Genomic DNA, 56884 nt, shown 5'->3' on the forward strand with positions numbered 1-56884 from the left:
GGCTCCGGCGCCGAGGGGGTGGCGCCTGCCGTGCAAGTAGACGTCGGTGCCATCGCTTCCGTGCAGCGGTCCTTGCTGCCACAAGCGCTGGCGCAGTTTCATGCAGCCCGGCCAGAATGCCGGACGCGGATCATTCCGGGTTTGTCCTTGGAGCTTTTGAGCGCTGTCGACGCTCGGGAAATCGACATTGCCGTGATTATCAGGCCACCGTTTGAACTACAGAGTGACCTGCACTGGACCACGCTGGCGAGCGAGCCTTACCGGTTGATCGTGCCTGCCGGGCTTGCCGCTGGTGAATGGAGCGAGATCATTTCCAGCCAGCCGTTCATTCGCTACGATCGGTCCTCGTTTGGCGGGCGCCAGGTCGATCGCTTCCTGCGCCAGTTGCATTTCAATACCCGGGATGTCTGCGAACTGGATGAACTGGATGCCATCACCGCACTGGTGGCGAAGGGGGTAGGGGTGGCGTTGGTGCCACAAACGGTGGCCCGGGATGCCTGGCCGGATAGCGTGCGCGCCTATGACCTCGGCGAGCACACGTTTCATCGCGACATCGGCCTGGTTCACCACGCGAACATTGCACTGAGCATGCAGGTGATGCACTTGATTCAGCTTGTCCTAGAGGCGGCAGTTGAAGCGGCGGGATGAAGGGCAGTTGCAGGTAAAAGAGAACCCGCGAAGCAGGCGGCGCGATGCATGGCACCGGCTTTGCCGGTGTTCGCGGGGCAAGCCCGCTCCCACAAAGTTACCGCTAATTCACTATTGAGCTTTTTTGCCCTGCGCACGCTGGAAGCGTGCGACTGCAATCTGCACCACGAATGCCACCAGGCAGAGCAAGCCGATTTTCCAGCTGCCCTCGAGACCGAAGTGTTCGGCTATCTTGCCGGTGACGATGACGCTTACGAAAATGGCTACGGGTAGGATCAGCTTGTTCATCGGGTTTTCCAGTGGCGAACGATCAGGGCACTGCAGTTGGGCCACAGGGTACCCGACCAAACGCAAAACGCCGCAGCCTTTTGTTGAAAAGACTGCGGCTTTGTTTTTCAGGCGACCAGGCTATCAGCCCTGTACGGCCACCACGGACATTTCCACTAGCAGGCTCGGCTTGAACATGGCCGCTTCGACGCAGGCGCGAGCTGGTGCATGACCTTCTGCCACCCAGGCTTCCCAGACTTCGTTGAGCCCGGCGAAGTCGTTGATGATGTCCTTGAGGTAGATGGTTACCGAAAGGATCTTCGACTTGTCGCTGCCGGCTTCAGCCAGCAGCGCATCGATGTTGGCCAGGGTTTCGGCGGTTTGCGTGCGGATATCGGCTTCATGGTTGTTGGCCAACTGGCCGGCCAGATATACGACACCGTTGTGGATCACGGTGTTGCTCAGGCGCTTGTTGCTGTGCAGACGCTGGATTGCCATGGTGGCGGGTTACCTTGTGGTTGTTGTCGTGATAAATGCGAAGCGCGAAAGTGTATCGAGAGGCGACCAGTTGAATTAGCTGAATGAAGAGACGATTTTGGCTATTAATGGCGGCAAAACAACGTGTTGCGTGAGGCTTCAAGTTCTGTAGCAATGCTGGACCACTTGCTCTGTAGGACATGATTGGCTGAACGGGCAGAGACCCTGTGGGAGCGGCTTCAGCCGCGAACACCGGCGCAGCCGGTGCCATCACCGCGTTGGATTCTTCGCGGCTAAAGCCGCTCCCACAAAGGCCGCGTCAAATCACAACCGTCTCATCGGCTGACCGCGAAGCGCAAACTCAGTGGTAGGACCAGGGCCCAGATTGGTGCCAGGACCAGTGCGGTGGCGAGCTGCCCCAGGGGCAATTCGACACCGGCCAATCGTGCGCCGGCCAAGTAGGCGGACGGGCCGCCGAGCAGGCCCGCCAGCACCGCGCGCCACAGGGGCTGGCCAAGCCATGCCAGGCTGTGGCGCATGCCACTGGCCAATACCAGCCACATCAGTGCCAGCCACGGCGGCAGCGGCCATTGCTCGAAGCGGAACACGCCCAGTGTGCCGAGGATGCTGTCCAGCAGGCAGCCGGCAACGGCGATGATCAGCAGCACACGCCATTCGCCACGGGCACTCAGGCGCAGGTGCAGCGCCAGGCCTGCCACCACGACCAGCAGCAGCCAGGGCCAGTGTGCGCCCAACACGCATAACCACCAGCCGGCCTGTAGCCACAACGCATTGCCGAGCAGCCAGCCACGGCGGCCCATGTTCAGGCGCCCGGCAGCGGCGCCCGGCGTGCCTGGGGCGCAGCCCAGAGCATTTGCGCCACACCGATGGTGCGTTCCTCGAAGCCACCCTGGCAGTAACACAGGTAGAACTCCCACAGGCGCTGGAAGGTGTCGTCGTAGCCCAGCGTGGTCAGCTCGCTGCGTGCCTGGCGCAGGTTGTCGCGCCAGTGGCCCAGCGTGCGTGCGTAGTCCTGGCCGAAGTCTTCCAGGTGCACCAGGTTCAGCCCGGTCTGGCGGCTGGCGGTGTCGAGCAGCACGTTCAGCGAGGGCAGGGCGCCGCCGGGGAAGATGTAGCGCTGAATGAAGTCCACTGAATGCCGGGCCTGGGCATAGCGCTGGTCGCGGATGGTAATGGCCTGCAGCAGCATCAGGCCGTCGTCCTTGAGCAGCGCGGCGCACTGGCGGAAGTAAGTGGGCAGGTAGCGGTGGCCGACGGCCTCGATCATCTCGATCGACACCAGCTTGTCGAAGCGTCCACGTAAATCGCGGTAGTCCTCGTGCAACACAGTGATGCGCTGCTCCAGGCCCAGCGCCTTGACCCGCTGCAGGGTATGGGCGTGCTGAGCAGCGGAGAGTGTGGTGGTGGTGACCCGGCAACCATGCTGCAGGGCAGCGTGAATGGCCAGGCTGCCCCAGCCGCTGCCGATTTCCAGCAGGTGTTCGTGGGGCTTGAGTTCGAGTTTGTGGCAGATGCGCTGCAGTTTGTTCCGCTGGGCCTGCTCCAGGGTCTGCCCGGCGCTGTCGAACTGGGCGGCGGAGTACATCATGGTCGGGTCGAGCAGCCGTTCGAATAATGTATTGCCCAGGTCGTAATGGGCCAGGATATTGCGTCGGGCGCCGCGCCGGTTGTTGCGGTTCAGGCGGTGCAGCAGGTGCAGGGCAGGGCGCGCCAGGCGTGCGAGCCCGCCTTCCATGGCGTCGAGGACGTCGAGGTTGGCGACGAACAGCCGGGTCACCGCGGCCAGGTCCGGGCTGCGCCAGTAACCATGGATGTAGCCCTCGCCGGCACCGATCGAACCGTTGCCGGCGACCAGGCCCCAGGCCGCGTCGTCGAGCACTTCCACTTCGGCGTACAGCGGGCTGGCGACATCGCCGAAGGACCATTGCTGGTCCTGGCGGATCAGGCGCAGGTGACCGTGTTTCAGCCGGCGCAATTGCGCCAGCACCGCACGCCTGGCCAGGCCGCCGAGCAGCGGGGCGATGCCGGCCGATTTGCTAATGCTCAAGGTCGGTTCGGACATGGTCGGGCTCCTCACGGGCGGGTTGGCCGAGTGCCAGGTCATGCTGGCTGGCGCTATGGTCGTGCACAGGTGTGCGCTTGAGCAGCAGGCGCATGGCCTGCCAGTAGATGCCGGTGACAGTGCGCAGGCTCATCCACGGGAAGGCCAGGATGTGCCGGTGCAGCGCTGTGCGGTCGAGCGGCTGGCGTCGCAGGGCCAGGTCCGCTTCGAATACCTTGCTCCCGGCGCGCCAGTTCTCCATGTGTACGCGCACGCAGCTGGCATTCACGGCGAAGCGCAGTCGATAGTCCATGTCCATGGGCATGAAGGGCGAAACGTGGAACGCTTTGGCCACGGCAAACGGCCGGGCCAGGTCGCCCTGCACCGGCAGTACGTAATGAAAGCGCTCGCGCCACGGGGTGTTGCGCACTTCCAGCAGCACGGCACTGACCTGGCCCAGGCGGTCGTGGCAGAAATACACGCTCACCGGGTTGAACGACAGCCCCCAGCAGCGAGGCTGGGTCAGCAGGTGCACGGCGCCTTCGGGCACCTGGCCGGTGGCCTGGCCGACCAGTAGCCGCGCCGCGTGGACCAGCGGCATGCCTTGGCGGGTCAGGGCCGGCAGGTAGTCGGTCTCGCGCCAGCACAGCGGTGCCAGGCGCGAGCGGCCGAGCCAGCGGGACAGGCCGAGCAGCGTGGGTTGCTCGTCGAGGTCGAGGTAGAACATGCCGATGCGGTAGCGGAACTCATGCGGCCCTGGCGTCAGCCGCCGGTGGCCGACCCAGCCGTGGCACAGGCTGCTGTTCACAGCGCTTCTCCAAAGTGACTGGCGACGGTCAGTGCGCTGACCACGCCGTCTTCGTGAAAACCGTTGGCCCAGTAGGCGCCGCAGTAATAGCTATGCTGCTGGCCCTGCAGTTCACCCTGGCGCGCCTGGGCTGCCACGGCCGCGAGGCTGTATTGCGGGTGCGCATAGGTAAAGCGGGCGAGGATTTGCGCCGGGTCCACCATAGCGGTCTGGTTGAGGCTGACGCAGAAGGTAACCGGCGCCTCGATGCCCTGGAGGATGTTCATGTTGTAGGTGAGGGCGGCGGGGGCCTGCGCGCTGTTGCCCAGGCGGTAGTTCCAGCTGGCCCAGGCCCGGCGCCGGCGTGGCAGCAGGCGGGAATCGGTGTGCAGCACCACCTCGTTGCTGGCGTAGCGGATGGCACCAAGGATCGCTGATTCCTGTCCACTGGGCGCTGCCAGCAACGCCAGGGCCTGGTCGCTGTGGCAGGCAAACACCACCTTGTCGAAGCGCTCGCGGCCCTCTGCCCAACTGATGTCCACGCCGCCCTCGTCGCGACTGACCCGCTGCACCGGGCAGTTCAGGCGGATGCGCCCGGCAAAGGGCTGACACAGCGGCGCCAGGTAACTGCGCGAGCCGCCCTCGATCACCCGCCACTGCGGGCGATGGCTGACCGACAGCAGCCCGTGGTTGCAGCAGAACCGCACGAAGAACTGCAAGGGGAAATCCAGCATGTCGGCCAGCGGCATCGACCAGATCGCCGAGCCCATCGGCACGATGTAATGGTGAATGAAGCGCTGCCCGTAGCCTTGCTTGCGCAGGTACTGGCCCAAGGTGATTTCGCTGCCGATGCGCTGGTTGTCCAGGTCGGCCAGGGCCTGACGGTTGAAACGCAGCACATCGCGCAGCATGCCCCAGAAGCCGGGCGACAGCAGGTTGCGGCGCTGGGCAAACAGGCTGTCGAGGTCGTGTCCGTTGTACTCGAAGCCGCTGCGCGGATCGTGCACCGAGAAGCTCATCTCGGTTGGCCGCGAAGGCACGCGCAGGTGCTCGAGCAGGCGGATGAAATGCGGATAGGTCCAGTCGTTGAAGACGATGAAGCCGGTGTCTACTGCGTATGGCTGGTCGCGCCAGCGCACATCGACGGTATGGGTGTGGCCGCCGACCCGGTCCGCCGCCTCGAACACGGCCAGTTCGTGGCGGCGCGACAGCAGGTGGGCGCAGGTCAGGCCGGCGATGCCGGTGCCAATGATGGCGATTCGCATGGGCTAGCCCTGTGGTTGCCGGGCAAGGCGCCGGCCCAGTTTCAGGCGCCAGCGTGCCGGCATTGCGCCGAGCATGCGCAGCACCAGGGTGAAGGTGGCCGGGAAAGTGATCTCCAGCGGGCGCCGTGGCAGGCGCGCGACGATATGGTTGGCGGCGCGCTCGGCGCTCCACAGCTGGGGCATGGGGAAGTCGTTGCGACGGGTCAGCGGCGTGTCGACGAAGCCGGGGCTGACCAGGGTGACCGCGATGTCCTCGTGTGCCAGGTCGATGCGCAGCGATTCGATCAGGTAGCGCAGCGCCGCTTTCGACGCGCCGTAGGCCCCGGCGCGGGGCAGCGCCAGCCAGCCGACCGAGCTGCCCATGACCACCAGATGCGGCTGCTTGCCGCGCCGCAGCAGGGGCAGGGCAGCGGCCAGGCATTGGCTGGTACCCAGTACGTTGGTGCGAATCACCCGCTCGACCAGCGCCGGGTCGAACTGCCCCGGTTCCAGGTACTCGCAGGTGCCGGCGTTGAGAATCGCCAGGTCGAGCGCGCCCCAGGTCTGCTCGATCTGCTCGACCATGTGCGCCACCTGTTCAGGCTGGCTGACATCGCCGACCGCCAGCAGCACTTGGCCTGGATAGCGCGCGGCCAGCGCCGCCAGGCTCTCTGCCCGGCGCGCCCCGAGCGCCACCTGGTGGCCCTGTTCCAGCAAGCGTTGCGCCAGCACTGCACCGATGCCGCTGCTAGCACCGGTCAGCCAGCACCGGCTCATGCCAGCCGGCCCTTGAGCCAGCGAATGGCACTGCCCATGACCGGTACGTGTTCGTACAGCAAGGCGCCGGCGTCGAAGTAGTCCTGGTGAAAGTGCACCCGGCCGCGCCAGCGCAGGTGGCTGCAGCCTTGCAGGCTGATCGGCCGGCCACCGGCCAGGCGCGGGTGGCGGTAGTACAGGGTCCAGCGGATATAGCCATAGCCCGGTTGCGGTTCGTCGAGGCCTTCGAAGGTGTAGCGGACCTCGGCAACGTTCGCGTACAGCTGGGCGAAATAGGCACGCAGGGCCGGCAGGCCACTGATCTGATGCAGTGGGTCGCGAAAGGTGATGTCCTCGCTGTACAAGTCACCCAGCAGGTCGAGGTGGTCTGAATCCAGCGCGGCAAAGCGTTCGGTGAAATGTTGCAGGTAGGTGGACATGCACAATACCTGTACAAAATCTGTTTGATGTACAAGGTATAGTGCAGGTGTTGGGAGAAATCTATACAGCGGGATTTTTTTGTACAGTTTTCCCGCTGCGGGGCATCGGATTGTTCGCCGGTGAACCTGCTGCTGCATGGGATGTAGTGGCGCGCTTGGCTCCAAAAAAATCAGAATTTTTCGCTTTCTTGTAGGGCATTTCCCAAAGATACTGTTGCCGCCTATTTTCCGTTGCGGGTGCCCGATAGGGGCTCTAGTCTGGGCTTGTCGCTGATTTCAGTGACACGGCTTTGACAGGCCGTAACGGTATATAGGGAATGCCGCACCTTTACGGCGGCTGCGTGTGGGGCACGCTTGCGTGCGCCGGAACTTCCTATATCCGCCGGTCTGTCAACCCACACACAGCTGCCACCCAACCCGTTTGACAGCGGGATCGGTGCAGTCCATTTGGAGATATAGGAATGTTAAAGATGGTCCCCGATCCACCCCACACCCTCCACTCCCTCGAAGACACCATCGTCCAAGCCGCAGAATATGCCGTCTGCGCGCTAGCTATCTCGCAACAAGCGATGCTAATGCAGCCCAAATCACCTGCAGCGATTCTGATGATGGCAACGACACATGAACTTGAGTCCCTGCGCTTGTTGCTTGAATCCGCATTGATTCAGGCACAGATGCCGAACGAGCCGCGAACGCTGCACTAAGCCGCAAGCCAAGTGTTACCTGGGCTGGACCTGTTGCCAGCGAAGGTGCTCGCCCAGGTTTTAGACGATCAGGGAGATGGACCAATGACTACCGATGAATCGAACGAGAAAACCACTGTAGGCAAGTCCACGTTCTACCAAGGGGAGAACCAGACCCATCCGCTGTTTCGTATCGAAGCTGGCATACCTTGCAGAAGCGCGCGGGAGCAGTCTTCGGAGTTGATGGGGTATGTGCGGGAGCTGACGATTATCGGGTTGATGGAAGAGAGGCCGATGATGATCTGGGCTGCGCATTATCTGAGTGCGCTGGCCAAGGCGCTGATGGATGACGCGGAGTTGGGCATGATGCACTGAATTTCATTCTCGCGCTGGCCCTTGTGGGAGCGGCCTCGTGTCGCGAAAGGGCTGCGAAGCAGCCCCAGGGTTTCAGCGAAGATGCACAAATTGCTGGGGCTGCTTTGCAGCCCTTTCGCGGCACAAGGCCGCTCCTACATCTGTTTCGGGCCAGTCAATCCTGTGAGGTCACCTCTGCCCGCCTTGTATGTTCCCTTCGATATCGGCTGCGCCGCTGCCCTTCATCAATCTCCAACCATGCACCCAGGGTGCGAGTGCGCAGGTGGCAGGAGTAACTGGCCCGAAACAGATGTGGGCCTTGTGCCGCGAAGCGCCGCGCGGGCGGCGCTCGATCGAATAGACGCTGCTAAAGGCACCGCTCCGTTGTTCTAAATTTTGATGATGTAGCTCAGGATCAGCCGGTTCTCGTCAGCGCTATCGGTGTAGGTCGATCGGTAGGTCGAGTTCCTCCAGCGGATCGAAAAGTCCTTTAATGGCCCCGACTGGACAACATAGGTGATGTCCATTGATCGCTCCCATTCGGAACCGTCGTCGTTCTCTCGGCGTAGCTTGACCGACTTACTGCCTGTGATCTGCCCGGGGTCGACCTGATCGCCTCGCACGTACCTTCCAGTGAAGCTGAGCCCTGGTACTCCATACGCTGCAAGATCGATGTCATACCTGGCGTGCCAGACCCGCTCATTTTCCATGGCGAAGGTGCTCACCAGCATTTCGCTGAACAGGTAGGTGTCACTGCCAGCGAGGTAGGGGTATGCCGACTGACCATGACTCTTCTGATAGCCGCCGCTGAAGGTGTGAGGGCCGATCTTGTATCCAATATTGGTGCTCAGGGTTCGGTTATCCACGCTCCCCGCGATGGCGTTGCCATCATCTGCAGCATCGAAGTAGCGGAGTTCGGTAAATGCCTTGCCAGGCCCGATTGGCAGGTTGTACTGCAGCCCCAGGTAACTTTTGCGGTAGATGTCATCGAGTGTGGTGTGATGGGCGCTGAGAACCAGGCTTGAGTCCAGTTTGTAATCAAGCCCCAGGTAGCTCATGCCGTCGCTGATGGCTGCGCTGGAAAACGCTCCCGACATGGGGGTAATGGTCATGTGCTCAAAGTTCGACGAGTCGCGGGCTTTTACCTGCTCGATTCGTCCGGCGCTAATGATGAGGTTGTCGATCTCATTCGAGGTCGCTAGCGCACCGTTGAACACCTGGGGGACGAGCCGGCTGTAATTGGACGCCAGCAGCGGCAAGGTAGGGGTCAGAGCCCCGACTCGCAGTTCGGTGGTCGAGACCTTCACTTTTGCGGCTGGAGCCAGGGTCGAGAACTCATCCGCTGCGCGCCCATCGCCATGCTTGGGCAGCAGGCCGGTGCCGGTGCGATCCGGGCTTGAATCGAGTTTGATACCCAGCATGGCAATGGCATCCAGCCCAAATCCCACAGAGCCTTCTGTGTAGCCGCTCTGGGCGCGCAGGATGAAACCCTGGGCCCATTCTTCGCGCTTGGATTGGGTGGAGCTGTCGCTGCGAAAGTCCCTGCTGAAATAGAAGTTCCTGGCCTCAAGCGTAGCCTTGCTGTCGCTGAGGAATTCGGCTTGTGAAATGGCGGGAACAGTGAAGCCCAGAAAGGTAGCGAGCAGCGCGCCAGAGCATGTTCTTGTCATTGTTGTCTCCAGTTGCACACACGGCAGGGCGCAGCACGCGGCGCTAGGGCGCGCGTGCCGGGCAGTTTGGGCAGGCTGATGTGTGCCCTGTCGGGCACCGAGGGATCAAGCGACCTTACGGTCGTTCGGAATGCCCCAGAGGATCAGGGCTACACAGATGAAGCAGAAGGGTGCCAACGCCAGCATGCCCATGTAGGTGTTGCCGGTGAGGTCGTTGATGTAGCCGACCAGCAGCGGCGCTACCATGCCGCTCAACTGGCCGACGGTGTTGATGGCGGCAATGCCCCCGGCAATGGCCAGCCCGGCAAACGCTGTCTGGGGAATGGTCCAGAAGATGGGGATGGCGATGAATACACCTGCTGTAGCGAGCACCAGGAAGGCGGTGAGGAGATAGTGATTGTCATTGAAATAACAAGCAGCGAAATAGCCGATACCGCCCACTACCATGCACTGCCACAGATACCGCTTGCGTTCGCCATTTGCGTCCGAGCGGCGGGTGACGAAGATCATGCCGACGGCTGCTACCAGGTAGGGCAAAGCCGTGAGCAAGCCGACCGCCATCTGGTTCTTCACCCCGGATGAGCCGATCAGGTGCGGCATCCAGAAATTGAGGCCATAGCCAGTCAGCTTCACCATGAAGTAGATGGCAGACAGAATTGCCACTTCTCGGGTCAGGATTACCCTGAGCAGGGAGGCATGGATAGGTTTCGAATCTTTCCTGTCGTTGTCCAGGTTACGCTGCAGCAGGTCTTTTTCCGGCTGGGTAAGCCACTTTGCCGACTGGATGTCCCGATCGAGCTTGAACAGCACGATCACGCCCAGCACAGCGCATGGCAGGCCCGACAGTACGAACAACCAATGCCACCCGGCCAGTCCCAGGAAACCGTTCATGTATTCCAGGATGACCCCGGAAACCGGCGCCCCGAGTACACCGGAGAGCGGGATGGAAAGGAACCAGATGCCGTTCATGCTGGCCAGGTTCTTCTTGGGGAACCAGCATGCCAGGTAGAACAGCAGTGCTGGGCCGAAGCCGGCTTCCATCACGCCTATCAAAAAGCGCAGGAAGTACAGTGTGTACTCGTTGTAGGCAAATACCAGGCAGGCGGTTGCGAGCCCCCACGACACCATGATCCGGCAGATCCAGCTAGGCGCCCCATATTTCTTCAGCCCGTAGCTGCTGGGCACCTCGAACATCACGTAGCCAAAGAAGAAGATGCTCGCGGCAAAGCCATAGGCGGCATCACTCAAGCCTAGCTCGGCCTGCATTTGGGTTTTGGCGAAGCTGATGTTGATGCGGTCGAAATAGGAGAAGAGGAAGCAGACGATCGTCAACGGCAAGATGCGCCAGGCAATGCGACGATAAAGCAACAACTCTTGCATATCCGAAGCAACCTGAGTTGCTCCCTGGGTAAGGGTAGCCATACGTATTCTCCATAGTTGTATTTGTCGGAGAGGTAGTTGGCTGATGAAGCTATCATCAGCCGCCAATCAGGTGTTCATACTCACGATCACAGCGGCAGCACCAAGCGCTTTAGCCCGCCTTCAGTTCATGCTTGCTTACCACGACGCCATCCTCGTCGGCATAAATCCACTCGCCGCTAGAAAGGTATGCGCCTCCGACAGCCAGGCACACGTCGACACATCCACTGCATTCGTTCCTTGATCGTTGCGGCCAGGCGCCGAGAGCGAGCACGGGTAGGGCGATGGCAGCCAACGCCGTGCAGTCGCGTACATTGCCGTTGATGAATACGCCGCCCCAGCCGTTGCGCATTGCCTGATTGGCCAGGTTCTCACCCAGCAGCGCTCCTGAATCGCTACCGGCATCAATGACCAGGACTCTCGCATCACCTGGTTGTGCCAGCAGATCGCGAAGCTCTGCATTACAGCCACGAGCCTCCAAAGTGATGATTCGCCCGCTGAGTGAGCGCATTTCACTGAACCAGCGCCAGGCGCCGTGCAGGATTCGCACGTCGCCCGAGGCGACAAGCACCGCATGTTCATCGCACAGATCGGCAGTAGAAATCATGCGCCAGCTACTTCAGAGGCCACCACCTCTTGCAATGTCTCGAAGCTGGCAAGCTTGCCGAGCAGCGCGCTCGCCACCACGGTGTAGGGGCTGGCAAGCCAGACTTGGCCTGGGCCGGAGCGGCCAGGGAAGTTGCGGTTGATAGCACTGACGGTGACCTGGTCGGCACGCGTCGACGAACCAGGGCCGCAGTTGGCGCAGGCACCGCAACCCGGCATGATCAGCTCGACCCCGGCTTTATCAAAGGTTTCGAGATAACCCTTCTCCTTGCAGTAATCGCGAACTGCAAGGGTGCCGAACTGCAGATAAAGCTTGGTGTGCTCAGGGATTCGCAAGCCACGCTCGATACCCCAGGCAAGCACCTCATGGTAGTAATCGAAATCTTCCCGCTTACCTGCGGTACACGAACCGCCATAGGCGATGTCGATAGCCACTTCGCCATCCAGGTCGCTGATCGCCATGCCGTTGCCTGGGTCACCTGGTGCAGCCACGAGTGGGGCGAGCAAGTTACAATCGATGTTGATATGTTCTTTGTATTCAGCATCCGGATCGCTGAACAGCCAATCCTCCAGCTCGATGTCCACTCCGCGACGCTCACGGATGAACTCCACGGTTTTCTGATCGGGCATCACGATGCCGGTAAAGCCCCCCAGTTCCGCGACCATGTTGGTCAGCGTGGCACGTTCGTCGATAGACAGTGCAGCAACGGCTTCTCCAGAGTATTCGAACACCGCGCCGATGGCCTGGCCCTGGCGAATGGGTTCGCTGCGCAGCAACTCCAGAACGATATCCTTGGCCGCTACACCTGGCCGGAGTTTGCCCCGCAACTCAACTTTGATGACCTCTGGCATGCGGCAACGAATGAAACCAGTCGCCCAGCTGTTGGCGATATCCGTTGCGCCAGCGCCGAACGCGAGGCAGCCCAAGGCGCCCGAATGCGGCGTATGGGAGTCAGTGCCGACTACAACCTGGCCTGGCAGCGCATACTGCTCGGTGAGCAGGGCGTGGCAGATACCCTCGGAACCACTTTGCCCTGCCAGCGCACCATGGGCACGAACCGGGTAGCGGCGGACGAATTCGTCGTGGGCTGAAGCGAGCCCGCCGACGGCCGCCAGCAGATTGTCGCGGACATGCGGGAAGCTCTGGTTGGCCAGGATCAGGTGATCCTGGAACGCAATGATTTCGTTCGGTCGTGCCAGTTCGAGCGCCTGGCCGAAAGCACCGTGCATCAAGTGGGCGCACATGCCCGTGAAGTAGTCATGGCTAAAACGCCAGTCGGCCGACAGGAACACGCCATCGCCACGTGCAACCTCACCTTGAGGGGCGACACGGCGACGCTCGATGATCTTCTCCACGAGCGTCAAGGGGCGACGGTTGGCAGCGAGCGGCTTGAAAACTTTCTCGGGCTCGCGTGGCAGATGCTGCTTGCTGTAGGGCAGTAGCCCGCCGGCGCGAATGACTGCCTGAGTAACCTCGTCACGACCAGCCAGGAACTCTTGCAAGTCAATGTCTTCGCCAGCTCGAATGCGGTCAATCAGCGAGAAATCGGTCGAGGTGTAGATGCCGATGTTGTCGCAATTCTGTCGATAGATTCGCTCGAAGCTCTCGGCGATGATCAGGCGAATCCCTGCGGACTTTTCGGCCAACGGGCTGGACTCGCGAGACGACCCTTTGCCGTAACGCTTGCCGGCAACGGTAACCTCGAAACCGCCATTTTTCACTGCGTCGTTGCCGATTGGCAGTTTGCCTTCGGTCTTGAAGCCGACGTAGGGGTAAGTGCCAAGTCGCTCGTCGTAAGTCATCATGATGACGACGGGGGTGATTTCATCGGTGGAAATGTTGTCGCGAAGTGGCAGTGTTGCCTGCAGTGCCAGGTTTTCGCCTTCAATTTGGCGTTTCACTGCATCGCTATCGCAGGATAAAAACAGGAACCGGCCAGCAAAGCGTATTTTTTTTGTCATGATCATCTCCTCAACGAGGGTCATGATAGGAAGCTATGCCGTAGGCTTGCCGCGATAATTCTTCTTGCCTGTCACGATAAAAATTCCGGTTACCTATGCACACCACTTGGCGTTACGACCCGACCACGCTCAGACTCTTCATCGCAACCTGCGAGGAGGGCAGCTTCGCCAAGGCAGCTGAACGTGAATGTATGGGGGCCTCTGCGGTGAGCAAGCGTATCGCCGAGCTCGAGGAAGCCGTAGGCTCACCGCTTTTGTACCGTTTCAATAAAGGCGTTCAACCTACGCCGGCCGGTATATGCCTGCTCGAGCATGCTCAGCGACTGCTGGCGGAATTGCTCAAATTGAGCGCCGATCTTTCGCGTTTCACCAGTGGTGAAAGGGGGCATGTGAGGATTCATGCCAATCGCTCGAGCATCATCCAGTTTCTGCCCGATGACCTGAGCAGCTTTCAGTCCGCGCACCCCAACGTTGATGTTGAGCTTGAAGAGCATACCAGCGAGCAAGTGGTCGAGAACATTCTGGGCAATCAGTGTGATCTGGGTATCGGGGCGGGCCTGGAGTCCGCCATCGAGCTTGGGCTGACTGTGCAGAACTACCACGTCGATCGGCTCGCGCTGGTTGTGCGGGAGGATCATGAGTTGGCCACGCGGGGGAGAATCGACTTCGCTGAAAGCCTCGCCTATCGGCATATTGCGCTGCACCGGGACAGCCCGCTGTACCAGACCTTGGACAAAGCGGCCCGGGCCGCCCAGAAGGCGATCAACTATGGTGTGCATCTGCAAAGCTTCGATGCAGTATGCAGGATGATTCAGGGAGGGCTAGGTATCGCCGTCATTCCTGATCGGGCCGTCTGCGAGTCGCCAGAAGGTCCTGCACTTGTCAGTATCCCGCTGAATGATGCATGGGCGAGCCGACAGTTTCATATCATCGCCCAACCTGCGGAAATGCGCACCGCTACTACCCAGAGTTTCCTGGAGTTCTTGCAGACGGTGGTGTGACGGTGGTTAAGCAGCTCTGGCGCAAAGCTAGAGCTCGTTAGCTGAAATCAGAAATTGCTGGAAGGCCGACGCAACTGCACTCAATTGACCGTTCCGCCAGATCAGGCCCAATTCCATGGGCGGGATTACGTCGGTGATCGGCCGTGCCTCGATCTTTCGCCCTTCAAGCGACCAGGGACGGTACAGCATGTCTGACAGGATGGTGACGCCAAACCCGTGCGCTACCAACCCGCGCAAGGCTTCCATCGACGACGTGCGAAACGCCACCCTGGGCTCCAGTCCAACTGACCGCCAGTAGCGCATGGCCGAGGTCTCACCTTCGTCGACCGTGGCGAGGATGTAGGCGTGGTCTGCAATGTCGGAAAGCGAGATGGCTTGCGCGCTCATCAACGGATGCTCGGTGGCCAGCCACAACTGCCGGCGGGAGCGCATCAGTACATGCCGCTCGAATGGCTTGGCGTTGCTGGCATTGGAGATGATGGTCAGGCCCAGGTCCAGGGACGTATCGATGATGCCCTGCTCGATGGTCGAGCGGTCCATATCAACCAGGTCGATTTCGACCTGGGGGTAGCTGCGCTTGAAGCGCGCCAGCAGGGCGGGCAGGTAATAGCCCAGGACCGTATAAGACGCGCCGATGCGAACGGTACCGTGCAAGGTGTGGCTGAGGAACGATGGCTGGCTCACCGCATCTTGCAAGGTATCGAGGATGTGCCGCGCATGCTGATGAAACTTGTGCCCCTCAGCAGTCAATTTCACACCATGGGGTTGGCGTTCGAACAGTTGAACACCCAGCAGCGTTTCCAGTTGACTGACAGCTGTGGTGATCGCTGACTGGGAGACGTGAACCTTCATCGCAGCTTGCGAGAATTGCCCGTGTTCCGCCGCTGCCACGAAATAGCGCAACTGACGCATGGAGATGTCGATTCTCGGTGGCATTGGATTTTCAGATACCTGATCGCTGTTTTTATAAATTTACGATACCCGACACGCTTCATAGACTCCAGCCAAAACCGGGCAGCGCCTCCTCGCCACGACTGCATCGGATAACAAGACTGGAGGATTCACCGTGAGCGCACCTGTTCCCTCGCTGGACGACAAGTACACCCTGGAGACCGGCAAAGTGTTGATGTCCGGCATCCAGGCGTTGGTCCGATTGCCAATGATGCAGCGCCAGAAAGACCAGGCTGCCGGGCTGAACACGGCTGGCTTTGTCACGGGCTACCGTGGCTCGCCACTCGGTGGTTTCGACCAGGCGCTGTGGAAGGCTCGGGACCATCTGAAATCCCGGCACATCAAGTTTCATCCTGGGCTGAACGAAGACCTGGCCGCGACATCGGTGTGGGGCACGCAGCAGGTCAATATGTTCGAGGGCGCGACCTACGATGGCGTCTTTGGCATCTGGTACGGCAAGGGCCCCGGGGTCGATCGGTGCGGTGACGTGTTCCGCCACGCCAATGCAGCCGGAACCTCGCGCTTTGGTGGCGTGCTTGCCATCGCCGGTGACGATCATGGCGCTCGCTCCTCTTCGCTTCCCCACCAGACCGAGCACATTTTCAAAGCGGTGATGATGCCGGTACTGGCGCCGTCGGGTGTCCAGGAGTATCTGGACTACGGTCTGCATGGATTTGCCATGTCGAGGTACTCAGGATGCTGGGTTGCCATGAAGGCTGTCGCTGATACCGTGGAAAGTGGCGCCATTGTCGATATCGGCATGGAGCGGGTAAACCCGGTCATACCCGATTTCCCGGTACCTGAAGGCGGGCTGAACATCCGATGGCCTGACCCGCCTTTGGCTCAGGAAAAGCGTTTGCTCGAACACAAGCTCTATGCAGCCGCCGCCTACGCACGTGCCAATGGTCTGGACAGGGTGGTAATGGATGCGAAGGACGCGCGGATCGGCATCGTCACCTCAGGAAAATCCTACCTCGACGTTTGCCAGGCCCTGAAGATTTTGGGCATCGATGAGGTCCGGGCCGCCCAGGTTGGCTTACGGGTGTACAAGGTAGGCATGGTCTGGCCACTTGATGCGGAAGGCGTAAGGCAATTCGCTGAAGGGCTCGATGAGATCATTGTGGTCGAAGAAAAGCGGCACATGCTCGAGTACCAACTCAAGGAAGAGCTCTACAACTGGCGCGAAGACGTGCGACCCCGCATCGTTGGCAAGTTCGACGACAAAGGAGAATGGGCGCGACCGCATACAGACTGGCTGTTGCCAGCAACCAGCGACCTCACCCCCGCGCAGATTGCTCGGGCAATCGCCAAACGCATCGTTCAGTACAAGCCCCTGGGCGAACTGCAGGTAGCGCTGGCGGTACTGGAGGCGCAACTTTCGGCCCAACACAACGTTGCGACATTGATGGATCGGGTCCCGCACTATTGCTCCGGATGTCCGCATAACAGTTCCACCAAGGTGCCTGAAGGGAGCAGGGCGCTGGCTGGTATCGGCTGCCACTACATGGCCGCCTGGATTTATCCTGAAACCAAAACCTTTAGCCAGATGGGTGGTGAAGGCGTGGCCTGGATTGGTCAGGCGCCGTTTACTGACACCCAGCATGTCTTCGCTAACCTGGGTGATGGCACTTACTTCCATTCCGGGCTTCTGGCTATCCGGGCTGCCGTTGCGGCGAATGTGCCGATTACCTACAAGATCCTCTACAACGATGCCGTGGCGATGACCGGCGGGCAGCCGGTTGATGGTGTCATCACCGTGCCGCAGATATCTCGCCAGCTTGCAGCTGAGGGCGTAGGCAAAATTGTCGTGGTGACCGAAGATACTCAGCGTTATGCGGGTGTTGTTGATCTTGCAGCGGGAGTACCTGTCCTTCGTCGGGAAAAAATGGATGAAGTTCAGCGTGAATTACGGGAGTACAAGGGCGTATCTGCGATTATCTACGACCAGACCTGTGCGGCAGAGAAGCGCCGCAGGCGCAAGCGTGGAAAATTCGCCGATCCTGCCCGCCGCGTATTCATCAACGAGGCGGTTTGTGAGGGCTGCGGTGACTGCAGCAGCAAATCCAACTGCATGTCGGTCACGAATGTCGACACCGAGTTTGGCAGCAAGCGCCAAATCGATCAGTCTTCCTGCAACAAGGACTTCACCTGCCTTGATGGCTTCTGTCCCAGCTTCGTGACGATCGAAGGCGGTTCAATCAAGAAGCCCAAAGCATTGGGGCGTGACACAGATGAGCAATGGATGCTTCCTGAGCCCATCGTTGCGTCTGTCATTCAGCCATACAGCATTTTGATAACCGGGGTAGGGGGGACGGGTGTCGTTACCATTGGCGCACTGCTCAGCATGGCGGCCTTCCTGGAAGGTAAAGGTGCGCTCAGCCTGGACATGGCGGGCATGGCTCAAAAAGGTGGAGCGGTCTGGTCGCATGTTCGAATCGCACGCACGCAAGAAGACCTCCATGCGCCGCGCATTGCTGAGGGTGAAACCAGCCTGCTGCTGGGTTGTGATCTGGTGGTGAGCGCGAACGCGGAAACCCTGTCCAAATTGCGCCATGGGGTCACCCAGGTAATCATCAACAGTGAGGAAAGCCTCACGAGCGCCTTTGTGCGCCGCTACGCAGCTCAAGCTGAAAGCGGTGACCTGACCAGCAACCCTGACCTTTCGTTCCGGACAGAAGAAATGACCGCCCAGATTCTGGAGGCCGTAGGTCAGGAAAATGCATCGATCCTGGCGGGGTCGAAGATGGCCACCGCCTTGATGGGGGATTCGATTGCAACCAATACCTTCATGCTTGGCTATGCCTGCCAGAAAGGCTTGTTGCCGGTCAGCGAAGCCTCACTTCTGCAAGCCATCGAGCTGAATGGCACAGCGGTTGCGTTCAACAAAGAGGCCTTCCTCTGGGGGCGGCGCGCCGCAGTCGACATCAGCCGAGTAGAAGCCAAACTCAGCAGTAAAGCGACGCGCAAAGCACACAGTTCAACGCTGAACGAAGTGATTCGTCACCGGGTAGAACAATTGTCCCGATACCAGAACAGTGCACTTGCCCGTCGGTATGAGATGCGGGTGAACACCTTTGCTCAGGCAGAGACCAAGCTGTATGGCCAAGCTGGAGCGCTGACCGAGGCGGTCGCACGCTTCTACTTCAAGGTACTGGCGATCAAGGATGAATACGAAGTTGCGAGGCTCTTCAGCGATCAGACGTTTATGACGCAATTGACCGAGAATTTTGAAGGCGATTACAAGGTTCGATTTCACCTCGCGCCGCCTGTGCTCAACAGACGAGGCGCCGGCGACACGATCCGCAAGTCGTGCTACGGCCCCTGGATGCTCAAAGGATTCCGACTGCTCGCACGGATGAAATTCGTCAGAAATACCTGGCTTGATCCCTTTGCGTACACACATGAACGAAAGGTTGAATTGGGCTGGCTGCGCGAGTACGAGCTGTTGATGGATGAGTTGTTGACTGGGCTTGACGTCAATAACCGTGAGTTGGCGGTGGCCATGGCGTCCATTCCGGATGCTGTGCGAGGCTATGGCGCTGTCAAAGATCGTTACCTTGCCAGTGCCAGGCACAACCTCGGCCACCTGCTGCAGCAATGGCGAGCGAAAGACGATCAGTTCTATAACGCCAGCCCCCAAAGCAGACGGATTCCAACCGTTCTGCTTTAAGCACCGGAGCGGAAACTTCGGGCTACACGCCGAAATCCGTTATGAACGCGATGAGACCAGAGCCTTCTTGCGAAGGCTCCGTTGGGACGACACCTTAGTGCGCGACCTGCAATTGGCCGCGAAGCGGCCCTGGCACCCTAGCGCGAAGCCGCCTGGAATCGGCGGGTGCTGTCGTGGCAGCCCAGCGACGCCACCGTGAAGCGCACCTCATACCGGGAATATTCACTCGTCGGGATATTCGCCGGCCGCCGCCCTTTATCGAGGGCCTTGCTGTACGCGAGTACGCCATCACATACGATCGACTGCCCGACCTCTGTCTTGTCCTGGGCTGCGCGATTGCGCATGCCGAAGGCGAACGTGGCGTCATCCATGGTCACCGGCGTCCGCGCGGGCGTGGTCGCCAGCGCCACCGGCTGCCCCAGGCCAACTCCCAGGAAGCGCACATTGATGCTGATATTTCCACTGCCATCGACACGCGGCAACCCCTCGAACCTGCCAGGGTCACGGCCGCCAACAAGGGCAGAAGGAGTTTGGTGTTGGTCATGCTCGTGTCCTTACATTTGAAATCTACTTGAGCGCACTCACGGCGATGAAGCGCGCCGCTTATCTCTGCCTTGGAAGGGATACCGCGTGACGACAATTACTCATCCGCACTTCGGCGCAGAGCCGGTCGAGGTGTTCGCAATCAACGTAAAGCTGAAGAACATAGGCCGCGAGCGCGAGCTTCAAGTACCACATGCAGACACGACGATCAACACGAAACAGGAACGGGGCGCATCCGACGCCGAACGGCAAGGCACCCGCGAGTACCCACAAACCGTTGTTCCTATGGGCAGATGCGGTTAACTAGCTTGATCTCTTCAAGCTAACGAGTCTCCGGTTAAGGCTGAGCTCCTTGAACAGTAGCTTCGCGCGGGCTTTTCACCGCGCCCCCGAGCTCAACCTCTCGCCACCCAAGCGTTGAAGCGCGCCTCCAGCTCTTCGCCATGGTCAATCCAGAACTCATTGTCGAAGGCCAGCGACTGCTTGATGTTCTGAGGGGCCATGTTCAGCTGAGCAGCGATGCCTTTGTCGAGCAACTCCGCAGTGTGCAGGTTAACTGACCCATACCCGAGTTTCGTAGAGTGGAGCTTTTGAGCCTCTGGCGTGAGGGTCGAGGCAATGAATTCCTCCGCAAGCTCCTTGTTCTTGCTGCCGCGAGGGATCGCCCAGTAATCAATCGCATGAATGCTCCCGCCCCAGACCGGTTTGATGTGAGCGCCAGACTGCTCTGCGGCGAAGATGCGGCCATTGAACGCAGTGGTCATGACAACATCTTTCGCGGCCAGGTATTGCATCGGCTGCGCTCCGGCTTCCCACCACTGGATATTGGGTTTGAGTTCATCCAGCTTGCTGAACGCCCGGTCAACGCCTTCCGGCGTAGCCAGTACTTTGTATACCTGCTCTTGAGGTACGCCATCGGCAAGCAGTGCTGCTTCAAGGGTGAATTTAGCTCCACGCTGCAGGGCGCGCTTCCCTGGATACTTGGTCACGTTCCAGAAGTCCGCCCATCCTTGAGGTGCGTCCGTGAGCGCGTCGGCGTTGTAGGCCATGGTCATCGACCAGACCAACAATCCGGCACCGCATTCCGAGAGTGTCCCAGGGACGAAATCAGCAACCTTGCCGATCCGCTGCGTATCCAGCGGTTCGAACAGCCCTTCATCACACCCACGAACAAGCTTGTCCGATTCGACCTGGACGACATCCCAGTTGACGCTGTTGGTGTCGACCATCGCCTTGATCCGGGCCATTTCGCCGTTGTATTCACCCGCGATGAGTTTGGCTTGGTGAGCGGCTTCAAATGGCTGGTAGAACACCTCGGTCTGGACGGTCTTGCTGACCCCGCCATACGAGATGACGGTCAGCTCGGTGGCGTTGGCTGTCGAGCTGAGCGCCAAGGCGAGGGCGAGAGCAGTCAGTTGCTTTTCCATACGCGTTCTTCCTTGTTATTGATTGTGAATGCGGTAGGTGGAGAAGGCCGTCAGGCGAGGTTGCCCTCGATGATCAGAAGCTGCCGGCGGGATGCGCGTACAGCGTAAGCCAGGGCTTCTGCGTAGGCTGGATCGTTGTAGCAGGCATGCGCTGTGGCGAGTGAGTCGAACTCGACTGCGAGTAGGCGGCGAGCGTTACCGGCCTCTTTCAGCGCGGAAACATCCAGTGGTTTCAGGACTGCCCTGTATTGTTCGGCGATAGGTCGCCACAGACGTGCGTATTGCTCTTGAGCCTCAGTGCTCGTGATCTCTTCACCCAAGATCAACCAATAACCCTTCATGTATAGCGCTCCCCGAATTGTACGCCCTCAACCGAAGAGGGCTGCGGTAGATTGTTCGCTTGGTACTCAAGCGATCTCTATAACGTGAAGGACGTTTTTCAGAATGCTGGGGAACGCATCATTGCGGGAGATTATGTTCCGAGAGATTGGCGCCTTGGATAAACCCATGATTGGATCTTTCCTGCTCTTGTCGCAGATGTAGACTCAGGCTACCAATCAGCGATGCGAGTGCGCATAGACCATGGCGAAAGCCTTCGGCACCTACTGTGGTGGCTGATGTGTTTGCCTGAAGATTTTCAGCGCCTATTCGATCGAGCGCCGCCCGCGCGGCGCTTCGCGGCACAAGGCCGCTCCCACATCTGTTTCGGGCCAGTTACTCCTGCCACCCAATATCCCTGGCCATTCACCGGCGCAACCGCCACCGCATTCGCGGCTGTTCGACGCCTCGATGAACCCGCTCCTACATTGATTTTTGGCGCATGCACATCGGTGGTTCGGTACAGGCCGGTGGTGCACACACATCGGTGGTCCGGCACAGGCCGTTGTAGGAGCGGGTTTACCCGCGAAGAGGCCGGGCCTGCCGTAATCTATGCCCGCGCCGGGTACCTGCCGTGACCTGTCCGGTAAGTATCACCGTTTCTTCGCCGAAGCCGGGTTACAGGCCGCGCTGGTGCGTCCGTACTTCTACCTCTACGGCGGGGTGAGCGAACTGGGTGAACTGCCGCAGCACATCAAGGTGAAAACGCTTGGTGCGGTCCTGGCCGCCCTGGCGATTGTCGAATGCCATGCCGCTGCGCTTCGTCAACATCGGCGCGATTGCTGGAGCGACCTTGCCTATGAACCCGGAGGTATTGCGTAGCACCGGCCTGGAAATGACTGGCAGCGGACTGGGCAGTATCGCCACTGAGGAACTGGTCAAAGTGGTGGGGCGACTGTTGGAAGCTGTCAGACCTGGCAACATGAAGGTGGAGGCAAACGCCATACCCCTGAAGCAGGCCGAGGCTGCTTGGCTAACCCATTCTTCGAGCCGGATTGTGTTCGTCTTGTAGCGGGAGGCGCTATCGCCGAGCACCCGGCCTGATGGGGTACTTTTTGTAATTGAGGTGGGGAGGCGACCCTGGATGGATGATCGTACCTGGATCAAGGTGTTGCCACGTACCAAGCCTCATCCAACCCGTCATACATCCAGCTCATACATGGCATTGAAACGCTCGGCCTTGATGCAGTAGCCATCGAGCCCTTTTTCGTCGTTGAATACCACGTAGTCGCCGGCCTGGTAATGCGATTGGCCTTCCTTTGTCTGTACGCTGCCGCCTTCGCGGGCGATTTCGGCCCACACCGGCGTGCTCTTGATGTACATGCCAGGCGCCAATTGGCGGTAGGTCCTGGGGAACACTTCGGCGTCGACGGTATAGGTTTCACCGGCGTTGTTCACCAGCCAGTCGCCGGGTTTACAGAATTGTTCGGCGCCCCATTTGCGGTAGGCAAAGCCCGGGGTGTCAAGGTCCAGGCGCACGGCGGTGATGTATTGATCGGGTTTGTGCCGGTAGCGTTGGCGTAGGCTCATTCTACTTTAGTCCTGTCGTTATTGCGTTGAAATTGCAGTTTTTCCTTGATTTCTTGAAGTGGCTTTTCGAGGGTTGGGTTTTTTTTCAAAGCACTTTCAAAGGTGAGATCGATGTTGTTATAGGTAGCGTTCAATTTTTCGTCGGAAGTTTCCAACTGTTTGGTTGTCGTTTCAAGCTGCTGGGTGCTTGCTTCAAGTGCTACGTTAGCCGTTGAGAGTTCTTTCATGAAATAGAAGGCATATCCACCTGCCATTATTGCGACAATGGCAGCGGCTGAACTGTATTTGATAGTTTTAGATCGCACCTTTTGACGGTCCTGAGCGGCTTTCTGTTCCCTGAGGCGATCGCGTGCCTCGGCGCTGGCATCTAACAAACGCTTTACCCGATCCCATCCCTTGCCGTAGCGTTCTGCCCAAATCTTGTTATGGCGCGGTAACCAAAGAACACGTTCATCGGTAATGTCGGATGCGATGACATTGCCTGGATTTCGCTCAAAACTATCAGCTTCCACTAATAAGGTGCGCCATATCAATCCATCCATGAATTCCTTGAACAGCCATCCCTGTACAGGGTCTGCTATTTTGTGCCAGCAGCGGATCAATGCTTCATGACTGATATCTATCAGTTCATCATCGTCCAAAGGGGAGGGGTCATGGGGCGTTAAAAAGGATACGCCATCGGCACGAAATGCATCCAGAGTTGTTCGCATTTTTTGCTCATCTGTGCCTGTCACGGCTACTAGCTGTCTGAGTGTCTGCGGCCTGCGAATGGCCTGCCCTTCGGCATTAATGTCGGTGAGTGCTCTGAACAGGTCTTCTACGATATGGCTGCCAAGATCTCTCTGAGTATGGGCAAACACTTCATCCGCATGGCCGGACAACAGCCCGGCGAGTCGATGCTCTTGGTTATAATGCTCCAGACCCAAGTACCAACTCGGAAATTCCAGAGGGGGTTTTCCGGCATCAGGCACATTCAATCTATGCAGCAGCATCAAGCCGTGCTGGATAAGTGGTAGTTGGTCCTGGCTACCGCCTGAATCAATGATCAAGCGTTCAGCCAATTCACGACTGGTCGTACCGTTGTACAACTTCGCGGGCTCGCAAATGGCCCGAATCAAATCGCAATGCTCCATGCGTGGTAATAAGTACTGGGTGGAATTCACCACTTCGGCGAAGCCGCTGTAATGAGCGCAAGCCCCCAAGAACTCCGAGCGCATGGTCAACACTATGTATAACCCCGGTTGAGGCTGCAAATGCGCTGCAATTAAAAATTGGGTTAGAAGTTTTGCTTCCTCCGGACCATGGCGGCGGGCGTGGCTGAAAAGCTCTTCAAACTGGTCGATGAGGATGCATATATTATTGCTGGGGTCAGCCCCGAGGATCCGGGCAATTGCGGCGGGTGCGTCTTGACCAAAGTTAAGTGCACGTCTTAATTCGATGGTCCGTTGAGCATTCGGGTCTGTTCCATCCAGGTCCGCCAATGCCTCGGCGATGTTGAGCAGGGGTGTTTCACGGGGGAGTGCGGTGCAAGTTCGCCAACGCAGGCCGGCTCTTGCATTTTCCTGTTCCAGCCTTGGTAATACCGCCGCCCGGACTATCGAGCTTTTACCACAGCCAGAATCCCCATGGACAACCAGCACGTGTTTATCAACGAGCACCTTGACGATGGCATCGGCCATGCGTTCACGACCAAAAAAAATTGGCCATTCTTTCTTCTCGAAGGGGCGCAACCCGGGGTAAGGGCGAGGTGGCAGACCGACGTTGAATATTTCCTCCAGGGGCATCTCAATGTCTGCGTTCATGGCCGAGGTTCCAGCTGTGCACTTTTTTCTTTCAGCCATTGACCTACGCGTGGCGTCCAATTTTCCTCTGTCCCGTCAATCCAATCCGCTTGAAAAATTCGAGCCGTTGCGTTGCGAACCGGCGTCGCAATTGTGCTGCCCACGGTATTGAGCAAGCCGCACGGCAATAGACGATTCGAGCGCGCGCGCGCTGACTGGCGGTCATGCTTACCCACGACAACCAGGTCGGCATCGAGCGCACGACCGTCGGCAGTGCCCAAGAGCAGCAGTGCATCGCAGGTACTCAAGAGCTCCACACGTTGTTCACGTACTTTGTTTATGTCTTGCGGATCGCATTTGATTGCATCAGGTTCACCCGGCACTACGCTATACCCGCTATCGGTTAAAGCGAGTCCGGCTTTATCCCATATTTTGATCTGGTCGGCTCGGCCGTGAAGATAGAGGGTCCTGTTACTCGGGGCGGTTAATCGCGTGGCATCCTCCTTCGTGCTTTCACGCTCTTTCAACAGCGCTTTGAGTTCATTGAGCCTTGGGATGAGTTGGCTGACAATGCTCAATAACTCTAATGGGGACTGGGATTTAAAGCCTTCACCAGGTCCAATCCAACCAATGGGACGATCGGTGTCAGCGATTTTTTGATGGAAGGTAAAACCTGGTAATCGGTTATTACCTTTGTCCAAGAATTCTGCGGGCCAGGGTTCCCGGGTAGGAAGGATGTTCACTACTGCGATTCTGCCATCAACTGGCAGACCGTGTTTCTCCTGCTGGGTGTACCACCATTCGCGCTCTTTAGTGCACCAACTCGAAGCCAAGTAGTCTTCGGACATCAGAACCATCAACAGCGCGGAATCGCGGATATTATCCTCCAATTGATCGGTCAATGCAGACATTGGATCAACACCCAGGCCGGGGCGATGATCGGTGTCGAGAAAGACATCCAGTGTATCGCGCAGTTTACGATCTATTTTCAGCTCATCTTTGAGGGCCTCTACAAAACCGGCCGACCACGATTGGAAATAGGTTTTACCGGCTCGATCGCTTCCGTGGCTATAGCTGACAAATAGATCATGTGCGAACGGAAATCCAACATGGGCCATACCATTCCCCTCCCGGTAAGGGTCGAGCGGCGGGGAGGCAGTCCCCGACTGTCGGCATGCAACTGGAAAAAGCGCATCTTAAGTCTAGTACAGCTATCCTGAACTGCTGCACTAGGCGAGGCCCTTGAAATACCGGTTTGCATCAACTTAAATTGTTGGAGCATGTTTGTCTTTGAGGCGCCCACCATGAAACTCTCTGGGGATGTGCTCGGCAAACTCGGCGTCAGCAGCGCCGACGTAGACAGGTACCTGGAGCCGCTCAGTGCGGCCATGGCCAGGTACGGCATCGAATCCCGGTTACGCATCGCCCATTTTCTTGCCCAGGTGGTCCACGAGTCCGGGCACTTCAAGCATGTAGAAGAGAACATGAACTACTCGGTCGACGGCTTGCTCAACGTGTTCGGCAAGTACTTCCCATCCCGAACCATGGCCCAGACCTACGCGCGCAAGCCGATGATGATCGGCAACCACGTCTATGCCTCGCGCATGGGCAACGGCAACGAGGCCAGCGGCGATGGCTACCGCTACCGCGGTCGGGGGCTGATGCAACTTACGGGCAAGTCCAACTACAAGGCGTTTTCAAGCTGGCTTGAGGAAGATGTGGTGGTCGCGCCCGAGCGCGTCGCCCAGCAATTCGCCGCGCAATCGGCGGTGTATTTCTGGGACACCCACCACCTGAACAGGTTGGCCGATACCGACGATATCCGGCGCATCACCGAAGCCATCAATGGCGGGCTCAAAGGCTTCGACGAACGCCGCCTACTGCTGGAAAAGGCCAAGGCAGCCTTGCGCGACGAGCCCGAGGGGCTGAGCACCCCGGCCGTTATGGAAAGCTCGGATTTCAAGCCGGGCCACCAGGTGGTGCCTTTGCAATTGAACTTGCGTTCGGCCCCACGTGTGGCACCGACTACCTGGATGGCCACACTTCACCAAGGTTGCAAGGTCCAGATCGTCAGCCAATTCGCCGATGGCTGGGTGCAGGTGCGAGTGCCGATCAGCCAGACGGTGCGCGAAGGGTTTGTGGCCGAACGGTATCTGGCGCCACTGGCGATTTCCCGGGGCGCGTTCGACCCGGTAGAAGCGCCACTGCCAGAGCTGACATTGCCGGCAGTGCATTTGCAGCAGAACCTCAAGGCCATCACCCGGGCAGCTGAAACGGGCAGGGCCTATCCATTGGGCGAAGGCCGCCGCCCACACCGTACGGCGAGCAAACCCGCGGCCCGGGCGGCTCAATTGCTGAAAATCATCGATTATCTGGACTGTGCCGCAGCCGCCCATCGCCGTTACAAAGCCACTGCTGGCAGCACCTGTTGTGACATCTATGCCTACGACTATTGCAACCTGGCTGGCGCCTACCTGCCACGGGTATGGTGGACCGAGCGCGCCTTGCTGGGCATCGCCCGTGGTGACCTCGTGCCGGTAGCTTTTAGCCAGAGCGTGCGCGAACTCAACGCGAACGCTCTACACGATTGGCTGGAAGACCATGGGCCTCAGTTCGGCTGGTATCGCGAGGTTGACCTGACCACCTTGCAGGCCGCCGCCGACGCCGGAGAAGTCTGCCTGCTCGTGGCCAGGCGCAACGACCCAAACCTGGCCGGCCAGATCGCTCTGGTGGTACCGCAGCAGGACGAGTTCCAGGCCCGGCATGACGCTGCCGGTCGGGTGACGCGGCCGGTGCAGTCCATGGCCAGTGGCAAGAACCGCAAGTACACCGTGAGCCGCTCGGCCTGGTGGCTGGACGATCATTACCAGGCTTTTGCCTTTTGGCGCCATCCCTGACACTTGGCGTCCCAGGAGTTCCCCATGGACAAGCTCGCGCTGTGCATCGGCATCAATGACTACCCGGGCACCGAGAATGATCTCCAGGGCTGTGTCAACGATGCCCATGACTGGGCGCAGGCCCTGGACAGTCGCGGCTTTGTCGTCAAGACATTGATCGATGCCGCCGCCACCAAACTGGCCATGGTCACCAACATGGCGCAAACCATTGCCGAGGCTGAGGAGGGTGGCTTGGTGGTGTTCACCTACTCGGGGCATGGCACTTGGGTTCCTGACCTTAGCGGGGACGAGCCCGACGGGCGCGATGAAGCCTTGTGCCCCTGGGACATCGGCCAGGCGCAGGCTCTGCTCGATGACGAAATCGAGGCGATCTTCAACCAGCGTGCGCGGGGCGTGCGCATCCTGTTGATTAGCGACAGTTGTCATTCCGGGTCGGTGACCCGTGGCGACAACAGCGAGTTGGACCCCGGTCTGCCCCGTGCGCGCTTTTTACCACCCCAGGTATGGATGCCCGCCGACCAATTGGGTAACGTCGTGCAGCGACCCAAACACCTGTTGGGCGGCCTGGTGCTCAGCGGTGGCGACCTGTTGCTGGCCGGTTGCACTGACAGCCAGTTGAGCTGGGACACTCGTTTCAACAACCGCGCCAACGGCGCCTTCACCTTTTACGCCTTGAAAACCCTGGCCACTCTCGATGCCACGGCCAGCTATCAGGACTGGATCAACGCGATCAGTCCGGCTTACCTGCCCACTAACCAATTGCCGCAAGATCCACAGCTGTTCGGCAGCCGCACGGCGCGTCACTGGCAAATCCTGACCTGAAGCCGCGTGCCGAACCCATTGCCGTGGAGGATGCGGGAATGAAACCTATCGATGAGCAAAGCCCGCCGACACCGGCGTTGAAACTGCCGCTGTTGCATGCCGCGACTGCTGGCGGGCCCATCCCCCAGGCTTTGACCGTGCCCGGCAGTCGCGGGCCGGGTGGGGCCGGCGTCGGCTTGCTGGACAATGTGCAAGTGAAGCGCACCTGGCAGTTGGCGCCGGCCAGCCGCAGCGGCGATGCTCCCCATGCCGAAGTGCTGGCAAGCAATAAGAGCCTGCTGGCGCTGGAGGCGACCGACGGGACCACGATTTTCATCCGCACCGACACTCTGATTGAGCAACTGCGGCGCACCCGCCCGGAGCTGATCGACACCGCTGGTGCGGTGGATTTTGCCGGCTTGCGCGACAGGGCGGATGTCAATCGCGGCGCCCTGGGCTGGGTCTGGCAGCAGATCAGCGAACTGGCGCTGAGCGACGATGCAATCACCGCCGAGGCCCGCGAGCAGATCACCGGGGTGATTGGCACCCCGATCATCGATTGGGCTGCACGCAGAAGCGCCAAGACCCTGATGGCGGTGATCGAGCGTAGCCTGGCCGGCGAGCCCGGGCTGTATCGCTGGGATGGCGGGCTGCTCAAGGACCAGGACCTGCATGCAGCGCAAGACCCACGCCTGGCCGAAGCCGCTCAGGCCGGGCCGCTGCTGGTGTTCATTCACGGTACCGGTTCGCACACCCTGGGCAGCTTTGGCGACTTGCCCGGTACCGGCGCCTGGCGTGCCCTGCAAAATACCTTTGGCCAGCGCATATTCGGTTTCGAGCACCGGACCTTTTCTGAAAGCCCGATCGACAACGCCCTAGCCCTGGTTACCAGCCTGGCGCCCGGCACTCGTCTCAACGTAGTGACCCACTCGCGTGGCGGGCTGGTGGGTGACCTGCTGTGCCTGGACCCGACCGACAAAGGGTTGGGTGAGCTGATCGAACGCTACCGCAGCTACCCCAGGCCCGATGAGGCCGAGCGCGAGCGCAAAAACCCAGCCTTGGCCGTCGAGCGCGAGCAGTTCGCCGCTCAGGAGCAGCTCAAGTTGCGCCAGCTGGTCGATTTGCTCAAGCAGAAAAACCTCCAAGTAGGGCGCTATGTGCGGGTGGCGGCACCGGCCCGTGGGACTTCTCTGCTTTCGGATAACCTGGATGTGTTTCTGTCCTGCCTGCTGGGGTTGGTGCGTAAGTTTGGCGCCTGGAGCATTGGTGCCGCCGCCGGCCTGGTGGCAACTCCGGTGGCCGGGGCCAAGGCCAAGGAGCTGGCCGACAGCGGGCTGAAGTTTCTCAGCCGTATCGTCCTGGAAATCGCCGAAAAACGCCTGGAGCCCCAAACGGTGCCCGGCATCGAGGCCATGCTGCCCGAAGCGCCGATGAGCATGTTGCTCGGCAAGGCGCGGGTGTCACCTTCGGTGAAGATGGCGGTGATCGCCGGCGACATCGAAGCCAGTGGCGCCGGTGTTTTGCAGCGGGTCGGGGTCATGTTCGTGGACTGGGCGTTTTTCGACCGGGCGCGTAACGACCTGGTGGTGGATACTGAATCCATGTACGGCGGCATCCTCACCCGGGTCGAGCAGTCCCGGGCGATTTTCGTGCACAGCAGCCAGGTCAACCATTTCCGCTACTTCCGTGATGACGTGAAGTACCAGAACCTGCCGCTGCCCAGTGCCCTGGGAACCTGGCTGCTCGACCCTGTGCCGCAGGGACGTGCGCCCTGGCAGGAAGACCTGACGCTGCCGGAACAGGACCGGGGCGCGGATGTAGAACCCGAGCGTGGCGAGCCGCCAACCGCAGCCAATGCCCGGCCGGTACTGATTTTCCTGCCGGGCATCCTCGGCAGCCATCTGGCGGCCGACGGCAACCGCGTCTGGCTCGACCCGCTGGGCCTTTCCACCGGCAGCTTGCCACGGATTGCCATCGACAGCCGCCGTACCGTGCGCAAGGACGGCCTGGTCGAGTTGACCTATGGCAAGTTGGTGGGATTTCTGCAGATCAGCCATCAAGTCATGGTCCACGACTATGACTGGCGTCAGCCTATCGCGGCACTGGGCAAGGAACTTGCCGAGGTCATCCGCAAAGCGCTGACCACTAATCCAGATCAGCCGATCCGGCTCCTGGCCCACAGCATGGGTGGCTTGTTGGTGCGAGCGGCATTTGCCGCCGACAAGACCCTTTGGCCGGAATTGGTGGCGCGACCCGGTGGTCGGTTGCTGATGCTCGGCACCCCGAACCAGGGTTCCTATGCCTTCGTCGAAAACCTGCTGGGGCAATCCGATACCGTGCGCATGCTGGCACGGGTGGATTTCACCCACAACCTGCAGGAAATACTCGATGTCGTCGCCGGCTTCCCCGGGGCATTGCACCTGTTGCCTGCCCCCGGTTTCGAAGACACAGCCGGCCCTGCCGAAGTGGATTTTTACCAGGGAAGCAGTTGGCAAAAACTTGCTCGGCTCAACGACGACTTCTGGTTCGGCGATAACCTGGGTGGGCAGCCCAACCAGGCCGCGCTGGATCAGGCGCGGGCATTCTGGAAGGACATGCTCGACACCCGTTGGGTCGACCTGGATCAAACACGTATCGCCTATGTATTCGGCAAGGCCGACAACACCCCCTGTGGCCTGCAGATCATCGACCAGGGCAGCAAGCCGGCACGGTTGATGATCCGCGGCACCAGCAGTGGCGATGGCTCGGTGACCTGGCGTTCCGGCCGCTTACCGAACCTGCCCGAGGAGCGCTACTGGTTCATGCCGGTCGACCATGGCGGCCTGACCGGCACGCCTGAGTACTTCAGTGAGATCCAGGCGCTGTTGAGCAAAGGCGTGCCCAACAGACTGGGGCGTCTACCGATCAGCCGCAGTGAGGAACAGCGCGCCCCCTTGGTCAGCTACCGGGGCGGGCCACCCATGTATCCCACCGACCAGGAACTGATCAGCCGCATGCTCGGCAGCCGCAGCAGCATCCTGCGCAGTCGCAAGCGCAGCGTGTTGCAGGTCGTGGTCAAGGCCATGGACCTGAGCTTTGTCCAGGTCCCGGTGATGTGCGGGCATTATCGTGGCGATCCGATTTCCGGCGCCGAAGCGGTCATCGATCAGACCCTGGTCAACGGTGCGCTGAACCATCGCCAGCGCCTGGGCCTGCATTCCGGGGAACTGGGCAATGCCACCGTGGTATTGATGCCGCGTTCGAGCGAGGAACACTTGCGCCAGACCGGCCGTGGTGCTTTGGTGGTGGGGTTGGGTGAAATGGGTACGCTATCCAGCGAAGGCGTGACCCAGGCCGTGCGCGCGGGTGTGTTGCGCTATCTGCTGCATGCCTCGGATTTCTACGGCAAGGACGCGGGGGAGCTCGCACCCGCCAGCCAAGGCGCGCCGCTCACGCTGCGCCTGGCCAGCCTGTTGATCGGCACCAATTCCACCGCGCAGTTGAGCGTCGGCGACTCGGTAAAGGCGGTGGTGCTCGGAGTGTTGCTGGCCAATCGCGATTTCGCCGCCGGGGCGGCCGAACGTAGCGCAACCCTGGCGTTCATCTCGCGCCTGGAATTGGTCGAGGTTTTCCGTGACACGGCGATTTCGGCAGCCTATGCCGTCAGCGAACTGGACAAGGACCTGACCACTGAACTGATGCAGCTGGACACCAAGCTGGACCTGGCTGATGAGTTGCTGTACGGCGAAGGGGTGCGCCAGCGATTGAGCGTCAGCCCCTTCAGCGATTACTGGCCGCGCCTGTCGGTCAGCAGCGACGACCCTGTCGAATACACCGGCAAGCCTGGCGGTGATCCGGCCGGGACCACCGCGTTGCGCGTCAAAAGTTTTCGCTTCTCGTACATGGGCGACAAGGCCCGGGTCGAAGCTCTGGTCGAGCAGCGCCAGCCAGGGCTGGTGGAGAAGCTGGTCGACAGTTCGCTCAAGGGCCAGGCCTGCACGCTTTACCGCAAGAACTCGTTCTTTGGCAATACTCTGTTCCAGCTGTTGCTGCCCATCGAGTTCAAGTCATCGGTGCGCAAATCGCGCAACCTGATCCTGATGGTCGATCAAAGCAGCGCCAACTTGCCATGGGAAATGCTGGAAACCAACGGTGAGCCGCTGATTCGGCGCACCCGCATGATCCGGCAGTTCATTACCGAGCGCTTTCGCCGGGAAGTGCTGCGCACCGACAGCATGAGCGCATGCATCATTGCAAACCCAAGTACCGAGGGCTATTACACCCAGTTCGGGGGCCCGGGCTGGAGTCAGAAGGTGACCCTCGACGGTACGCCGCCCCAGGATTGCCTGCCTGATCTGGAGGGCGCGGCGAAGGAGGGCGAGGTGGTGACCCAAGTGCTGGACGGCGCCGGCTACACCACTTACCCGGTACTGCCGGGTGCCAACGCCGGGGAGGTATTCACCCACATGTTCGCCCGGCCTTATCGCGTGTTGGTGGTGGCGGCCCACGGGATATTCGCCAAGACGGGTTCCGACGGCGTCCTGCGCAGCGGCGTGGTGCTCTCCGATGGGCTATTGCTCACGGCGGCCGAGGTCGACCGCATGGAGACCGTGCCTGACTTGGTGTTTCTCAGTTGCTGTCACCTGGCCAAGATGGAGGAGTTTGCCAAGAGTGATAACCGACTGGCCGCAAGCCTTGCTCGCGAGTTGATCAACATGGGCGTGCGTTGTGTGGTCGCGGCCGGTTGGGAAGTGCGTGACGATGCCGCCAAGACCTTTGCCGAAACCTTTTTCACGCGCATGGCCGTACATGGCGACAGTTTTGGTGCGGCAATTTCCACCGCTCGCCTGAGCGTGCTCGACGGCTACCCCGACTGCAACACCTGGGGCGCTTACCAGGCCTATGGCGATCCATCCTTCCAGCTCAAGCTGATGCCCGGCGATATCAATAACGAGGTGCCCTTGCGCGCGCCCGAGGAACTGCTGGACTGGATCGAACGCATTCGCCTGGCCGCCTTGGCGCCATGCGCAACTGCTGTGCGGTTCGATTTCGAAAACCTATCGCGGCGCATTGCTCAGCGCCTGCGCAGCCTGCCGCTACCCTGGGCGCAGATGCCCGAAATCCAATACGCGTTGGGTCTTTTGTACAGCGAATGTGGGGCATCTGGCTACGAGGCGGCTTGTGGGGCCTTGCTACAGTCCATCGCCGCCGATTTCGCCCGAGCGGTGGTGCCCCTGCGTGCGGTTGAGCAACTGGTCAATCTGGAATCTCGACGCGCCCATGACCTGGCCGACCAGGCCCTGGGGCTGCGCGAGGGTGGTCAGGCGGAGCACGCCATGGAGCTGGAAAAAGCGGCGCTTTCACTTATCGATGATGCCATCACCCGAGCCACGGCGCTGATCACGCTGGCCAGCCAGCATCCCAATAGCGCATCCAAGGCCCAAGTCATTGGCGCGGGTCATCCGGAACGCCAGGCGATCCTGGGCAGTGCGCACAAGCGCAAGGCCGTGATCCTGGCAATGTCAGGCACGCCCTGGAATGCCGTGCGGCCATCCTTGATCCTGGCCCGTGATGCCTACGCGCTGGGCGAGGGCGACCCCAATTTGCCCGAATGGAACCCCTATGGACGGATCAACCGCCTGCAACTGGATGCACTTTTGGGCGTTGTGCATATCGATCTGGGCGAAGTGTTGCGCTGCCAAGCCGCGGCGCGGACCCGTTTTCAAAAGGGCTTCGACTTCTTCGATGCGGTGATGTCGGCCGATGCGGCGGTGGCCGGATGGCTGTTGACCGGCAGCCTGCCGCAGCATCCGGGCGCAGTCGCGACAGAACCGGCCGAGGCACTCCGTGACCTGTACTGGGATGCCTTGCAGGGCCAGCGGGCTTCGGTGCGGCAGTTCGATTCGGTGGTGCGCCAGCTGCGCTTGCTGGCCAGCTTCCTGGTACTGCGCGGGGCCAAGGGCAACAGCCAACAAGCCAGGACTCTACGCACCGTGGCCGATCACTTGCACAAGGAAAAGCGGTGAAGCTGTTCTCGTAGCTTAACCGCCAGCGCACACAAACGCCCCCGGCAGTTCCGGCAGCTCGGTGTTAAATAGGGAGTGGGAGGTTGTTGCTCTGCACCACGCGGGTTCGCAGACGTGCCCGCGCGTATCGGGCGCTGAATTCTATGAAGCGAATGAAGGCATCACGCTGCAATCGATCCGCTTGCACTGGAAAGGGGGTAATACCTGAGATCTGAACGGGAGGGGATCAGTTTTCGACCCATGGAGGGTAGGGCCGAAACTTACCTAGCTTTGCAGCCCACTCTTTCTCGAGTTTCGAATACGTCCCCGCCAAGGCGTAGCGCTCGGAATGCACACCCCATACGATTCGGGCGCGCTCGATTGCCATCGTGATGTGCCCGTCGAGCGCAACGGCCGCGACGTGCTCGTCGCGTTCAGCGAGCCGACGCGGCAATGACCAGCGGTCCCAGAAAACGGCGCGCTGGTTATTCAGCAACCGCGCGGCAAGTTCAAATGCTGTCCGTGAGCCATCGACCCTTCTGTAACTGATGAAATCAGGCGCTATTTCTTCCACGCACGCGGCATGCTTGAACAAAGGGGCGGGGTTGGCGATTTCGCGAAAAAACCGCAGCGCCTGGCCAATCGCGGTGCGGGGTGTGTTCAACAATTGGCGTAAATTGCCCTGAGCATCAATGGCATTCAGTTCGCTCGCCAACTCGATTGCGCTGAACAACGGATACCACTTCGAATTGCTGCTTGCGCCGAATCGATACCGACCGGCCTTCCCCTGGCTCTTGGCGACTTCCTCCACCACAATCTTGCCGTCCAGCGCAGGAGGCAAGGAACCCCAGGGGCTACTGAGCTGGGAAAACAACCAGATCGTATCACCAACCCCAACCCGTGAAGCGACACCAGAGTTAATGGGTACCGAATGATAGGTCGGCGAACTGAAACCCTGGCTTTCAGACTGAAGTTCTGCAAAGGGGAGGTCATGGGCTCGGCTGCTCACTTCCGCAGTTATTACCGTACGCTTAATGTAGTGCGCAAAGTGCTTCATTCGCACGACCTGATTATTTGGAAAATGAAGGTGTTGGGTCAGCATAGTCTAGTTCGAAGTTATATGGCCTGCACGACGCATTTTTTACCCTGTATGTTGCTCGTGAATTCAGCTGTTAGCAATAGAATGAGCTGCCCTACGTTCCGCACTCACAGGTGTCTACGAAACTCGGTACGATTCCGTCCGGTCATGAGGCTCACTTCTGCTCCCCAACTAAAAGCAGCTGAACCAGCGCGTGATTAATGATCGAGTCGACATTTCCTGGGTGGAAGGCTACGGCTTCGGCCACTGTACGATAGATGGGTACAAACGCGCGCTCGGGCGTGCGATTCAGTTGATCACAAATATCGTAATACGCAATTAAGGCTCGCCTCCTAGTAGAGTCGCTAATTATAGGAAGAAGCAAAGGTACTAGTATAAGGTCGTATAACCATTCAGCTGTAGCTACGGAGTCGTCGCACGTCAGAGGGAGCTTAAAAGATATAACGACGAGCTCTGCAATGGTAACAAGATGTTTGAGCGTTGCTTCGGAGTGATCTTCGGTCGGCACAAAGTTAATAGTGCTCCTGAGAACGCACCGTTGTACATCCCGGAGAATACTCTCCAGCTCCGTGAATTGTGATCCCATCAAGTTCATGACGTCTCGGGTTCTTTGATCAAGTTCGGTTGCGCTCTGCGGGATACCGCCAACTTCGATCCAGTACTCAAGACGCTGCTGCAGAATATTCATCTGCTCAGGGAGTTTTAGAAGACTTGTGTCTAGACCAAGGAGACGTTTCGACGATTCACACGCATTCAACAACATTGGATCGCACGTGCTTCTCAAATTTTCGGCAATGACGTACGCGGCGAGATTCGCCATCCCTTTATCGTCTGCAGTGAACATCAGGTGTGACGTTAATGTAATAGGGATATTGCATGTGGCGCGGGCACTTTCTAATACGAGAAGGACACGTGAACAGCTGAATCGCTTTTCGAACTGAATCGCGCTTAGATACTCTGCCTTGCACCAAAGAGAGTCGGAATACTGGTCGGAGACATATAGAAGAATGTACCGGGATGACTTCATTGCCTGTGAAACCGCGTGAATAATTCGCCTATCACGCAGGTCAAAATCGTTGTCCCAAGATACTCTCACGCCTAGCTCTGATATCGTCTGAACAAACAGGGTCGGGAGGTCAAATCGGCGATGGCTTATAAAAACCTCGTAGTGAAAGATCCGATCGCCTTCGGGCACAGGCTCCTCCATCGTGAGCAGCTTGTCGATATCAAAAATCATTGGAGCTCTCCAAGAAGCACAGGCGCGGCAACGCTGCTGGCGGGTATCTTTGTCATCATGCGCCGGCCGGGGCGCAGGTGTACGTTGCTGCATTCGCACTCACCGTTGTCTGCGCGCTGGCGGATGTCGGCCTGAATTTGAGGCCGCATTTGCGTCTACCTTCGTGCCGCATCCGACCGTGGTCGCCAGTGGCACCGCCCCAGTCCTCACCCGGGTGGACTCTCCACACTCGCAGAAGGACTGGGCAGCCTACGGTAATACTGAAGGCGGCTGTCGCTTCGCGGCTCTGGACCAGATCAACTGAGGCAACGTCGACAAACTACAGGTGGCCTGGACCTACCACCGGGGAGGTCGCCGAGAGCACCAATATGGCTAACCAGGCACGTGAAAAAATCGGTGCCGAGGCGCTGACGGTGGTTGCTGATCGAGGCTATTACAAAGGCCCGGAAATCCTTGCTTGCGAGCAAGCTGGCATCACCACCTTTGTACCGAAACCAATGACATCGAGCAGCAAAGTGGAAGGCCGATTCGGCAAGCAGGACTTCATTTACATGCCTGCATTGGACGAATATCGATGCCCTGCGGGCCAGTTGCTGACGCGCCGGCATTCCTCGATGGAAGACGGCATGTTACTGCAATGCTATTGGTTTTCAGGATGCCAGAGCTGCTCCATGCAGAAGCAGTGTACGACCGGTAAAGAGCGTCGACTCAAGCGCTGGGAGCATGAAGCAGTAGTCGAGAGAGTGCAGATCCGATTGGAGCAAGATCCAGGGAAGATGAAGGTTCGCCGGCAGACGGTGGAGCATCCCTTTGGCACGCTCAAATTCTGGATGGGAAGTACCCACTTCCTGACCAAAACCCTGCCGAGGGTAAGCACCGAGATGAGCCTTCACGTGCTCGCCTACAACCTCAAACGGATGATGAACATCTTTGGCATAGCAGGACTACCTGAGGCGATCAGGGCGTAAACCCCGTCGCTTACTGGCCCGCAAACAGCGATATGGGCCGCTGACGCGGCCCCCCCTCTGGAGATGATCGCTGGGCTGTCTGTGACCGTGGCGCATGAGGTGCTGAACTTATAACCCCCGTTTAGTTCACGTGGGCCTCTACATCCGCATTGCGAATGCTTGCCGCCCGACAAGTGCTCCTACATCGAGCCTACTTAAGGGGACCATTATCGGAAACCTGCACGCTTCAGGATTTGGACGTGAAATATCACTAAGTGTAGATTTGTAGAAGCCGCCAGCGTCACAGGTATCCTGTCCTGTGACATAACCGGATAGCGGGCTAATGAGAAAATCGACACGCACAATAACTTTAGATTCGCAAATTCCCCAAGTTGAATGATTTATTCTCGATTATCCACGCTTGCCGAACTCCGCCACCTGCGCCGTCCACCCCTGCACGCGCTCGCTAAGCGACAAGCCAAGCCCCGGGCGGGTGGGCACCAGCATGCGGCCGTTACAGGTTTCCAGGCGTTCGTTGAACAGCGGCTCCAACCATTCGAAATGCTCAACCCATGGCTCAGTAGGGTAGGTCGCCGCCAGGTGCACATGCAGCTCCATGGCGAAATGCGGGGCGAGCATGATGCCTGCGGACTCGGCCATGGCGGCGACTTTGAGGAACGGAGTGATGCCGCCTACCCGCGGTGCGTCCGGCATTAGGTAGTCGGCGCCGCGCAGTTTGATGAACTCGGCGTGCTCGGCGACGCTGGTGAGCATCTCGCCGGTGGCGATTGGCGTGTCGAATTGCTGGGCGAGCGCCGCATGGCCTTCGGCATCGTAGCAGTCCAGCGGCTCTTCGATCCAAACCAGGTTGAATTCCTCGAAGCGCCGGCACATGCGCTGGGCCGTCGGGCGGTCCCATTGCTGGTTGGCATCTACCATCAATGGGAAGCTTTCCCCCAGGTGTTGGCGCACGGTGCTGACGCGGTGCAGGTCGATCGTGCAGTCCGGCTGGCCGACCTTGAGCTTGATACCGCCGATGCCTTTCTCGCGCGACAGGTCGGTATTTTTTAGCAGCTGCTCGAGGGGTGTATGAAGGAAACCGCCCGAGGTGTTGTAGCAGCGCACAGAATCACGCTGGGCGCCCAGCAGGCGTGCCAGCGACAGGTTGGCCCGCTTGGCTTTCAAGTCCCACAGAGCCACGTCGAAAGCGCCGATCGCCTGGGTTGATAATCCGCTGCGGCCCACCGAAGCACCCGCCCAGCACAGTTTGGTCCAGAGCTTGGCGATGTCACTGGGGTTCTCGCCTAGCAACGCCGGGGCGATTTCGCTGGCGTGTGCGAACTGCCCGGGGCCACCGGCACGCTTGGAGTAGCTGAAGCCCAGGCCGCGATGGCCGTCCGCAGTCTCGATCTCGGTGAACAACATGGCAATTTCGGTCATCGGCTTCTGTCGGCCGGTGAGTACCTTGGCGTCACTGATCGGGTTGGCCAGCGGCAGAAACACCGAAGACACCTTTACATGGACAATGCGGTCGCCGTCGGCGGAGGGGCGTTGTTGTTCTTGTGTGAGCATAGGGCTCTCCTGAGGGTCAAGTGGGTGAACGAAGGTTCAGCGAACCTGGGTGGAAGCGGGGGAGGTTTGTTCTGCTGCAGGCGCCGTAGGTTCGCCAGCATCGAGCTCTAGGCGTTTTAGCGGCCCGACGATAACCAAATAGGCGAACGCACCCAGCAGCCCCATGGCGGCGACGTAGACCAGCGCCGCGTCGAACGAAGCCTGCGCGACCAGTACGCCGATGGCGATGGGGGTGATGATGCTGGCGATGTTGCCGCAGAAGTTGAACATCGCACCGCTGGTGCCCATGGCGTGCTTGGGCGAAATGTCGCCGACGATGCACCAGCCTAGGTTACCTACACCCTTGGCGAAGAAGGCGATGGACATCACCAAGATCACCAGGGCGATCGACTGTGTGTAGTTGGCTACCACGATGCTGCTCGACAGCAACAGCCCGCAGATGATCGGAGTCTTGCGGGCGGCGGTGAGGCTAAAGCCCTTCTTCAGCATCCAGTCCGACCACAGCCCGCCGAGCATGCCGCCCAAGCAGCCGGCAACCGGCGGGATGGCCGCCACGAGGCCGACCTTGAGCAGGGTCATGCCCTTGGCCTCGATCAGGTAGGTGGGGAACCAGGTGAGGAAGAACCAGGTGATCGACGTCAGGCAGAACTGGCCCAGGTAGATACCAACCATCATGCGATTGCCGGCAATAGCGCGCAGGCGTGACCAGCTGAACGGCGTCTTGATCTCACCCATGTCAGGCAGGCCGCCACCCGCTTCGATGTAGGCCAGTTCGGCCTGATTGACGCGTTTATCACGGCGTGGCTCATGCACGCACTTGAACCATAGCAGGCCGATCAGGATGCCCGCGCCGCCGGTCCAGAAAAATACATGCTGCCAACCGAAGCTGTTGAGCAGCAATACCATCAGCGGGGTGAAGGCAGCCAGGGCGAAGTACTGCGCCGACTGGAAGATCGCCGTGGCCAGGCCCCGCTCGTGCCGCGGGAACCACATCACCGTCAGCCGGTTGTTGGCCGGGAAGGCGGGGGATTCGGCCACGCCCATCATGAAGCGCAGTATGAACAGTGCCAGAAAGGCCGAGCTGAACAGGTCGACGAAGCCCTGGAGGAAGGTGAAGGTCGACCAGATGATCAGGCTCAAGCCCAACACCAGCCGTGAACCGTAGCGGTCCAGTATAATTCCGCCCGGCAATTGCATGCTGGTATAGGCCCAGCCGAACGCGGAGAAGGCGATGCCCATGGTCACCGAGTCAAAGCCAAGGTCTGCACGCATGGCCGGTGCGGCAATCGACAGGGTGGCGCGGTCGACATAGTTGAATACGGTGACGATGAAGATTATCGCCAGGATCAGGTAGCGGACGTTGGTCCGCGCTGTCTCGTTGGTTACTTTGATCACTGTTATTTTCCTTGTTGTGATAGATGCTGCTGGATAGGAGCCAAGAATGGTTGCGCAATCATTCTGCGATCAAAAGAACAGCCATCAGCGATATGCCATCAGTGGCTGTGTTGTCTATCTTACAATGATTGCGCAACCATTCAAGGGCGCACTCGTCGGCTTTGCAAAAATTGCTCAGGTACTTTGACGGTCGATCAGCGTGAAACCGGTGTCGATCCTTATCGACTCGGTGCTCCCCACAGGATTGCGGAAGCGCTCCAGCAGCGCATGGGCGATGTGTTCTCCAATGCGAGCGCCGTCGACGCGCACGGTTGACAGCGGGGGGTGCACTTGCGCCGCGCTGCTGAGGTCGCCGAAACCCATCACCGCGAGATCTCCCGGCACGCGCAGGCCGCGGCTTGCGGCTTCAGCCAATACACCCTGGGCAATGGTGTCGGAGCTGCACACCACGACTTGCGGTCGGTGGCCCTGTTCGAGCAACTGACGCAGGCCGATGCGCCCCACTTCGAGTGTGGCGGGCGGAGTGAGAACCTCAATGGGAATGTCGCGCCGGCCGTGCCTGGCCAGTTCCGATATCAGGCTGTCGCTGCGGCGCAGGCCACGCGGGTCGCCAAGGCTGAGCACGGCGAAACGCTCGTAGCCCTTGCTCAGCAGGTGGCAGGCGACGGCCTGACCGACCGCTTCGTGGGAGAAGCCCACTAGCATGTCCAGCGGAGCATCGCTCAGGTCCCACGACTCCACCACCGGGATACCCGACTGAGCTAGGCGCTGGCGGCTGGCTTCGGTGTGCAGGGTTCCGGTCAGGACGATGCCGTCGGGACGTCGGCCGAGGAGGGCTTCGATCAGCTGTTCTTCCCGCTCGACGCTGTAGCCGGTGAGGCCCAACAGCGTCTGGTAGCCAGCGGTGGTGAGGCGGTCCATCAATGCCTGCACGGTATCGGCGAAAATCGAGTTGGCGATGGTCGGCAGCAAAATCGCCACCAGCCGGCTCTTGTTGCTGGCAAGGCTTCCAGCCAGCATGTTGGACACATAGCCCACCTCACGCACTGCGGCCATCACCTTCTCGCGCGTAGTCTTGCTCACCACTTCCGGGCGGTGCAGGGCGCGGGAAACGGTAATCGGTGATACTCCGGCGACCTTGGCGACATCGATCAGGGTGGGAGAGGGCTTCGCTGAAGCGCCGCCGTGCTGCCGGGGTGAGGGGGCTACAGGGTTGTTTGCCATGCCGGTTCCGCGATTGATGGAGACTTGCTGCCGCCTGAGAGCGTGAATCTATCAGACCGCGGAGGCGGGCGCACGCTGTTGGTGTGAAAGCGAGAGTGTAGGTCCCTTGACCTTCGCCGTCATCAGCGCATCGTCGGCGGCCGACTACAGCAGGTGTCCAGCCGCCGGTGGCGTCGGGCCTCGCCAAGTGATCCACGCTGAATCTCTACGGCAACCTCGGGCGGTAGCGCGCCTCGCTAAGCAACTGGCGATCGCAGAGCTACAGCCAGGCCGACCAGTAGGCGAGGCCGCTCTGGTAGCTGCACTCGGTGTTGGCTAGGGTGCCTGCCGCGATGAATCCTTCGACAGCGGCGCGAGTGTTATGAATCCGCACTGCCAGTACCAACAGCTGGGAGGAGAGTGTATGCACCGGCTAAGTCAATTTCTATCTCCCTTACCGCTGCAACAGGTTTAGATAATTTGTGCCTTATAACGTAAGGCGTGTGCTTAACAGTGGTAAGGCGGACGCGCCGGCGTCTCGACTGGATTTCGAGCCGTCAATTAAACCCCGCCCACGATGGTCATTGATTGAAACCAGCCCATGACATATGGTGCGGATGCATTCATTCTGCAAAATCATAATTCGCTATGCGGATTACTGCTAGGTCAATCATGTGAAATGCACGTATTCAACGGTCGGAGAATAACAACGATGGGTAGCACGAATCTTCGTTTTGACGGTGAGGTGGCAATTATTTCAGGGGCTGGTCGCGGGTTGGGGCGTGCTATCGCGTTGAACCTCGCCGCTCGGGGGGCTGCGGTAGTCGTCAATGACTTTGGTTGCGCTTTGACAGGCGATCAGGGCGGTGACCGAGGTCCCGCCGAGGCTGTGGTTCAGGAAATTCGGGCGGGGGGTGGGATTGCAGTGCCCGTGGTTGCTGACATCGGCAGTGCGCAGGGCGTAGCAGAAGTGGTGAAAACGGCGGTGAAACTCGGCGGGGTCCATATCGTCGTGCACAACGCAAGTCCTGTCATGCCCATGACTTCCCTTGAAGAAGCAACCGAGGATGGCTTCAGCACAAGCCTACGGGTGAATGCCGTCGGCAGCTGGGAACTGGCGCGTCAGTGCTGGCCTATTTTTCGTGCACAGGGCCACGCACGAGTCGTACTGATCAACTCCGCTGCAGGATTGTGGGGAAGAAAGGGCATGCCCGCTTACTCGCTGTCCAAGTCGTCGATGTCCGGATTCGCCAAATACCTGGCCAGCGAAGGTGAAGAATATGATATCCGCGTCAATTGTGTTGCCCCAGTAGCGGCAACGCGCGCTTGGGAAGGGCAAAATGTTCCTGAGGGTCTAGCTGACCTGATGGCGGTGGACTACGTTGCCGAATCTATTGCGCTTTTCGCTCATCGGTGTTGCCCGGTGAATGGAGAACTTTTTCACAGCGTGGGTCAGCATCTTTCGAGAGTGGTCGTGGGCCAGACTCAGGGGAGGGCTTTCGACTCCGCTGAAGCCCTGCTCGAGGGTTTCGATGAGGTCATGAATATTAGGGATATGGACCTGCCTCGGGAATCCAACGAGTCTGGAGCAGTGATAGCTGCCCGGCTCTTTGAGCGCGCCGCTGGTCCTCGATAAGGGCCCGCATGAGTCAGCCCGACTGTGGCCGGTTCAGGACCACAGTCGGCCGCTGATCAGCTTGACCATCACGACCTATCGTTTATATTATCGACCATCGTTCACAAAGACGCATGGAGATAATATGAATAAGCACCTCCGTAGCACTGAATACCTACTGTTCAGCGTTGAGAACCGAATTGCCCGAATCACCCTGAATCGTCCCGACAAACGCAACGCTTTGCATCCAGCGATGCTCACTGAGCTGCGCGACGCTCTGCTTGAGGCGGACGATCGCAATGACGTTAATGTGGTAATCCTCGAAGGTGCGGGCAAAGATTTCTGCGCCGGCTATGACCTGGCAGGCGCCTATGCAGGTTTCGAAGGCGGTACGCCGCCATGGGACCAAACTCGTTACCGCACCACTAACAAGACCATCGACGACGATTGCTGGAACCTTGAGCAGACCCAGAAGCTGAACATGGTGTTGTTCGACATGCACAAGCCGGTCATCGCCAAAGTCCAAGGTAACTGCTTGGCAGGTGGTACCGATCTGGCACTTATGTGCGACTTCGTGATTTGTGCGGAAAACGCCAAGATTGGCTTCCCGGCAGCTCGTGCCAACGGCACGCCGCCTGTGCAAATGTGGGTTTACCACGTGGGTCCGCAGTGGGCAAAGCGTATGTTGATGACCGGCGACAACCTGTGGGGGCGTGAGGCTGCTCGCATTGGCCTGGTGCTGGATGCCGTACCGGTGGAGGAACTGGACAGCGCTGTCGATGAGCTAGCGCGGCGTATCAGTTTCGTCGATGCCGAACTGCTTTCCGCGCACAAGCGTATCGTCAACACTGCGCTTGAACTGCAGGGTGCGAGAACATTGCAACGTTTCGCGGCAGAAATGGATGCCCGAGCCCACCTGACCCAAGGCCCCCGCCGTACGCAGTTCAAGGCGGACATGGCAGACCTGGGCCTGAAAGACGCGCTGAAAAAGCGTGACGAGCCATACGGCGATGGCATGGTAAAAGCACATTGGTTGAATGGCGAGAAGGGAGCAGAATAATGAGTGATAACTTCCTGATTGACGAGCCGATCGAAGGCGTCAAACGCATCACCATCAACCGGCCTGATGCCACCAATGCCTTCCAGTTCGAGATGTATACCGAGCTTGCGGACCTTTTCAAGCAGATCAAATACGACCCGACAGTCCGGGTAGTGATTCTGACCGCAGCGGGTAGCCGCCATTTCTGTACTGGGCATGATCTGAAAAACCCAGGCAAGGCGGACTGGGTACCGGAGGGCGTGGGTAAGCCGTTCTATTCCCGCTATACGATCGATGTGATTGCTTCGCTGCCGGTGTTGATGCGTAACTTGCCGCAACCGGTCATATGTGGCGTCAACGGCACCGTGGCAGGCATGGCACTGGCATTCCCACTGGCGGCCGACATCACCGTGGCGGCTAAATCTGCCAAGTTTGTCAATGCCATCCACAACGCAGGGTCGGGTGCGGAGCTGGGCATCAGCTACCTGCTACCTCGTGCGGTTGGCGCACAGCGTGCTGCGGAGATTCTGTTGACCGCGCGGCCAGTACTGGCCGAAGAGGCCGAGCGTATTGGCATGGTGCTCAGGGCAGTACCCGATGAAGAGCTTCAGGATGCCTGCCTGGAAATCGCCAAGAACATCGTGGTCAACGTGCCGATGGGCATCTGGGTGACCAAGCAATCGCTATGGCACAACATGAACGCGGGCAGCCTGGAGCAGGCCATCGAGTTCGAGAGCCGAGGCGTTTACGTAGCACAGTCCACCGAAGACAAAGTAGAGAAGCAGAAGGCGTTCTTCGAGAAGCGCTCGCCGAACTTCTCTTACAAGTAACCGCGCCCTGAGGGTGCGGCTTTCCTTTGGCACTGCAGGCTGGCGGTCGTGATAGGCCGCCAATGAGGAGATGGAACTGTGACTTACGAAACTATCCGCTACCAGGTCGAAAACGGTATCGCCACGGTGACGCTTAACCGTCCCGAGGTTTTCAACGCAATGAATTCGCTGATGATGAACGAGCTCATTGCGCTGTTTGATGAGACTGACCGAGATGATGCTGTGCGCGTCGTCGTGGTGACGGGGGAGGGCAAAGGTTTTTGCGGTGGCGCTGATCTTTCGAAAGGCGCTGATATCTTCGACAAGGACAAGAACGGCAGCGCTGAAAAAGACACACCGATTCGCGCCGACGGCTCGTTCGACTACAGCAAAGAGTCGGCGCGAGATGGCGGTGGCAGGCTTGCGCTGCGCATTTTTGACAGCCTCAAACCGGTGATCGGCGCCATCAACGGTGCTGGTGTGGGCATTGGGGCGTCCATGCTGCTGCCAATGGACATCCGCATTGCAAGCGAGAAAGCGCGACTGGGCTTCGTCTATGCCCGTCGGGGCATCGTGTTCGAATGCTGCTCGTCCTGGTTCCTGCCCCGTATCGTGGGCATTACCAAGGCGCTTGAGTGGAGCTACAGCGGGCGCGTCATGCCAGCCGATGAACTCAAGGCCGGCGGCCTGGTGAGTGAGGTTGTCGCGCATGAACAACTACTGCCGCGGGCCTACGAAATTGCCCGGGAGATTGCCGACAACACCGCCCCGGTCTCGGTCGCACTCATGCGGCAGATGGCCTGGCGCAGCCTCGGCATGTCACACCCCATGGAGGCCCACCGTATCGAAAGTCGGGGCATCTGCACCCGTGGCCGCAGCCCGGATGCCAAGGAAGGGGTGCAGTCATTCATGGAGAAACGCCTGCCGGAGTTCGCCTGCAAAGTCTCTGAAGACATGCCGGATTACTTCCCATGGTGGGACGAGCCCACTTACTCCTAATCCTTGAAAACCCAACAATAACGCTCGGTCCACACCAGCGTCCAAGGACTCAGAATATGAAAACTGCGATTACCGAACTGTTCGGCATCCAATACCCGTTACTTAACGCGGGGATGGGCAGGGTCGCGTTTCCGAACATGGTTGCGGCTGTCTCGAATGCTGGCGGCCTTGGGGTATACGGTGCTGGCTCCAATCCCCCCGAAGTGACGCGCGCCGCCATTCGGGAAATTCGCGCCTTGACTGACAAACCCTTTGGCGCCAACGCGCCACTGGCGTTGCCTAACGGCATGGCTAACGCGAAGGTCATGCTCGAAGAAGGTGTGCCCGTCATCAATTACTCGATGGGCAAGGGCGACTGGATCGTCAAGGCCGCGCATGCCTACGGCGGTAAGGTCATGGCGTCGGTCAGTGATGTCAGGCTGGCGCAGCGGGCAGAAGCCCACGGCTGCGATGCGGTGATTGCTGCAGGCTATGAGGCCGCCGGGCATGCGGGGGAAATCGGCAGCTTCGTGCTGATCCCACGCTTGGCTGAACTTCTGGGTATCCCTATTATTGCTGCGGGTGGCGTGGCCAACGGAGCCGGTCTGGTGGGGGCCCTAGCGCTGGGCGCTTCAGGGGTGTCCATGGGGACTCGGTTCTGGGTCACCCAAGAGGGCCCAATGCATGCCAACTTCAAGAACAAAGCCTTGGAGCTTGATGTGCAGGACACCATCTTCTCGGACCGGTTCGATGGCATCCCCTGCCGCCAGATGAAAACGGCAGCCGCCGAGCGTATGGTCAATGCGAAGATGTTGAATATCTGGGAGATTTTTCTCAACTCATTCACCATCGCCAAAGAGCTGAACACGCCTTGGCTTAAGCTCGTGAAGCACACGCTGTCGCTGGGGCCGCGCCAGATCGAGTCAATGATGCGCATGTCCAAGATGCTGCAGATGCATGGTTTGACCATGTCTACCGGCGACCTGGATAAAGGCATGACCGCTTCAGGCCAGTCGGTTGGCTTGGTTCACGACTTGCCCACCATCGACGATTTGATCAAGACCATCATTGCCGAAGCCGAAGCCGTGCAGCGCCGGCTTGCGCTGCAGATACCCGTCGATGGGGTAACCTCGCAACCCGAAATGCGCTTGGTTACCCCGCGCACCTAGGTCCGCCGGTTTACGAAAACGCCCCCGGAGCCAAACTCCGGGGGCGTTTTATTTGCAGCGCAGGTTATTGGCTTTAACTCTGCTTGCGTTTTTGTTGCTCGATGAACTGGGTAGCGATGGCGTGGTGTTCAGGGCTGACGGTGGCAGCCAACTGGCGGCCAAGTGTGGCGTCGAGCACTTGTGCTGCGCTGTTGTGCAGGTGCAGGTTCATCAGCTTTTTGGTCTCGCGCAGCGCTTGGGTCGGTTGCTTGAGCAGCTTTGCGGCCAATGCCCGCGCTTCATCAAGCAGTTTGTCCGGTGCTACCACGCGATTGGCCAGGCCGAATTCCACGGCCTGCTGTGGGGTGATCCGGTCACCCGTGAAAATCAGCTCCTTGGCGCGTAGCAGGCTGGTGTAAAGCGGCCACGATACCGAGATACCGTCACCCACCACCAGCCCGATATTGATGTGGGGCTCGGCTATGAATGCAGTTTCAGAGATCAGCACAATGTCGCACAAGGTGGCCATCGTCGCCCCCCAGCCAACGGCCGGCCCATTGACGGCGGCGATGATCGGTATCGGCAGGTCAATGAAGCTGTGGATGGTACGGCGTGAGTTCTCCTGCACGCTGCGGGCGAAGTCGGTATCGTCCAGCGTCTTGACGAAATGGTTCATGTCGCCGCCTGCGCTGAATGCGCGCCCTGCGCCAGTCAGGATGGCGACCTTGGCCTCGGGGTCTTCTGCCAGGGCACGAAAAAGCTTGGGGTAAGAGAACAGCATCTCGGTAGTTGATGCGTTCAGATGGTCGGGCCGGTTGAGCGTAATGATGCGCAGGCCGCCCTCGGCGGTGACCTGGATGTCTTCGGGAAGGTCGTAGAGATTGGTCATGGTTGTACTCTTGTTGTTGGTGAACCACGAGCGATTTCGGTCAGGCGTCGATCTGGATCTCTGCAGCGTGGCGCTCAATCCAGGTAGCGAAAGGCGTCAGCACGATGCCGCGATCGCCCAGTGCTTGAGTGAGCGCCGGGATATCTGCGCGATAGCCCACTTCGTTGGTCCACTCCTGGGAACGCACCCAGCCGGCGAACAACCCGGACTCGACTGCCTGCTCAGGGCTCACGGACTGGGCTGACACAGGTTTGCCCAGCGCCTGAGACAGCGCGCTTGCCACCTCTTCCATGGTGAGCGCTTCGACCGCCAGGTCGATGTTTTTACCTGCAAAATGCTGCGGATCCTTGAAGGCGGCATGAGCAAGCTTGCCGACATCGTCTGCTGCGACAAGCTGCATGCGTGTAGCGGGGGCCAGGGCCGTGATGATCTGACCTTGCTGCAAATGCGGGAACATGTAGCGGGCTTTGGGCTGAGCGAAGTTGTCCATCATGAAAGCTGGCTTCAATACCGTCCAATGGTTGAAGCCGGCGCTGCGTACGGCCTCTTCCACGTCCCATTTGTCAGTCCAGTACTTTTGCCACCAGTAATCACTGCCCCAGCGTGGAAATGCGGTGTGCTTGCCCGCTTCGCAGACCGAGGTGTGAACGAAATGGGTCACTCCTGCGACTTTGGCCGCTTCAATCAACGCATACCCATGACGGCGCTCTGAGTCTGTTTCGGCAGCGTCGGGTACCTGGACCGAAAATACGCCCGATGCACCCGTCACAGCGCTGGCTAACGAGGCTGCATCCTCCATGTCGCCCGTTACCGCTTCAGCACCAGCGGCGACCAGGGCTACAGCCGCTGGCGAGTCAGGATTGCGCGTTAGAAAGCGCACGCGAAAATGCTCTGCAAGCAGCGCTCGGGCAGTGGCGCCGCCTTGTGCACCAGTGGCCCCGGTAACGAGGATCAGGGGTTTGATCGCTGACATTGATAACTCCATAGGTGATGGACAAAAGGGTGTTTCAGTCGGCCGCGACTGCAAGTTGTCTGGCCAACTCAACCAGCTGACGGCCCTCGGCCATGAGTCTTTCTTCTGGCCACTCTGCAGCAAGGCCTGATGCGGAAAGCGCGTAGACAGTGCCGCTGCGCAATGAGCGGATGGGTACTGCCACCGCATTGAGGTGCTCGTGGATCACGCCAATGCTGGTGATGAACCCATGCTGCGCATACTGCGTACACGCTTGGTCGAGCAGGGCGCGCACGCTGGGCATTGCCTTGGGGTCATGGTGCTCGAGGGCCTCGAGAACCTCGTTACGCTCATCCGTATCGTAAGCGGCAAAGCATGCCCAGCCGGTCGGCGCGGTGGCGAAAGGGCGCCGGGCGCCCACGGGGTCGTTCATGTACACGAAGTCGCCATGTGTGCGCTGGATGTACAGCATCGACAGGCCGTCGCGAACGGCCAGTGACGTACCCAAACGCAGGTTGTCGGTCAGCGCCTGCATATGTGGCAGGGCAACTTTCGGCAACGACTGCCGCACGAGGGCTGCATAACCCAGCGCCAGCGCAGGCAAACCGAGCGCCATGCGGTTGTTTTCGCCCGCGCATACGATGAAGCCCTCTTTGCTGAGGGTATGGCAGAGCCGCCAGACCGTAGGCTGCGGGAGACCTGTCATGCGCACGATTTCCTGGGGTGTCAGCTCGGGCTGTTCGTGGCTGAAGCATCGCAATATCTGGAGCCCGCGGGCCAAGGCGGTGACGTACTGGCGATCTTTCTCGCCCTCGGGTATCGGTTTTTTCGAAGATTCTGAACTCATTAACTTGCGCTCGACTGAGGTGATCGGAGTATAGTCTAAATTCACGATGTGGATACAACATTTGCACAGCGAATAAAAATAGAAGGGAACAGAATGACCGTATCTTCCTTGTTTGACCTGCGCGGCAAAGTGGCAATCATCACCGGATCCAGCCGCGGCTTGGGGCTGGCCAGTGCCAAAGGTATGGCAGAGCATGGCGCCCGGGTAGTGATCTCCGGCCGCAAAGCCGAAGCCTGTGAAACTGCTGCGGCCGAGATTCGGGCCGCAGGCGGTGAAGCGATCGCGGTGCCTTGTAACATTGGCAGCAAGGAAGAGTTACAGCGTTTGGTCGACACTGCCATGGCCCAGTGGGGGCGCGTGGATATTGTCATGGCCAATGCTGCGATCCACCCCTGGATTGGTTCGGTGCTGGACTTGCCGGAGGCAACCTTCAACAAATTCATGCAAGTGAATGTGCAGAGCAGTATCTGGCTGGCACAAATGACCATGCCGGGCATGCTGGAGCGCGGTTATGGGCGTTTCATCGTCGTGGCCTCCGTTGTCGGCCTGTTGGGCGACCCGGTCACCGGGACCTATGGCTTGACCAAGGCGGCTGATATGCAGCTGGTGCGCAATATGGCCAATGAATTCGCCAGCAAAGGGGTCACCGCCAACTGCATTGCCCCGGGCACCTTCAAGACTGAAATGGCGCGGTCGCAGTGGGAAGACGAGGCGATGGTGCAATGGTACCGCGGGCGCAACCCGTCCCAGCGCTTTGGCGAGGTCGAAGAATTGGCGGGCCTGGCCGTATTGCTGGCATCGCCCTCCGGTGGCTACATCAATGGCCAGACCATTGCGGTCGACGGCGGCCATACGATTTCCTTCCGCTGAGCGAGGCTACCCATGAATTTTGAACCCAACGCAAACAGCGAAGCTTTCCGAGAGGAAGTCCGCGCCTTCTTGCGCGAGCACCTGCCTGCCGACATGGCGTGGCGCGGCCAGCAAGGCTACTTGCCGGGCGATGATGACTCGCTGAAGTGGACAAAAATCCTGCATGAGGCCCGCGGTTGGTCAGTGCCGTTCTGGCCGAAGGAGCACGGCGGCACCGACTGGACTGCAGAACAGCGGTACATCTTTGAAGAGGAGTGCTACCTCGCCGGTGCGCCATCGCCCAACCAACAAGGCGTGACACTGGTTGGCCCGGTGATCTGCGAGTTTGGCAGTGACGAGCAGAAGCGCCGATTCCTGCCGGCAATACAAAAAGGTGAAGTGTATTGGGTGCAAGGGTTTTCGGAGCCTGAAGCGGGGTCGGACCTTGCGTCGTTGCGCACCACTGCAGTTCGCGACGGCGACCATTACATCGTCAATGGCCAGAAGATCTGGACCAGTAATGCAATTTGGGGGCAGTGGTGCTTTCTGCTCGTGCGCACCGACACTGAAGCCAAACCGCAAAAAGGCATCTCCTTTTTGCTCGTCGACCTTGCCACGCCTGGGGTGACGGTGCGGCCGATCACCAGCCTGGACGGTTGCAACCACTTGGCCGAGGTGTTCTACGACAACGTTCGGGTGCCTGTAGAGAATCTGGTGGGCGAGGAAAACAAAGGGTGGGGCTACACCAAGTTCCTGCTGTTCAACGAGCGTGCGTTTCTCGGTGCCGAAGCGCCGGCGCTCAAGCGCTACCTGGCCAAGATTCGCCGCTATGCCTCGCAGGAGCGCGCTGGCGCGCTGCCGCTGATACAGGACCCGACGTTCGCCAACCGCTTGGCCGAATACGAGCTGGAGGTACTGGCAATTGACATGGCCGTCAAGCGGGTGCTGCACCTGGGGGTTAGTGAGCAGACCGGAGGCATGGCGATCGGCTCGATGCTGAAGGTCCGCGGGTCCGAGCTGCACCAGAAACTGACCGAGATGCTGGTTGAGGTGCTGGGTGACTACGGGGCTGTCTACTACCCAGACCCGAACGAGGACCGCGCGCTGCGCGATCAGCGATTCACGGGCCCAGTATTCGCGCCGGGCATGGCTGCTGAACTGTTCTATCGCCGGGCTTGTTCGATCTACGGTGGGGCTGCCGAGATACAACGCAACATCATCGCCAAGGCAATGTTCAATCTTTGAGGGGGAGTAGCATGGATTTCAATCTGAGCGATGAGCAACGCATGCTCCAGGAAAACGCCCGGCGCTTCATGGAGAGGGATTACGCCTTCAGCAGGCGCCGGGCCATTGCCACCAGCGGCGGTTTCGAACCGCAGGTCTGGCGGGAGTTTGCCGACATGGGCTGGTTGGCCGCAGGCATCCCCGAAGCGTTTGGCGGTGTAGGCTTCGGTCCGGTGGAAACGGCAATCCTTGCAGAAGAGATGGGGCGGGGTTTGCTGCTTGAGCCGTACTTGCATGGTTGCCTGCTGCCCGCAGCGGTGCTGCGGCATTGCGCCGATGAGGCGCAGCAAGCCGAACTACTGCCCGCCATCGGTTCGGGTGAAATATTGATGGCAGTGGCTTGCAGCGAGCCTGAATCCCGGGGAGACGTGGCGTGGGTAACGACGACAGCGCAGCGACGGGGTGACGGCTACATCTTGAATGGTCACAAGAGCGCAGTGGTCTGCGCCGCGCAAAGCGATCGGCTGCTCGTAGTCGCCCGCACAGCCGGGGAGCCAGCGAGCATCGAAGGCCTGTCACTTTTTGTTCTGGAGCGGGATACCCCTGGCATGTCACTGGAAACGGTGCGCTTGCTTGACGGAACACCGGCTGCGGATTTGCGCCTCGACAATGCAGTCGTCCCGGCTGATGCCCTGCTGGGTAGGGAAGGCCACGCTTATGTCGGATTGCAACGGGCCATTGATGAGCTGATCGTGCACCAGTGTGCAGAAATCGTAGGTGGGATGGAGGATGTGCTTGCTCTATGCGCCGACTACCTCAAGATCCGAAAGCAGTTTGGGGTGCCGATTGGCAGCTTCCAGGCGCTTCAGCACCGTATGGCCGACATGGCTATCGAAACCATGCAGGCGCGCGCTAGCCTACATCGGGGCTTGGCTATGCTGGCGGGCGAGGCTCCAGTGCACGAGCGCAGCGCCCAGATATCAGGTTGCAAGGCACAGGTCATGCGCGGCGCAAAATTCGTCACCGCGCAGGGTATACAGCTGCATGGCGGCTACGGGTTGACGGAAGAGTTCAGGGTGGGTCATCACTACCGCCGCCTTGTGCTGAGCAATGCGTGGTGGGGCGGGTTGGAGTATCACCTGGCGCGCTACACGCGCTCAATCCAGGGTATCGGTGCTGCTGCATAGCAAGGGTGCAATCGGGGCCTGCCGGTATGCCGGCGGGCCCTTGGCAAGTGGACGAGCGAATCAGTGCTTCAACTGGCCCGATGCCTCAGCGGCGGTTTCCAGTAGCAATGGCCGCAAGTCATTGAGCTTATGCTGCATCCGTTCAGCAGGCGCTGCGATCACCAATGCTGCGGCGACGGTGCCATCAGTGTCAAAGACGGGGGCGGCAATACCAGCTGCGCCCTCGCTGAGCTCGCTGATACTGATGGAAATACCACTCTCGCGGATTTCCTTGAGCTGCTTCTTGAGTGTGCTGCGATCTGTGACGGTTCTCCAGGTCATCGCCTTGAGCTTGGCAGTGCGCAGGTAGCGCTCTTGCGTTTTTTCGTCTTGGTAAGCCAGGAGCAATCTGCCAGGTGCCGTGCAGTGCAGTGGCCGAGGTGCGCCCAATGGCGATACGTAACGCACGGGGTTTTGCGAGTCGATGCCATCGATATGGGTGACCATTTGGGTCTCCATGTCGATCACGGACAGGTAGATGCTTTCGCCGGTTTTGCCTGCGAGGTCGTGCAGGTACGGGCGCATCATCCTGGAGAAATTTCGGGTGGCCAGGATGTTGCCGGCCAGGCGGTAGATGAATGGCCCAAGGTGGTAACGGCTGGTCGTGTGGTTCAGGTAGCCCTCGGCAACCAGCGGCCGCAGCAACGTCAGCAGGCTGCTTTTGGGAGACTCAAGGGTGCTGCTGAGCTCTGCCAGTGACATGCCGTCCGGGGATTTGGCGAGGACCTCAAAAAGACCAAGAATTCGGGTGACCGATCGAGGGCCCAGCGAAGCTGGCGTTTCAGTGGCGTCCACTTCATCTTCCCTTTTTTTCATGAATTAACCCTTGTGGGTGAAATTGTTGATGCAGTGGGCACTGGGCGGTGCCTTGCAAGTCACGTGCAGTATATCAAATACCGTTCAGTTGTGATCCTCCATTTAGACTAGGGCCGATTTTGTCCTGCGCACCGCTATTCATCTCGCTTGCAGCATATAGTATGGGCGTGACGCTATCCCTGGATGGTACTTAGTAACCTACCTAAGGTTTGCTTATAGGAACGACGTTCATTATTATGACCTTGAAGCTGACTGGCTTCGAGCTGTCAGCAATGTATGGCCCTAGGCGCAATTTCAGCGCGCGTACAACGATACGGAGCAAATCATATGGCGGTTATGGTCGAAGGTAAGGTCGTTTTGGTGACTGGTGCCGGCGGTGGTATCGGGCGTGATATTGCCTTGCTGATGGCGCAACATGGGGCCAAGGTCGTGGTCAATGATGTCGGCGCCTCGGTATCGGGGGAGGGCGCAGATGTGGGCCCGGCCCAGCGCGTGGTGGACGAAATCATTGCTGCCGGTGGCGAGGCCATGGCAAATACGGACAGTGTCTCGGACCAGGCGGGCGCTGCGCGCATGGTTGAGCAGACGGTGCAACGATTCGGCAGGATCGATTGCGTGGTCAATAATGCGGGCATTCTACGTGACCGCTTCTTCCACAAAATGAGTGCTGAGGAGTTTGACGCGGTGCTCAAGGTTCATTTGTACGGGTCGTTCTACGTCAGCCGCGCCGCCGCTAACTACTTCAAGGAGCAGGAGGCAGGCTGCTTCATTCACATGACCTCTACCTCAGGCCTCATCGGCAACCTGGGCCAGGCCAATTACAACGCCGCCAAGCTGGGCATCATGGCCTTGTCCAAATCCATTGCGCTGGACATGGAGCGGTTCAATGTTCGTTCGAACTGTGTCGCGCCCTTCGCCTTCAGTCGCATGATTGGTGCCATCCCCACCGACACGCCGGAGCAGCAGGCGCGGGTCGAGAAAATCAAGCAGATGACACCCGCCAAGATCGCCCCTATCTGCGTCTATTTGGCCAGCGACCAAGCCCAGGCTGTCAATGCGCAGGTCTTTGCCGTGCGCAACAATGAAATCTTCCTGATGAGTCAGCCTCGTCCGATCCGTTCGGTCCAGCGGTCCGAGGGCTGGACGCCTGAGTCCTTGGCTGAGCACGGCATGCCTGCCCTAAAGGGCTCGTTCGTACCCGTCGAGCGCTCGGGTGATGTGTTCTCCTGGGACCCTGTTTGAGCCCAGCGTCATGACACTGGCAAGGCCACTTCGCCTATATTGATGATGCGCCCGGACAGGGCAGCGAGATGAGGACAGCAATGAATCTTTCAAGCTACGAAGCGCTCAAGCTAGAGCGCAATAACGGCATCCTGACGATTACCCTGAATCGGCCGGATACGCTCAATGCCATTGACGACGATATGGATAAAGAGCTGTCGAGAGTGTTCATCGAGGCGGGCCATGATGCCGATACCCGGGTAATCGTTCTCACGGGCGCAGGGCGTGCGTTCAGTGCCGGTGGTGATATCGAAGAAATGCAGAAGGTCATCGATGAACCTCAGCGCTTTTTCGATAGCATGCGCCGGGGCAAGCAGATCGTTTTTTCGATGCTGGACTGCCAGAAGCCCATCATCGCCAAGATCAATGGCCATGCCATTGGCCTGGGCGCGACCCTCGCGCTGTATTGCGATATCAGCTACGCGGCGTTGCCGGCCAAGATTGGTGACCCACATGTCGCTGTCGGCTTCGTTGCGGGCGACGGTGGGGCCGCGATCTGGCCTCAATTGGTCGGGTTTGCCAAAGCCAAAGAGTACTTGCTCACCGGCGATGCCTTGACTGCTGAGCTTGCCGAAAAAATCGGCCTGATCAATTACGCCGTTGCCCCCGAGGCGCTGGATGATCGGGTTCAGGAAATGGCCACGCGGCTCGCAAACGGCGCAGCTTACGCCATCCAGTGGACCAAGGCGTCGATGAACATCGTGCTCAAGCAAGCGGTGACATCCGTCATCGACGCCTCGCTGGCCTATGAGGCATTGTCGAATTTGACAGAAGATCATCAGGAAGCGGTCAACGCGTTCCGTGAAAAGCGCAAGCCAGTCTTCAAAGGCCGTTGATCGCAGTCAAACTCGGTGGGTTCAAAACAAAAGGCCGCATTGCGGCCATTTGTTCAGGTGGGAACAGCTTGATCCACTGTTCCCGCCGCAGCTAGTAGCGTTCGAAGATTGCAGCCAGCCCTTGGCCACCGCCGATGCACATGGTTTCCAGACCGTAGCGCCCTTGGCGTCGCTGCAGCTCATGCAGCAGTGTGGTCAACATGCGCACGCCCGTCGCACCAATGGGATGGCCCAGCGAGATGCCAGAGCCATTCACGTTCAGCCGTTCGGTGTCATGCCATTGCCACCCCTTCAGCACCGCCAGTACCTGGCAGGCGAACGCTTCATTCAACTCGACCAGGTCCATCTGCGCCAGACTCAGGCCAGTCCTTGCCAGCAGTTTGTGCACGGCGGGCACCGGGCCTATGCCCATTTGCGAGGGCTCGCAACCCGCAGCGGCCCAGCCAACCAGAAAGCCCATGGGTTCCAGCCCCAATTCGGCGAGCTTGTCCTCGGCGACCACCAAGCAGGCCGCTGCCGCGTCGTTTTGCTGACTGGAGTTGCCTGCAGTCACGGTGCCGTCACGCACCAGTGTGCGCAATTTG

Annotated in this window: 50 protein-coding genes and 1 pseudogene (2 of these 51 cut by a window edge); 21 read left to right on the top strand and 30 right to left on the bottom strand. The window is 59.5% G+C overall.

Translation table 11 applies throughout. The features are described from left to right. Positions 1–648 carry the 3' portion of a LysR substrate-binding domain-containing protein gene (locus ACIP1G_RS02180; protein WP_400733251.1) on the top strand. The gene continues 231 nt to the left of window position 1, outside the view, so 648 of the gene's 879 nt are visible here — the last part of the coding sequence; its start codon lies beyond the left edge, outside the window; it ends in the stop codon at positions 646–648. Between the two features lie 111 nt (positions 649–759). Here ACIP1G_RS02180 and ACIP1G_RS02185 read toward each other — a convergent pair whose 3' ends face one another. From ACIP1G_RS02185 to ACIP1G_RS02220, 8 genes are all read right to left on the bottom strand, one after another. Further along, positions 760–936, bottom strand: a complete 177-nt coding sequence (locus tag ACIP1G_RS02185; protein WP_400733254.1) for a hypothetical protein — start codon at positions 934–936, stop codon at positions 760–762. Positions 937–1059: 123 nt separating this feature from the next. Further along, entirely contained in the window at positions 1060–1413 is a 354-nt protein-coding gene (locus tag ACIP1G_RS02190) for a RidA family protein (protein ID WP_201200837.1), read from the bottom strand. Positions 1414–1727: 314 nt separating this feature from the next. Continuing rightward, complete coding sequence (locus ACIP1G_RS02195) at positions 1728–2213, bottom strand: DUF2878 domain-containing protein (protein WP_400733256.1); 486 nt, start codon at positions 2211–2213, stop codon at positions 1728–1730. Positions 2214–2215: 2 nt separating this feature from the next. Beyond that, positions 2216–3475, bottom strand: coding sequence for a class I SAM-dependent methyltransferase (locus ACIP1G_RS02200; RefSeq protein WP_400733259.1), 1260 nt, complete (start codon positions 3473–3475; stop codon positions 2216–2218). Then, entirely contained in the window at positions 3450–4262 is an 813-nt protein-coding gene (locus ACIP1G_RS02205) for a DUF1365 domain-containing protein (RefSeq protein ID WP_400733261.1), read from the bottom strand. The genes ACIP1G_RS02200 and ACIP1G_RS02205 overlap by 26 nt, the downstream gene beginning before the upstream one ends. Continuing rightward, on the bottom strand, positions 4259–5506 hold the full coding sequence (locus ACIP1G_RS02210; protein ID WP_400733263.1) for an NAD(P)/FAD-dependent oxidoreductase: 1248 nt from the start codon (positions 5504–5506) through the stop codon (positions 4259–4261). Before ACIP1G_RS02210 ends, ACIP1G_RS02205 begins: the two co-directional genes overlap by 4 nt. Positions 5507–5509: 3 nt before the next feature. Continuing rightward, positions 5510–6262: an SDR family NAD(P)-dependent oxidoreductase gene (locus ACIP1G_RS02215; RefSeq protein ID WP_400733265.1), complete on the bottom strand. Its 753-nt coding sequence runs from the start codon at positions 6260–6262 to the stop codon at positions 5510–5512. Next, complete coding sequence (locus ACIP1G_RS02220) at positions 6259–6681, bottom strand: nuclear transport factor 2 family protein (protein ID WP_400733267.1); 423 nt, start codon at positions 6679–6681, stop codon at positions 6259–6261. The genes ACIP1G_RS02215 and ACIP1G_RS02220 overlap by 4 nt, the downstream gene beginning before the upstream one ends. Positions 6682–7142: 461 nt before the next feature. Between ACIP1G_RS02220 and ACIP1G_RS02225 the strand changes: the two genes are divergently transcribed. Together ACIP1G_RS02225 and ACIP1G_RS02230 are read left to right on the top strand one after the other, a co-directional pair. Continuing rightward, positions 7143–7385, top strand: a complete 243-nt coding sequence (locus ACIP1G_RS02225; RefSeq protein WP_400733269.1) for a hypothetical protein — start codon at positions 7143–7145, stop codon at positions 7383–7385. Between the two features lie 84 nt (positions 7386–7469). Further along, on the top strand, positions 7470–7739 hold the full coding sequence (locus ACIP1G_RS02230; RefSeq protein ID WP_400733271.1) for a DUF3077 domain-containing protein: 270 nt from the start codon (positions 7470–7472) through the stop codon (positions 7737–7739). 368 nt (positions 7740–8107) lie between these two features. Here ACIP1G_RS02230 and ACIP1G_RS02235 read toward each other — a convergent pair whose 3' ends face one another. The 4 genes from ACIP1G_RS02235 to ACIP1G_RS02250 form a co-directional block, all read right to left on the bottom strand. Continuing rightward, the gene (locus ACIP1G_RS02235; RefSeq protein ID WP_400733274.1) at positions 8108–9388 is read right to left on the bottom strand and encodes an OprD family porin; all 1281 of its coding nucleotides are present in this window, start codon (positions 9386–9388) and stop codon (positions 8108–8110) included. 105 nt (positions 9389–9493) lie between these two features. Next, a complete protein-coding gene (locus ACIP1G_RS02240) occupies positions 9494–10810 on the bottom strand; it encodes an MFS transporter (protein WP_400733275.1) in 1317 nt (438 codons plus the stop codon). A 109-nt stretch (positions 10811–10919) separates the two neighbouring features. Further along, entirely contained in the window at positions 10920–11414 is a 495-nt protein-coding gene (rraA, locus tag ACIP1G_RS02245) for a ribonuclease E activity regulator RraA (protein ID WP_400733276.1), read from the bottom strand. Next, a complete protein-coding gene (locus ACIP1G_RS02250) occupies positions 11411–13399 on the bottom strand; it encodes an aconitase family protein (RefSeq protein ID WP_400733278.1) in 1989 nt (662 codons plus the stop codon). The genes rraA and ACIP1G_RS02250 overlap by 4 nt, the downstream gene beginning before the upstream one ends. 71 nt (positions 13400–13470) lie before the next feature. Here ACIP1G_RS02250 and ACIP1G_RS02255 point away from each other — a divergent pair, with 71 nt between their 5' ends. Then, the gene (locus ACIP1G_RS02255; RefSeq protein WP_400733279.1) at positions 13471–14376 is read left to right on the top strand and encodes a LysR substrate-binding domain-containing protein; all 906 of its coding nucleotides are present in this window, start codon (positions 13471–13473) and stop codon (positions 14374–14376) included. Positions 14377–14403: 27 nt separating this feature from the next. On the opposite strand, the gene ACIP1G_RS02260 is transcribed toward ACIP1G_RS02255, so the two are convergent. After that, entirely contained in the window at positions 14404–15288 is an 885-nt protein-coding gene (locus tag ACIP1G_RS02260; RefSeq protein WP_400733280.1) for a LysR family transcriptional regulator, read from the bottom strand. Between the two features lie 154 nt (positions 15289–15442). Here ACIP1G_RS02260 and ACIP1G_RS02265 point away from each other — a divergent pair, with 154 nt between their 5' ends. Beyond that, a complete protein-coding gene (locus ACIP1G_RS02265) occupies positions 15443–18997 on the top strand; it encodes an indolepyruvate ferredoxin oxidoreductase family protein (protein ID WP_400733283.1) in 3555 nt (1184 codons plus the stop codon). A gap of 137 nt (positions 18998–19134) precedes the next feature. On the opposite strand, the gene ACIP1G_RS02270 is transcribed toward ACIP1G_RS02265, so the two are convergent. After that, complete coding sequence (locus tag ACIP1G_RS02270) at positions 19135–19479, bottom strand: hypothetical protein (protein ID WP_400733285.1); 345 nt, start codon at positions 19477–19479, stop codon at positions 19135–19137. A 148-nt stretch (positions 19480–19627) separates the two neighbouring features. Here ACIP1G_RS02270 and ACIP1G_RS02275 point away from each other — a divergent pair, with 148 nt between their 5' ends. After that, positions 19628–19843 carry a hypothetical protein gene (locus tag ACIP1G_RS02275; protein WP_400733287.1) on the top strand — a complete coding sequence of 72 codons (216 nt, stop codon included), beginning with the start codon at positions 19628–19630 and terminating at the stop codon, positions 19841–19843. 92 nt (positions 19844–19935) lie between these two features. Here the strand turns inward: ACIP1G_RS02275 and ACIP1G_RS02280 are convergent, their stop codons facing one another. From ACIP1G_RS02280 to ACIP1G_RS02290, 3 genes are all read right to left on the bottom strand, one after another. Further along, positions 19936–20967, bottom strand: a complete 1032-nt coding sequence (locus tag ACIP1G_RS02280) for an ABC transporter substrate-binding protein (RefSeq protein ID WP_400733288.1) — start codon at positions 20965–20967, stop codon at positions 19936–19938. 50 nt (positions 20968–21017) lie between these two features. Further along, positions 21018–21308: a DUF1330 domain-containing protein gene (locus ACIP1G_RS02285; RefSeq protein WP_400733290.1), complete on the bottom strand. Its 291-nt coding sequence runs from the start codon at positions 21306–21308 to the stop codon at positions 21018–21020. A 655-nt stretch (positions 21309–21963) separates the two neighbouring features. Beyond that, positions 21964–22095, bottom strand: coding sequence for a hypothetical protein (locus ACIP1G_RS02290; RefSeq protein WP_400733293.1), 132 nt, complete (start codon positions 22093–22095; stop codon positions 21964–21966). Here ACIP1G_RS02290 and ACIP1G_RS02295 point away from each other — a divergent pair. Further along, on the top strand, positions 22094–22357 hold the full coding sequence (locus tag ACIP1G_RS02295) for a hypothetical protein (protein ID WP_400733295.1): 264 nt from the start codon (positions 22094–22096) through the stop codon (positions 22355–22357). The two genes, ACIP1G_RS02290 and ACIP1G_RS02295, sit on opposite strands and share 2 nt — an antisense overlap. Before the next feature lie 128 nt (positions 22358–22485). On the opposite strand, the gene ACIP1G_RS02300 is transcribed toward ACIP1G_RS02295, so the two are convergent. From ACIP1G_RS02300 to ACIP1G_RS02310, 3 genes are read right to left on the bottom strand one after another with little or no spacing between them, the layout of a single operon-like run. Then, positions 22486–22875 (bottom strand): hypothetical protein, encoded by a 390-nt coding sequence (locus ACIP1G_RS02300; protein WP_400733296.1) that lies wholly within the window; start codon positions 22873–22875, stop codon positions 22486–22488. Then, positions 22872–24677, bottom strand: coding sequence for a hypothetical protein (locus tag ACIP1G_RS02305; protein WP_400733299.1), 1806 nt, complete (start codon positions 24675–24677; stop codon positions 22872–22874). The genes ACIP1G_RS02300 and ACIP1G_RS02305 overlap by 4 nt, the downstream gene beginning before the upstream one ends. Then, entirely contained in the window at positions 24674–25774 is a 1101-nt protein-coding gene (locus tag ACIP1G_RS02310) for a toll/interleukin-1 receptor domain-containing protein (protein WP_400733301.1), read from the bottom strand. The genes ACIP1G_RS02305 and ACIP1G_RS02310 overlap by 4 nt, the downstream gene beginning before the upstream one ends. Before the next feature lie 186 nt (positions 25775–25960). Here ACIP1G_RS02310 and ACIP1G_RS02315 point away from each other — a divergent pair, with 186 nt between their 5' ends. From ACIP1G_RS02315 to ACIP1G_RS02325, 3 genes are read left to right on the top strand one after another with little or no spacing between them, the layout of a single operon-like run. Further along, positions 25961–27553 (top strand): hypothetical protein, encoded by a 1593-nt coding sequence (locus ACIP1G_RS02315; protein WP_400733302.1) that lies wholly within the window; start codon positions 25961–25963, stop codon positions 27551–27553. Positions 27554–27577: 24 nt separating this feature from the next. Then, positions 27578–28375, top strand: coding sequence for a caspase family protein (locus ACIP1G_RS02320; RefSeq protein ID WP_400733304.1), 798 nt, complete (start codon positions 27578–27580; stop codon positions 28373–28375). A 38-nt stretch (positions 28376–28413) separates the two neighbouring features. After that, entirely contained in the window at positions 28414–34359 is a 5946-nt protein-coding gene (locus ACIP1G_RS02325) for a CHAT domain-containing protein (protein ID WP_400733306.1), read from the top strand. 226 nt (positions 34360–34585) lie between these two features. Here ACIP1G_RS02325 and ACIP1G_RS02330 read toward each other — a convergent pair whose 3' ends face one another. Beyond that, on the bottom strand, positions 34586–35440 hold the full coding sequence (locus ACIP1G_RS02330) for a hypothetical protein (protein WP_400733308.1): 855 nt from the start codon (positions 35438–35440) through the stop codon (positions 34586–34588). Positions 35441–35591: 151 nt separating this feature from the next. Further along, positions 35592–36767, bottom strand: a complete 1176-nt coding sequence (locus tag ACIP1G_RS02335; RefSeq protein ID WP_400733311.1) for a toll/interleukin-1 receptor domain-containing protein — start codon at positions 36765–36767, stop codon at positions 35592–35594. Between the two features lie 260 nt (positions 36768–37027). Between ACIP1G_RS02335 and ACIP1G_RS02340 the strand changes: the two are divergent. Next, positions 37028–37642, top strand: a pseudogene (locus ACIP1G_RS02340) (transposase); the annotation flags it as partial. A gap of 390 nt (positions 37643–38032) precedes the next feature. Here the strand turns inward: ACIP1G_RS02340 and ACIP1G_RS02345 are convergent. From ACIP1G_RS02345 to ACIP1G_RS02355, 3 genes are all read right to left on the bottom strand, one after another. Continuing rightward, a complete protein-coding gene (locus ACIP1G_RS02345) occupies positions 38033–39193 on the bottom strand; it encodes a mandelate racemase/muconate lactonizing enzyme family protein (RefSeq protein ID WP_400733313.1) in 1161 nt (386 codons plus the stop codon). A 36-nt stretch (positions 39194–39229) separates the two neighbouring features. Then, the gene (locus ACIP1G_RS02350) at positions 39230–40588 is read right to left on the bottom strand and encodes an MFS transporter (RefSeq protein ID WP_400733315.1); all 1359 of its coding nucleotides are present in this window, start codon (positions 40586–40588) and stop codon (positions 39230–39232) included. A gap of 174 nt (positions 40589–40762) precedes the next feature. Further along, positions 40763–41812: a LacI family DNA-binding transcriptional regulator gene (locus tag ACIP1G_RS02355; RefSeq protein WP_400733317.1), complete on the bottom strand. Its 1050-nt coding sequence runs from the start codon at positions 41810–41812 to the stop codon at positions 40763–40765. 580 nt (positions 41813–42392) lie between these two features. On the opposite strand from ACIP1G_RS02355, the gene ACIP1G_RS02360 reads away from it, so the two are divergent. The 5 genes from ACIP1G_RS02360 (at position 42393) to ACIP1G_RS02380 (ending at position 47401) form a co-directional block, all read left to right on the top strand. Further along, positions 42393–43427 carry an SDR family NAD(P)-dependent oxidoreductase gene (locus ACIP1G_RS02360; protein ID WP_400733320.1) on the top strand — a complete coding sequence of 345 codons (1035 nt, stop codon included), beginning with the start codon at positions 42393–42395 and terminating at the stop codon, positions 43425–43427. A 61-nt stretch (positions 43428–43488) separates the two neighbouring features. Continuing rightward, positions 43489–44466: a crotonase/enoyl-CoA hydratase family protein gene (locus ACIP1G_RS02365; protein WP_400733323.1), complete on the top strand. Its 978-nt coding sequence runs from the start codon at positions 43489–43491 to the stop codon at positions 44464–44466. After that, complete coding sequence (locus ACIP1G_RS02370) at positions 44466–45275, top strand: enoyl-CoA hydratase-related protein (protein WP_400733325.1); 810 nt, start codon at positions 44466–44468, stop codon at positions 45273–45275. Before ACIP1G_RS02365 ends, ACIP1G_RS02370 begins: the two co-directional genes overlap by 1 nt. 78 nt (positions 45276–45353) lie before the next feature. Next, on the top strand, positions 45354–46253 hold the full coding sequence (locus ACIP1G_RS02375; protein ID WP_400733328.1) for a crotonase/enoyl-CoA hydratase family protein: 900 nt from the start codon (positions 45354–45356) through the stop codon (positions 46251–46253). Positions 46254–46309: 56 nt separating this feature from the next. Next, a complete protein-coding gene (locus ACIP1G_RS02380) occupies positions 46310–47401 on the top strand; it encodes an NAD(P)H-dependent flavin oxidoreductase (RefSeq protein WP_400733330.1) in 1092 nt (363 codons plus the stop codon). Between the two features lie 73 nt (positions 47402–47474). On the opposite strand, the gene ACIP1G_RS02385 is transcribed toward ACIP1G_RS02380, so the two are convergent. From ACIP1G_RS02385 to ACIP1G_RS02395, 3 genes are read right to left on the bottom strand one after another with little or no spacing between them, the layout of a single operon-like run. Then, a complete protein-coding gene (locus ACIP1G_RS02385; protein ID WP_400733332.1) occupies positions 47475–48269 on the bottom strand; it encodes an enoyl-CoA hydratase/isomerase family protein in 795 nt (264 codons plus the stop codon). Between the two features lie 40 nt (positions 48270–48309). After that, positions 48310–49242 (bottom strand): NmrA/HSCARG family protein, encoded by a 933-nt coding sequence (locus ACIP1G_RS02390; protein WP_400733335.1) that lies wholly within the window; start codon positions 49240–49242, stop codon positions 48310–48312. A 34-nt stretch (positions 49243–49276) separates the two neighbouring features. Next, positions 49277–50113: an IclR family transcriptional regulator gene (locus ACIP1G_RS02395; protein WP_400733337.1), complete on the bottom strand. Its 837-nt coding sequence runs from the start codon at positions 50111–50113 to the stop codon at positions 49277–49279. Positions 50114–50161: 48 nt separating this feature from the next. On the opposite strand from ACIP1G_RS02395, the gene ACIP1G_RS02400 reads away from it, so the two are divergent. Genes ACIP1G_RS02400 through ACIP1G_RS02410 form a run of 3 tightly spaced genes read left to right on the top strand, consistent with a single transcriptional unit; the run spans position 50162 to position 53328 of the window. After that, on the top strand, positions 50162–50938 hold the full coding sequence (locus tag ACIP1G_RS02400; RefSeq protein WP_400733340.1) for an SDR family NAD(P)-dependent oxidoreductase: 777 nt from the start codon (positions 50162–50164) through the stop codon (positions 50936–50938). Between the two features lie 12 nt (positions 50939–50950). Continuing rightward, positions 50951–52162 (top strand): acyl-CoA dehydrogenase family protein, encoded by a 1212-nt coding sequence (locus ACIP1G_RS02405; RefSeq protein ID WP_400733343.1) that lies wholly within the window; start codon positions 50951–50953, stop codon positions 52160–52162. A gap of 11 nt (positions 52163–52173) precedes the next feature. After that, positions 52174–53328 (top strand): acyl-CoA dehydrogenase family protein, encoded by a 1155-nt coding sequence (locus ACIP1G_RS02410; RefSeq protein WP_400733346.1) that lies wholly within the window; start codon positions 52174–52176, stop codon positions 53326–53328. A gap of 60 nt (positions 53329–53388) precedes the next feature. On the opposite strand, the gene ACIP1G_RS02415 is transcribed toward ACIP1G_RS02410, so the two are convergent. Then, positions 53389–54183 carry an IclR family transcriptional regulator gene (locus tag ACIP1G_RS02415; protein ID WP_400733348.1) on the bottom strand — a complete coding sequence of 265 codons (795 nt, stop codon included), beginning with the start codon at positions 54181–54183 and terminating at the stop codon, positions 53389–53391. Between the two features lie 327 nt (positions 54184–54510). Between ACIP1G_RS02415 and ACIP1G_RS02420 the strand changes: the two genes are divergently transcribed. Together ACIP1G_RS02420 and ACIP1G_RS02425 are read left to right on the top strand one after the other, a co-directional pair. Beyond that, the gene (locus ACIP1G_RS02420) at positions 54511–55425 is read left to right on the top strand and encodes an SDR family oxidoreductase (protein ID WP_400733350.1); all 915 of its coding nucleotides are present in this window, start codon (positions 54511–54513) and stop codon (positions 55423–55425) included. A gap of 80 nt (positions 55426–55505) precedes the next feature. Next, positions 55506–56300 (top strand): enoyl-CoA hydratase-related protein, encoded by a 795-nt coding sequence (locus tag ACIP1G_RS02425; RefSeq protein ID WP_341798474.1) that lies wholly within the window; start codon positions 55506–55508, stop codon positions 56298–56300. A gap of 91 nt (positions 56301–56391) precedes the next feature. Here the strand turns inward: ACIP1G_RS02425 and ACIP1G_RS02430 are convergent, their stop codons facing one another. Beyond that, on the bottom strand, positions 56392–56884 hold the 3' end of the coding sequence (locus ACIP1G_RS02430) for an acetyl-CoA C-acetyltransferase (RefSeq protein ID WP_400733353.1). 704 nt of this gene lie beyond the right edge of the window; only the last 493 of its 1197 coding nucleotides appear in the window; its start codon lies off the right edge, out of view — the gene reads right to left on this strand; its stop codon occupies positions 56392–56394.

The organism is Pseudomonas sp. NPDC089392, assembly GCF_044749595.1.
Taxonomy (GTDB): Bacteria; Pseudomonadota; Gammaproteobacteria; order Pseudomonadales; family Pseudomonadaceae; genus Aquipseudomonas.

Bases quoted from the DNA above. Each gene is read 5' to 3' on its own strand.
- ACIP1G_RS02250 (WP_400733278.1), bottom strand. From the start codon at position 13,399: ATGACCCTCGTTGAGGAGATGATCATGACAAAAAAAATACGCTTTGCT.
- ACIP1G_RS02425 (WP_341798474.1), top strand. From the start codon at position 55,506: ATGAATCTTTCAAGCTACGAAGCGCTCAAGCTAGAGCGCAATAACGGC.
- ACIP1G_RS02320 (WP_400733304.1), top strand. From the start codon at position 27,578: ATGGACAAGCTCGCGCTGTGCATCGGCATCAATGACTACCCGGGCACC.
- ACIP1G_RS02310 (WP_400733301.1), bottom strand. From the start codon at position 25,774: ATGGCCCATGTTGGATTTCCGTTCGCACATGATCTATTTGTCAGCTAT.
- rraA (WP_400733276.1), bottom strand. From the start codon at position 11,414: ATGATTTCTACTGCCGATCTGTGCGATGAACATGCGGTGCTTGTCGCC.
- ACIP1G_RS02325 (WP_400733306.1), top strand. From the start codon at position 28,414: ATGAAACCTATCGATGAGCAAAGCCCGCCGACACCGGCGTTGAAACTG.
- ACIP1G_RS02380 (WP_400733330.1), top strand. From the start codon at position 46,310: ATGAAAACTGCGATTACCGAACTGTTCGGCATCCAATACCCGTTACTT.
- ACIP1G_RS02185 (WP_400733254.1), bottom strand. From the start codon at position 936: ATGAACAAGCTGATCCTACCCGTAGCCATTTTCGTAAGCGTCATCGTC.
- ACIP1G_RS02260 (WP_400733280.1), bottom strand. From the start codon at position 15,288: ATGCGTCAGTTGCGCTATTTCGTGGCAGCGGCGGAACACGGGCAATTC.
- ACIP1G_RS02220 (WP_400733267.1), bottom strand. From the start codon at position 6,681: ATGTCCACCTACCTGCAACATTTCACCGAACGCTTTGCCGCGCTGGAT.
- ACIP1G_RS02225 (WP_400733269.1), top strand. From the start codon at position 7,143: ATGTTAAAGATGGTCCCCGATCCACCCCACACCCTCCACTCCCTCGAA.
- ACIP1G_RS02235 (WP_400733274.1), bottom strand. From the start codon at position 9,388: ATGACAAGAACATGCTCTGGCGCGCTGCTCGCTACCTTTCTGGGCTTC.
- ACIP1G_RS02400 (WP_400733340.1), top strand. From the start codon at position 50,162: ATGACCGTATCTTCCTTGTTTGACCTGCGCGGCAAAGTGGCAATCATC.
- ACIP1G_RS02355 (WP_400733317.1), bottom strand. From the start codon at position 41,812: ATGGCAAACAACCCTGTAGCCCCCTCACCCCGGCAGCACGGCGGCGCT.
- ACIP1G_RS02190 (WP_201200837.1), bottom strand. From the start codon at position 1,413: ATGGCAATCCAGCGTCTGCACAGCAACAAGCGCCTGAGCAACACCGTG.
- ACIP1G_RS02385 (WP_400733332.1), bottom strand. From the start codon at position 48,269: ATGACCAATCTCTACGACCTTCCCGAAGACATCCAGGTCACCGCCGAG.
- ACIP1G_RS02305 (WP_400733299.1), bottom strand. From the start codon at position 24,677: ATGAACGCAGACATTGAGATGCCCCTGGAGGAAATATTCAACGTCGGT.
- ACIP1G_RS02230 (WP_400733271.1), top strand. From the start codon at position 7,470: ATGACTACCGATGAATCGAACGAGAAAACCACTGTAGGCAAGTCCACG.
- ACIP1G_RS02290 (WP_400733293.1), bottom strand. From the start codon at position 22,095: ATGGCATTCGACAATCGCCAGGGCGGCCAGGACCGCACCAAGCGTTTT.
- ACIP1G_RS02240 (WP_400733275.1), bottom strand. From the start codon at position 10,810: ATGGCTACCCTTACCCAGGGAGCAACTCAGGTTGCTTCGGATATGCAA.
- ACIP1G_RS02215 (WP_400733265.1), bottom strand. From the start codon at position 6,262: ATGAGCCGGTGCTGGCTGACCGGTGCTAGCAGCGGCATCGGTGCAGTG.
- ACIP1G_RS02195 (WP_400733256.1), bottom strand. From the start codon at position 2,213: ATGGGCCGCCGTGGCTGGCTGCTCGGCAATGCGTTGTGGCTACAGGCC.
- ACIP1G_RS02420 (WP_400733350.1), top strand. From the start codon at position 54,511: ATGGCGGTTATGGTCGAAGGTAAGGTCGTTTTGGTGACTGGTGCCGGC.
- ACIP1G_RS02295 (WP_400733295.1), top strand. From the start codon at position 22,094: ATGCCGCTGCGCTTCGTCAACATCGGCGCGATTGCTGGAGCGACCTTG.
- ACIP1G_RS02360 (WP_400733320.1), top strand. From the start codon at position 42,393: ATGACATATGGTGCGGATGCATTCATTCTGCAAAATCATAATTCGCTA.
- ACIP1G_RS02345 (WP_400733313.1), bottom strand. From the start codon at position 39,193: ATGCTCACACAAGAACAACAACGCCCCTCCGCCGACGGCGACCGCATT.
- ACIP1G_RS02280 (WP_400733288.1), bottom strand. From the start codon at position 20,967: ATGGAAAAGCAACTGACTGCTCTCGCCCTCGCCTTGGCGCTCAGCTCG.
- ACIP1G_RS02410 (WP_400733346.1), top strand. From the start codon at position 52,174: ATGGATTTCAATCTGAGCGATGAGCAACGCATGCTCCAGGAAAACGCC.
- ACIP1G_RS02315 (WP_400733302.1), top strand. From the start codon at position 25,961: ATGAAACTCTCTGGGGATGTGCTCGGCAAACTCGGCGTCAGCAGCGCC.
- ACIP1G_RS02285 (WP_400733290.1), bottom strand. From the start codon at position 21,308: ATGAAGGGTTATTGGTTGATCTTGGGTGAAGAGATCACGAGCACTGAG.
- ACIP1G_RS02370 (WP_400733325.1), top strand. From the start codon at position 44,466: ATGAGTGATAACTTCCTGATTGACGAGCCGATCGAAGGCGTCAAACGC.
- ACIP1G_RS02405 (WP_400733343.1), top strand. From the start codon at position 50,951: ATGAATTTTGAACCCAACGCAAACAGCGAAGCTTTCCGAGAGGAAGTC.
- ACIP1G_RS02415 (WP_400733348.1), bottom strand. From the start codon at position 54,183: ATGAAAAAAAGGGAAGATGAAGTGGACGCCACTGAAACGCCAGCTTCG.
- ACIP1G_RS02390 (WP_400733335.1), bottom strand. From the start codon at position 49,242: ATGTCAGCGATCAAACCCCTGATCCTCGTTACCGGGGCCACTGGTGCA.
- ACIP1G_RS02200 (WP_400733259.1), bottom strand. From the start codon at position 3,475: ATGTCCGAACCGACCTTGAGCATTAGCAAATCGGCCGGCATCGCCCCG.
- ACIP1G_RS02335 (WP_400733311.1), bottom strand. From the start codon at position 36,767: ATGCAGCAACGTACACCTGCGCCCCGGCCGGCGCATGATGACAAAGAT.
- ACIP1G_RS02300 (WP_400733296.1), bottom strand. From the start codon at position 22,875: ATGAGCCTACGCCAACGCTACCGGCACAAACCCGATCAATACATCACC.
- ACIP1G_RS02210 (WP_400733263.1), bottom strand. From the start codon at position 5,506: ATGCGAATCGCCATCATTGGCACCGGCATCGCCGGCCTGACCTGCGCC.
- ACIP1G_RS02330 (WP_400733308.1), bottom strand. From the start codon at position 35,440: ATGCTGACCCAACACCTTCATTTTCCAAATAATCAGGTCGTGCGAATG.
- ACIP1G_RS02255 (WP_400733279.1), top strand. From the start codon at position 13,471: ATGCACACCACTTGGCGTTACGACCCGACCACGCTCAGACTCTTCATC.